This is a genomic window from Thermosipho sp. 1074, assembly GCF_001999655.1.
Taxonomy (GTDB): Bacteria; Thermotogota; Thermotogae; order Thermotogales; family Fervidobacteriaceae; genus Thermosipho; species Thermosipho affectus.
Map to the genome: position 1 here is coordinate 400,914 of NZ_LBEX01000018.1, position 57,671 is coordinate 458,584.

At 29.0% G+C, this 57,671-nt stretch carries 60 protein-coding genes and 1 pseudogene (1 of these 61 only partly in view); 44 read left to right on the forward strand and 17 right to left on the reverse strand.

The window, feature by feature from the left end; all coding sequences use genetic code 11:
* The 26 genes from XO08_RS08855 to XO08_RS08980 all read left to right on the forward strand — a co-directional run.
* A protein-coding gene (locus XO08_RS08855; protein WP_075666587.1) for a polyribonucleotide nucleotidyltransferase crosses the window boundary here: on the forward strand, positions 1-1,128 show its 3' portion. The gene continues 969 nt to the left of window position 1, outside the view; only the last 1,128 of its 2,097 coding nucleotides appear in the window; its start codon lies off the left edge, out of view; it ends in the stop codon at positions 1,126-1,128.
* Between the two features lie 14 nt (positions 1,129-1,142).
* Complete coding sequence (locus XO08_RS08860) at positions 1,143-2,384, forward strand: pitrilysin family protein (RefSeq protein ID WP_075666588.1); 1,242 nt, start codon at positions 1,143-1,145, stop codon at positions 2,382-2,384.
* Positions 2,381-3,373, forward strand: coding sequence for an HD-GYP domain-containing protein (locus XO08_RS08865; protein WP_075666589.1), 993 nt, complete (start codon positions 2,381-2,383; stop codon positions 3,371-3,373). The genes XO08_RS08860 and XO08_RS08865 overlap by 4 nt, the downstream gene beginning before the upstream one ends.
* Positions 3,374-3,383: 10 nt before the next feature.
* On the forward strand, positions 3,384-4,763 hold the full coding sequence (gene hslU / locus XO08_RS08870) for an ATP-dependent protease ATPase subunit HslU (RefSeq protein WP_075666590.1): 1,380 nt from the start codon (positions 3,384-3,386) through the stop codon (positions 4,761-4,763).
* Positions 4,764-4,773: 10 nt separating this feature from the next.
* Positions 4,774-6,060: a carbohydrate ABC transporter permease gene (locus XO08_RS08875; protein WP_077288027.1), complete on the forward strand. Its 1,287-nt coding sequence runs from the start codon at positions 4,774-4,776 to the stop codon at positions 6,058-6,060.
* A 10-nt stretch (positions 6,061-6,070) separates the two neighbouring features.
* Positions 6,071-8,221 (forward strand): carbohydrate ABC transporter permease, encoded by a 2,151-nt coding sequence (locus XO08_RS09365; protein ID WP_077288028.1) that lies wholly within the window; start codon positions 6,071-6,073, stop codon positions 8,219-8,221.
* Between the two features lie 20 nt (positions 8,222-8,241).
* Complete coding sequence (gene fsa, locus XO08_RS08885; RefSeq protein WP_077198764.1) at positions 8,242-8,892, forward strand: fructose-6-phosphate aldolase; 651 nt, start codon at positions 8,242-8,244, stop codon at positions 8,890-8,892.
* Between the two features lie 5 nt (positions 8,893-8,897).
* Positions 8,898-10,643 carry an aspartate--tRNA ligase gene (gene aspS, locus XO08_RS08890; RefSeq protein ID WP_077288029.1) on the forward strand — a complete coding sequence of 582 codons (1,746 nt, stop codon included), beginning with the start codon at positions 8,898-8,900 and terminating at the stop codon, positions 10,641-10,643.
* A complete protein-coding gene (locus tag XO08_RS08895; protein WP_075666595.1) occupies positions 10,624-10,956 on the forward strand; it encodes an STAS domain-containing protein in 333 nt (110 codons plus the stop codon). The genes aspS and XO08_RS08895 overlap by 20 nt, the downstream gene beginning before the upstream one ends.
* Before the next feature lie 8 nt (positions 10,957-10,964).
* Positions 10,965-11,633 carry a (d)CMP kinase gene (gene cmk, locus XO08_RS08900; protein WP_075666596.1) on the forward strand — a complete coding sequence of 223 codons (669 nt, stop codon included), beginning with the start codon at positions 10,965-10,967 and terminating at the stop codon, positions 11,631-11,633.
* The gene (locus tag XO08_RS08905) at positions 11,606-14,038 is read left to right on the forward strand and encodes a bifunctional 4-hydroxy-3-methylbut-2-enyl diphosphate reductase/30S ribosomal protein S1 (RefSeq protein ID WP_075666597.1); all 2,433 of its coding nucleotides are present in this window, start codon (positions 11,606-11,608) and stop codon (positions 14,036-14,038) included. The genes cmk and XO08_RS08905 overlap by 28 nt, the downstream gene beginning before the upstream one ends.
* Positions 14,007-15,323, forward strand: a complete 1,317-nt coding sequence (gene der, locus XO08_RS08910; protein WP_075666598.1) for a ribosome biogenesis GTPase Der — start codon at positions 14,007-14,009, stop codon at positions 15,321-15,323. The genes XO08_RS08905 and der overlap by 32 nt, the downstream gene beginning before the upstream one ends.
* A 10-nt stretch (positions 15,324-15,333) precedes the next feature.
* Positions 15,334-16,392, forward strand: coding sequence for a BMP family protein (locus XO08_RS08915; RefSeq protein ID WP_075666599.1), 1,059 nt, complete (start codon positions 15,334-15,336; stop codon positions 16,390-16,392).
* An 11-nt stretch (positions 16,393-16,403) separates the two neighbouring features.
* Positions 16,404-17,345 (forward strand): ABC transporter substrate-binding protein, encoded by a 942-nt coding sequence (locus tag XO08_RS08920; protein ID WP_075666600.1) that lies wholly within the window; start codon positions 16,404-16,406, stop codon positions 17,343-17,345.
* Positions 17,332-18,744: an HD-GYP domain-containing protein gene (locus XO08_RS08925; protein WP_075666601.1), complete on the forward strand. Its 1,413-nt coding sequence runs from the start codon at positions 17,332-17,334 to the stop codon at positions 18,742-18,744. The genes XO08_RS08920 and XO08_RS08925 overlap by 14 nt, the downstream gene beginning before the upstream one ends.
* 60 nt (positions 18,745-18,804) lie before the next feature.
* Complete coding sequence (gene rpmH / locus XO08_RS08930; RefSeq protein WP_075666602.1) at positions 18,805-18,939, forward strand: 50S ribosomal protein L34; 135 nt, start codon at positions 18,805-18,807, stop codon at positions 18,937-18,939.
* The gene (gene rnpA, locus XO08_RS08935) at positions 18,921-19,316 is read left to right on the forward strand and encodes a ribonuclease P protein component (RefSeq protein ID WP_075666603.1); all 396 of its coding nucleotides are present in this window, start codon (positions 18,921-18,923) and stop codon (positions 19,314-19,316) included. The genes rpmH and rnpA overlap by 19 nt, the downstream gene beginning before the upstream one ends.
* Entirely contained in the window at positions 19,288-19,533 is a 246-nt protein-coding gene (gene yidD, locus XO08_RS08940) for a membrane protein insertion efficiency factor YidD (RefSeq protein ID WP_075666604.1), read from the forward strand. Before rnpA ends, yidD begins: the two co-directional genes overlap by 29 nt.
* 56 nt (positions 19,534-19,589) lie before the next feature.
* Positions 19,590-20,831 (forward strand): membrane protein insertase YidC, encoded by a 1,242-nt coding sequence (gene yidC, locus XO08_RS08945; protein WP_369799928.1) that lies wholly within the window; start codon positions 19,590-19,592, stop codon positions 20,829-20,831.
* Complete coding sequence (gene jag, locus XO08_RS08950; RefSeq protein WP_233120250.1) at positions 20,828-21,508, forward strand: RNA-binding cell elongation regulator Jag/EloR; 681 nt, start codon at positions 20,828-20,830, stop codon at positions 21,506-21,508. Before yidC ends, jag begins: the two co-directional genes overlap by 4 nt.
* Positions 21,462-21,803: a cupin domain-containing protein gene (locus XO08_RS08955; protein ID WP_077288031.1), complete on the forward strand. Its 342-nt coding sequence runs from the start codon at positions 21,462-21,464 to the stop codon at positions 21,801-21,803. The genes jag and XO08_RS08955 overlap by 47 nt, the downstream gene beginning before the upstream one ends.
* Positions 21,796-22,815, forward strand: coding sequence for a TrkA family potassium uptake protein (locus XO08_RS08960; RefSeq protein ID WP_075666608.1), 1,020 nt, complete (start codon positions 21,796-21,798; stop codon positions 22,813-22,815). The genes XO08_RS08955 and XO08_RS08960 overlap by 8 nt, the downstream gene beginning before the upstream one ends.
* 180 nt (positions 22,816-22,995) lie before the next feature.
* Entirely contained in the window at positions 22,996-24,366 is a 1,371-nt protein-coding gene (gene glnA / locus XO08_RS08965) for a type I glutamate--ammonia ligase (protein WP_075666609.1), read from the forward strand.
* Between the two features lie 101 nt (positions 24,367-24,467).
* Positions 24,468-25,853, forward strand: coding sequence for a diguanylate cyclase (locus XO08_RS08970; RefSeq protein WP_075666610.1), 1,386 nt, complete (start codon positions 24,468-24,470; stop codon positions 25,851-25,853).
* On the forward strand, positions 25,850-26,887 hold the full coding sequence (locus tag XO08_RS08975) for an endonuclease/exonuclease/phosphatase family protein (RefSeq protein WP_075666611.1): 1,038 nt from the start codon (positions 25,850-25,852) through the stop codon (positions 26,885-26,887). The genes XO08_RS08970 and XO08_RS08975 overlap by 4 nt, the downstream gene beginning before the upstream one ends.
* 10 nt (positions 26,888-26,897) lie before the next feature.
* Entirely contained in the window at positions 26,898-28,217 is a 1,320-nt protein-coding gene (locus XO08_RS08980) for a GH1 family beta-glucosidase (protein WP_075666612.1), read from the forward strand.
* A gap of 61 nt (positions 28,218-28,278) precedes the next feature.
* Here the strand turns inward: XO08_RS08980 and XO08_RS08985 are convergent, their stop codons facing one another.
* Positions 28,279-28,740 carry a hypothetical protein gene (locus tag XO08_RS08985; protein ID WP_075666613.1) on the reverse strand — a complete coding sequence of 154 codons (462 nt, stop codon included), beginning with the start codon at positions 28,738-28,740 and terminating at the stop codon, positions 28,279-28,281.
* A 67-nt stretch (positions 28,741-28,807) separates the two neighbouring features.
* Between XO08_RS08985 and XO08_RS08990 the strand changes: the two genes are divergently transcribed.
* A complete protein-coding gene (locus XO08_RS08990; protein WP_232218190.1) occupies positions 28,808-29,620 on the forward strand; it encodes a hypothetical protein in 813 nt (270 codons plus the stop codon).
* On the opposite strand, the gene XO08_RS08995 is transcribed toward XO08_RS08990, so the two are convergent.
* Positions 29,593-30,531: a serine aminopeptidase domain-containing protein gene (locus XO08_RS08995; protein ID WP_077288032.1), complete on the reverse strand. Its 939-nt coding sequence runs from the start codon at positions 30,529-30,531 to the stop codon at positions 29,593-29,595. The genes XO08_RS08990 and XO08_RS08995 overlap by 28 nt on opposite strands.
* A gap of 240 nt (positions 30,532-30,771) precedes the next feature.
* Here XO08_RS08995 and pgeF point away from each other — a divergent pair, with 240 nt between their 5' ends.
* The 5 genes from pgeF (at position 30,772) to XO08_RS09015 (ending at position 33,084) form a co-directional block, all read left to right on the forward strand.
* Entirely contained in the window at positions 30,772-31,455 is a 684-nt protein-coding gene (gene pgeF / locus XO08_RS09000; protein WP_233120251.1) for a peptidoglycan editing factor PgeF, read from the forward strand.
* A gap of 92 nt (positions 31,456-31,547) precedes the next feature.
* Entirely contained in the window at positions 31,548-31,937 is a 390-nt protein-coding gene (locus XO08_RS09475; RefSeq protein WP_255362990.1) for an iron-containing alcohol dehydrogenase, read from the forward strand.
* A 47-nt stretch (positions 31,938-31,984) separates the two neighbouring features.
* Positions 31,985-32,143 (forward strand): hypothetical protein, encoded by a 159-nt coding sequence (locus XO08_RS09520; protein WP_369799929.1) that lies wholly within the window; start codon positions 31,985-31,987, stop codon positions 32,141-32,143.
* A gap of 23 nt (positions 32,144-32,166) precedes the next feature.
* Complete coding sequence (locus tag XO08_RS09010; RefSeq protein WP_077288033.1) at positions 32,167-32,412, forward strand: NAD(P)H-dependent oxidoreductase subunit E; 246 nt, start codon at positions 32,167-32,169, stop codon at positions 32,410-32,412.
* 222 nt (positions 32,413-32,634) lie between these two features.
* Complete coding sequence (locus XO08_RS09015) at positions 32,635-33,084, forward strand: RNase H family protein (RefSeq protein ID WP_075666616.1); 450 nt, start codon at positions 32,635-32,637, stop codon at positions 33,082-33,084.
* 226 nt (positions 33,085-33,310) lie between these two features.
* Here XO08_RS09015 and XO08_RS09020 read toward each other — a convergent pair whose 3' ends face one another.
* Positions 33,311-33,682, reverse strand: a complete 372-nt coding sequence (locus XO08_RS09020) for a hypothetical protein (RefSeq protein ID WP_075666617.1) — start codon at positions 33,680-33,682, stop codon at positions 33,311-33,313.
* Between the two features lie 631 nt (positions 33,683-34,313).
* Between XO08_RS09020 and XO08_RS09025 the strand changes: the two genes are divergently transcribed.
* From XO08_RS09025 to XO08_RS09035, 3 genes are read left to right on the forward strand one after another with little or no spacing between them, the layout of a single operon-like run.
* Positions 34,314-35,267 (forward strand): ABC transporter transmembrane domain-containing protein, encoded by a 954-nt coding sequence (locus XO08_RS09025; protein WP_075666618.1) that lies wholly within the window; start codon positions 34,314-34,316, stop codon positions 35,265-35,267.
* Position 35,268: 1 nt separating this feature from the next.
* Positions 35,269-36,012, forward strand: a complete 744-nt coding sequence (locus tag XO08_RS09030; RefSeq protein ID WP_077288034.1) for an ATP-binding cassette domain-containing protein — start codon at positions 35,269-35,271, stop codon at positions 36,010-36,012.
* Positions 36,009-36,941, forward strand: a complete 933-nt coding sequence (locus tag XO08_RS09035) for an ABC transporter ATP-binding protein (protein WP_075666619.1) — start codon at positions 36,009-36,011, stop codon at positions 36,939-36,941. The genes XO08_RS09030 and XO08_RS09035 overlap by 4 nt, the downstream gene beginning before the upstream one ends.
* Positions 36,942-37,339: 398 nt before the next feature.
* On the opposite strand, the gene XO08_RS09040 is transcribed toward XO08_RS09035, so the two are convergent.
* Complete coding sequence (locus XO08_RS09040; protein ID WP_369819319.1) at positions 37,340-37,684, reverse strand: MFS transporter; 345 nt, start codon at positions 37,682-37,684, stop codon at positions 37,340-37,342.
* Here XO08_RS09040 and XO08_RS09525 point away from each other — a divergent pair.
* On the forward strand, positions 37,653-38,150 hold the full coding sequence (locus tag XO08_RS09525) for a hypothetical protein (protein WP_075666621.1): 498 nt from the start codon (positions 37,653-37,655) through the stop codon (positions 38,148-38,150). The genes XO08_RS09040 and XO08_RS09525 overlap by 32 nt on opposite strands.
* A gap of 1,398 nt (positions 38,151-39,548) precedes the next feature.
* Positions 39,549-40,439, forward strand: coding sequence for an endonuclease NucS domain-containing protein (locus XO08_RS09050; protein ID WP_198022710.1), 891 nt, complete (start codon positions 39,549-39,551; stop codon positions 40,437-40,439).
* Positions 40,440-40,809: 370 nt separating this feature from the next.
* Here the strand turns inward: XO08_RS09050 and XO08_RS09055 are convergent, their stop codons facing one another.
* The 13 genes and pseudogenes from XO08_RS09055 to XO08_RS09110 all read right to left on the reverse strand — a co-directional run bounded on the left by XO08_RS09055 (position 40,810) and on the right by XO08_RS09110 (position 50,425).
* Positions 40,810-41,253 (reverse strand): RNase H family protein, encoded by a 444-nt coding sequence (locus XO08_RS09055; protein ID WP_075666623.1) that lies wholly within the window; start codon positions 41,251-41,253, stop codon positions 40,810-40,812.
* Between the two features lie 95 nt (positions 41,254-41,348).
* Positions 41,349-41,696: a hypothetical protein gene (locus XO08_RS09060; protein WP_075666624.1), complete on the reverse strand. Its 348-nt coding sequence runs from the start codon at positions 41,694-41,696 to the stop codon at positions 41,349-41,351.
* A gap of 45 nt (positions 41,697-41,741) precedes the next feature.
* A complete protein-coding gene (locus tag XO08_RS09065) occupies positions 41,742-42,479 on the reverse strand; it encodes a hypothetical protein (RefSeq protein WP_075666625.1) in 738 nt (245 codons plus the stop codon).
* Between the two features lie 236 nt (positions 42,480-42,715).
* Positions 42,716-42,790 (reverse strand): annotated as a pseudogene (locus XO08_RS09530) (DarT ssDNA thymidine ADP-ribosyltransferase family protein); the annotation flags it as partial.
* A 273-nt stretch (positions 42,791-43,063) separates the two neighbouring features.
* Complete coding sequence (cas6, locus tag XO08_RS09070; protein WP_255362991.1) at positions 43,064-43,867, reverse strand: CRISPR-associated endoribonuclease Cas6; 804 nt, start codon at positions 43,865-43,867, stop codon at positions 43,064-43,066.
* Between the two features lie 20 nt (positions 43,868-43,887).
* Entirely contained in the window at positions 43,888-44,547 is a 660-nt protein-coding gene (gene csm5 / locus XO08_RS09480; RefSeq protein ID WP_077288038.1) for a type III-A CRISPR-associated RAMP protein Csm5, read from the reverse strand.
* Positions 44,528-44,983, reverse strand: a complete 456-nt coding sequence (gene csm5 / locus XO08_RS09485) for a type III-A CRISPR-associated RAMP protein Csm5 (protein ID WP_077288039.1) — start codon at positions 44,981-44,983, stop codon at positions 44,528-44,530. Before csm5 (XO08_RS09485) ends, csm5 (XO08_RS09480) begins: the two co-directional genes overlap by 20 nt.
* A complete protein-coding gene (csm4, locus tag XO08_RS09085; protein WP_077288040.1) occupies positions 44,976-45,845 on the reverse strand; it encodes a type III-A CRISPR-associated RAMP protein Csm4 in 870 nt (289 codons plus the stop codon). The genes csm5 (XO08_RS09485) and csm4 overlap by 8 nt, the downstream gene beginning before the upstream one ends.
* 27 nt (positions 45,846-45,872) lie before the next feature.
* Positions 45,873-46,631: a type III-A CRISPR-associated RAMP protein Csm3 gene (csm3, locus tag XO08_RS09090; protein ID WP_075666629.1), complete on the reverse strand. Its 759-nt coding sequence runs from the start codon at positions 46,629-46,631 to the stop codon at positions 45,873-45,875.
* A 17-nt stretch (positions 46,632-46,648) separates the two neighbouring features.
* Positions 46,649-47,101 carry a type III-A CRISPR-associated protein Csm2 gene (gene csm2 / locus XO08_RS09095; protein WP_077288041.1) on the reverse strand — a complete coding sequence of 151 codons (453 nt, stop codon included), beginning with the start codon at positions 47,099-47,101 and terminating at the stop codon, positions 46,649-46,651.
* Complete coding sequence (locus XO08_RS09100; RefSeq protein WP_075666630.1) at positions 47,101-47,736, reverse strand: hypothetical protein; 636 nt, start codon at positions 47,734-47,736, stop codon at positions 47,101-47,103. The genes csm2 and XO08_RS09100 overlap by 1 nt, the downstream gene beginning before the upstream one ends.
* Before the next feature lie 24 nt (positions 47,737-47,760).
* Positions 47,761-49,281, reverse strand: a complete 1,521-nt coding sequence (cas10, locus tag XO08_RS09105) for a type III-A CRISPR-associated protein Cas10/Csm1 (RefSeq protein WP_075666631.1) — start codon at positions 49,279-49,281, stop codon at positions 47,761-47,763.
* Positions 49,282-49,309: 28 nt separating this feature from the next.
* Complete coding sequence (locus XO08_RS09110; RefSeq protein ID WP_075666632.1) at positions 49,310-50,425, reverse strand: putative CRISPR-associated protein; 1,116 nt, start codon at positions 50,423-50,425, stop codon at positions 49,310-49,312.
* A gap of 583 nt (positions 50,426-51,008) precedes the next feature.
* Between XO08_RS09110 and cas6 (XO08_RS09115) the strand changes: the two genes are divergently transcribed.
* The 7 genes from cas6 (XO08_RS09115) (at position 51,009) to XO08_RS09430 (ending at position 57,206) form a co-directional block, all read left to right on the forward strand.
* Complete coding sequence (gene cas6, locus XO08_RS09115; RefSeq protein ID WP_335743682.1) at positions 51,009-51,746, forward strand: CRISPR-associated endoribonuclease Cas6; 738 nt, start codon at positions 51,009-51,011, stop codon at positions 51,744-51,746.
* Between the two features lie 4 nt (positions 51,747-51,750).
* Positions 51,751-53,370: a CRISPR-associated primase-polymerase type A1 gene (locus tag XO08_RS09120; protein WP_075666634.1), complete on the forward strand. Its 1,620-nt coding sequence runs from the start codon at positions 51,751-51,753 to the stop codon at positions 53,368-53,370.
* 18 nt (positions 53,371-53,388) lie between these two features.
* On the forward strand, positions 53,389-54,393 hold the full coding sequence (gene cas1 / locus XO08_RS09125; RefSeq protein WP_075666635.1) for a CRISPR-associated endonuclease Cas1: 1,005 nt from the start codon (positions 53,389-53,391) through the stop codon (positions 54,391-54,393).
* Positions 54,390-54,668 carry a CRISPR-associated endonuclease Cas2 gene (cas2, locus tag XO08_RS09130; protein WP_075666636.1) on the forward strand — a complete coding sequence of 93 codons (279 nt, stop codon included), beginning with the start codon at positions 54,390-54,392 and terminating at the stop codon, positions 54,666-54,668. Before cas1 ends, cas2 begins: the two co-directional genes overlap by 4 nt.
* 20 nt (positions 54,669-54,688) lie before the next feature.
* Entirely contained in the window at positions 54,689-55,618 is a 930-nt protein-coding gene (locus XO08_RS09135; RefSeq protein ID WP_075666637.1) for a hypothetical protein, read from the forward strand.
* Positions 55,612-56,640: a hypothetical protein gene (locus XO08_RS09140; protein ID WP_075666638.1), complete on the forward strand. Its 1,029-nt coding sequence runs from the start codon at positions 55,612-55,614 to the stop codon at positions 56,638-56,640. The genes XO08_RS09135 and XO08_RS09140 overlap by 7 nt, the downstream gene beginning before the upstream one ends.
* Positions 56,641-56,894: 254 nt before the next feature.
* Positions 56,895-57,206: a DNA methyltransferase gene (locus tag XO08_RS09430; protein WP_075666639.1), complete on the forward strand. Its 312-nt coding sequence runs from the start codon at positions 56,895-56,897 to the stop codon at positions 57,204-57,206.
* Positions 57,207-57,671: the final 465 nt, after the last annotated feature.

Sequence of the window (57,671 nt, forward strand, 5' to 3'; positions counted from 1 at the left end):
GATGGAAGAAGCCCAGAAGATATTAGGCCAATTATTTGTGAAGTGGGGATTTTGCCAAGGACTCATGGTTCGGCACTCTTTACAAGGGGAGAAACTCAAAGTTTGGGAATAGTAACACTTGGTGCTCCAATGGAAGAACAAATTGTTGATACTATAATGGAAGAAGGAACAAAACGTTTTATTTTGCATTATAATTTTCCACCATTTTCCGTTGGAGAAGTAAAACCGTTAAGAGGCCCTGGAAGAAGAGAAATAGGTCATGGCCATTTAGCGGAAAGGGCACTAAAAGCTGTGGCACCGGCTGAAGATGATTTTCCATATGTAATACGTGTAGTTTCTGAAATTTTGGAATCAAATGGTTCTTCTTCAATGGCAACTGTATGTTCTGGTTCTTTGGCGCTCATGGATGCTGGAGTTCCGATAAAAACACATGTTGCAGGGGTTGCAATGGGGTTAATCGTAGAGGATGGAGAAGCAGTTGTTTTAACTGATATTCAAGGTTTAGAAGATCATTGGGGAGATATGGATTTTAAAGTTACGGGTACAAAAGATGGTATTACTGCGTTTCAGATGGATTGTAAAATAGCAGGAGTGGGCGAGGAGTTACTTAAAAAAGCTTTAGAACAGGCAAGAATAGCTAGAATGAAGATTTTGGATATAATGTTTAAAACTATTGAAAAACCAAGAGAATCCCTATCACCTTATGCTCCTTTAATTGCTAATATAGAGATAGATCCGATAAAGGTTGGAGAAATAATAGGTCCTGGCGGTAAAGTAATTAAATCTATTGTTAAAGAATTTGGCGTTGAAATATCCATTGATGATACAACTGGAAAAGTTTCAATTTATGGTAAGGATCAAAAGAAAGTTAATGAAGCCATTGAATATATAAAAACATTAACTAGAGAAATAAAAGTGGGTGATATTTTTGAAGGTAAGGTTACTAGAATTGAACCTTATGGTTTGTTTGTTGAGTTAATGCCTGGAAAAATAGGACTTGCACATTCTAGTAAATTAGGAAGTGATTCAAAGGAATTTAGAAAAAAATACAAGATAGGAGATCAAATAAAAGTAGTAGTTGTTAATATAGACAATAGTGGAAGAATTCAATTGGGAAAAGCAGAATAGAGGGATGGAAAATTATGGAAAAAATGATTTTAAGAAATGGAATTGAACTATATTTTTATCCTGTAGAAGGCGTTAGATCTGCTACTATTGCATTTAACGTTGGAGTGGGATCTGTGTACGAGCCAGAGGAACTATCTGGCATTTCCCATTTTATTGAGCATTTGTCCTTTAGGGGGACAAAGAAATATAATATGAAAGAATTAAAATTAATGGTTGAAGAAGTTGGTGGCATGTTAAATGCGTGGACAGATAAAGAAAACACAGTATATTATGCCAAAGTCCCTTCTTCTACTTTATTTGATGCATTTGATGCGCTAAAGGAAATAGTTTTTTATCCAAATTTTAAGGATGAAGATTTAGAGTTAGAGAGAAGCATAATTTATCAAGAGTATCTTTCTCACAAAGAGGATCCCATGAGTAATTTGTTTGATTTGATGTATCAAAGGGGATTAAGAGGACCGCATTCTAAAACGGTAATCGGCACAGAAGAAACTATTAAAAATATATTGTTAGATGATATTAAGAGATTTCATGAAGAATTTTATACACCGTATAATGTTAAAGTAATAATAGTTGGTTATGTAGATAGAAAGGTATTGGATAGAATAGTTAATGAACTTGAAAAAGTGGACGGAAATTTTATTAGAACCGTGAAACACAAAAGTGATATAAATCATGGGATTTTGGAAGGAAAGGTAATGAAAAATGCAAAACAAGTTCACATATTATACGTAACAAAGGGATTTTCACTTGAAGAGCATGAAAGATATCCAATGATAGTTTTGAATACAATATTAAGTAGTGGTATGAGTTCGTATTTTTTTGAGGAAATAAGGGAAAAAGAAGGATTGGTTTATGATATATTTTCTACGAATCTTTCGCAAAAAAATTGGGGAATTTTTAATATTTATGCGGCTGTGTCTCTAGAAAAAGTTGAAAAGTTTGTAAGAAGAATGTTTGAGGTTATAAGGAATTTTAAATTGACTGATGATATGTTCAATTACGGAAAAAAACGGATGATTGGAAAGTTAGAACTTTCAACTGAGAGTACTTCAACTATTACAAATTTGATAATTGAATATTTAGCGAATGATGTTACTCCTGAACTTCCGATAGATATTATTAAAAGAATTAAGACTATACAAAAAAAGGAAATAGAAGATGTTTTTGAAAAACTTTTCACTCAACGGTGGTCGTTATTTTATGTTTCTCCCAAAAAGTTAAATAATCTAAATTTTAGGGGGGAATTCTTTTGATTATATGGAAAAATATTGAATTAGTTGAACCAGGTGAAATTGTTGGTGAGGATGTTTATGATCCTTCGGGGTTTATAATATTGATAAAGGAAGGTTCTGTATTAAAAGAAGGGGATATATATCTTTTAAAAAACCGTGGAGTTAGTATTCTTCCAATTTATGTAGAAGAAGTACTAACCTCTGAGGATATAGAACCAACAATTGATATGGAATTATATGATAACTTATCTAAAGATTTATCCAATACCTTTGAAGAGGTAAAGAATGGAGAATTAAATGTAAAAAAAGTAGTTAAACACTCAGAGGAAATTATGAAAAAAGTTCTTGAAAAATACAACGAAAAGATTCTTAATTTAATTAGGAAAGATCAAAAACCTTTGGCAAGACATGCTATAAATACCGGTGTAATATCTTCCATTATTGGGATTAGTTTGGGGTTTGATGATGAAACATTGAATAAACTTATAATTTCTGCAATTTTACATGATGTTGCACACGAAAAACCCGTTCGTGATATAATAGAATACTATGATACTCATCCAATAAAAGCAACGGGAATGTTGAGAAAACATTTTAATATGAATGATGATGTTTTGCTTTCAATATTGCATCACCATGAAAGATTTGATGGAAAAGGATATCCGCGAAATTTAAAGGGAACATCCATTCCGGTTTTTGCAAGAATACTTTCAATAGCTGATGCGTACGATACGCTTATTAGTAAAGATTTTCCTGGAAAAGCTTTTTCTCCGTATGAGGCAGTAAAATTTATAATTTCAAATTCTGGAAAAATGTTTGATCCAAATATAGTTTCAAAATTTGTACAATATGTTGGTATATATCCTACTGGAACGGTGGTAGAGTTAAGTAACGGAGAAAGAGGTATTGTAGTGAAAGTTTTATCTGGCCTTATTCCTTTGGTAAAAGCCAATGGTAGGTTACTTGATATAGTAAAGGAGAAGATATATATAAAGAAAGTAATTAATTAGGAGGGAAACCATGAAAAATTTTGATAGATTAACTCCAAAACAAATTGTGAATGAACTAGATAAGTTTATTGTGGGACAAAATGAAGCTAAAAAAGCTGTTGCTATTGCTATAAGAAATAGAATTCGTAGACAAAAATTACCAGATGAATGGAAAAAAGAAATAACTCCTAAAAATATTTTAATGATTGGGCCTACTGGCGTTGGTAAAACAGAAATAGCAAGAAGATTGGCTCAACTTTCTGGTTCCCCATTTTTAAAGGTTGAAGCAACAAGATTTACTGAAGTTGGATATGTTGGAAAAAATGTTGATTCAATGATTAGGGAATTAGTCGAAATAGCTGTAAACATGGTAAAACAAAAGAAAATGAAGGAAGTTGAAGAAAAAGCTAAAAGAAATGTCGAGGAAAGGATTTTAGATGCCATTTTACCAAGTGCAAAAAAAACACAAATCCCATTTGCAAATATTTTTGGGATGCAATTGGAAAAAACTCAAACTGTAGAGGAAAATGTAGATTTTAGAGGTAAAAGGGAAGAGTTAAGAAAGAAGTTGAGAAATGGAGAACTTGATAATAATGAGATCGAAATAGAAATTGAAACTGGAAATTCTCCAATAGGTTTTATAGGTCTTCCTGAAATGGAGGATATTGGAATGGATTTATCAAATGTTTTGGGGAATATTTTTCCAAAACAGAAGAAAAGAAGAAAGATGAAAATTTCTGATGCTAAAAAAGTGCTATTACCAATAGAAGAAGAAAAACTTATTGATATGGATGAGACAGTTCAAGAAGCATTAGAACTTGCTCAAAATAGGGGAATTGTATTTATAGATGAAATGGATAAAATTGCGGTAAAAACATCTGGGGGAGGGCAAGATATTTCAAGACAAGGTGTACAAAGAGATCTTTTGCCAATAGTAGAGGGAACGACTATAACTACAAAATATGGACCTGTTAAAACAGACTTTATATTATTTATAGCCGCAGGAGCTTTCCATGTTTCAAAACCTTCGGATCTTATACCAGAATTGCAAGGAAGGTTTCCAATAAGGGTGGAACTTGAACCATTGACTGAAAATGATTTTGTAAGAATTTTAATTGAACCGGAAAACGCCTTAACTAAACAATATCAAGCGTTGCTTTATACTGAAGGAGTACATTTGGAGTTTACTGAAGATGGTGTAAGAGAAATAGCAAAGGTATCGTATAAATTGAACCAAAAATTGGAAAATATTGGTGCAAGGAGATTGTATACAGTACTTGAAAAGATACTTGAAGACGTTTTATTTGAAGCACCAGACATAGAAGAAAGAATTGTCGTAGACAAAGACTTTGTTAATAAAAAATTGAAGGATATAATAGAAGATGAAGATTTAACTTCGTATATACTATAGGAGGGAGAAAGTGAAGGCATCTGCTAAAAAAAGACTAAAAGAGTCAGTTTTGGCATATTTATTTTTGTTGCCATCGTTAATTGTGTTAGGTATATTTGTTTTTTGGCCTGTAGGTTTTTCGTTTGTTTTAAGTTTTTTTAAGTGGGATTTTAGAAACATGAAAACCCCTTATTTTAGTGGTTTTGATAACTATTTAAAAATTTTTGAGTATAACTATCCTCCAAAATTTTCTTTTTTGGAGGGGTTATTTTATTCTATTTCATATATTTTTCTTTCTATAATTTTAGTTTTTACGGTTTATGCTTTTGTGAGAATTTGGAAAGATAAGAAGGTTACTATATTTTTTGTTAATATTTTTGCTATTGTATGGGCATTTTTAATATTTTTTAAATTGAATTCCTTTATTTTGTTTTTAGATATAGTTTTAGCTGTAGTTTTATTTTTGAATTTAAAAAACAAAAGTTTGACGAAATTATTTAAAAAATTTGCTTGGATTAATGTTTCGGCTATAATTGTTGTGTATGTTTTGCTTGAAACAAGTAAATTTAATCAAAATGGATTATTTATGTTTTTTATGGATGCAAAGGATAAGAATTTGTTTATGAAAGCTTTAGTTAATACGTTTTATTACGTTATTTTAACAGTTCCTATAACACTTTTGTTATCGTTGATAGTAGCCGTTTTATTAAATTCAAATGTAAGATTTAGAGTGTTTTTTAGAACGAGTTATTTCATTCCTTTTGTTACATCCGTAGTTGCAGTCTCATTGGTTTGGAAGTGGATTTTTAATGACGAGTTTGGACTTTTGAATTACTTTTTATCTTGGTTTAATATAGAAGGAATAAGGTGGTTAAAAGATGAAAAGTGGACAATTCCAACTATTGCGATTGTATCAATCTGGAAGCAGATAGGTTATGATGCAATTATTTTCTTGGCTGGACTTCAAAATATTGATCAATTTTATTACGAGGCAGCAGAGGTTGATGGTGCAAATTCTTGGCAAAAATTTTCAAAAATTACGTGGCCTTTACTTTCACCGACTACGTTTTTCCTATTAATTGTTTCAATGATTGGTGCTTTTAAGGTTTTTGCACAAGTTTATGTTTTATATGACGGGTTACCTGGTCCGTACAATAATAGTGGTATGACAATGGTGTATTATGTATTTGATTTATTTTATAGGCAACAGAGAATGGGAATTGCCAGTGCAGCTGCATATTTATTATTTGCGGTTATATTGATATTTACTGCAATCCAATATAAAGTTGGGAATAAAGTTGTAGAATACGTATCGTGAGGTGAAAGTGATGAAGAAGTTGATAATATATTTATTACTTTCAATAGGTTTTGTTGTAATGATTATGCCTTTTGCATGGATGATAATAACATCTTTTAAAATGCCTAGTGAAGTTCAACAATGGCCTCCAAAATGGTATACCAAGAACTTTTTCAGCAAAAGAGATGTTAAAGTTGAAACAAAAATAGGTGCAGTAAGGACTTTAAAGGGTATTAGTTTGAGCGAAGCTTTAAGTTTTACCTCTTCAAAAGAAGAGGACAATGTTTTAAACATTTCAGTAGAAGATGATCCATTCTATAGAGGAGTATTAACCATAGATATAAAAGGATTTGATTATATAGAAAGATTATCCAATTCGCAATTTCAAAATTGGTTGAAAAATGTAGATATTCCCATAGAAATACAATATGATACACCTGAAAATTTTTTTGAAGAAGTTTTTTTGTACTTTAATAGTGGTTCAAAACCGTATTTTAATAGATTAGAATATATTTCAAATTTGACTGGAAAATTTGACTCTGCAATTTCTGGAATAAATTTAATTTCCAAGTTTGTTAATAGAAGAATAAAAGATAAAAGTGAACAAGAAAAATTTAAAATATTTTTAAATTCAATGAAGGAACAATTATTTTCAACAAAAGAGATAATAAAAAAATATAAAGCGGGGAAATATTTGGTATTGGAAAATGATGAAATAAAGAATATTTATGATATTTTATCCAGTTTAGATTTAAATTACAATGGAGAGAATGTTTTAAATAAGGTTTATAACAATAAAGTAGTAGATGTTATAAAATCAGAAATAAAAATTTTGGAGTTTTATTTAAAAGTATACGATTATTTTAAGAATATTCAAAGTAAAGTTGTAAACTCTTCAATAGTTGCAAAAGTAATGTCAAAAGACGAGAAATATGAGCTTTTGAAAAATGAGATTTCAAAAATTGACAATCCAATATTAGAGGAGATATTAAGCGAAAAAGATCTAAAGGATCTACCTGAAAAATTTTCCAAAAAAGTTGACAAATATTTTATGAATGAATATGCCATTAGTATTTCACAACTTAATAGTTTAAAAAGTTTAATAGTAAGTTATAAAAATCTTTTGATTGAAAAGAATATAGATTATACATATATTCTTAAAAGCGGTAATTTTAACGATTTAAAATATGTGTCTGATGAAAGATTAAAAGATAGTAATACTTATAAAATATTTATTTCTAAGTTGGAAAACATATCATCTAGGATAAGGAATTTAGATAAATTCTTAAAGGAATTAATGTTGTATACGGATTATGTTGATGAGGTAAGAAGAGTTTACAATAACTCAATGAATGCATGGAAAATAATAAAAGCTCCAGAATTTGTTAAAAACATTAGAGTTAAAAACGGGGAAGTAATAGAAATTGAACTCTCAAATGTTTCACCTATATACCTTAGTGATGATAATTTAAAGATGGTAAGCTTGAAATTTTCTTTTGGAGAGGTTATAAAGAATGTTTTTCAAAATTATGTTGATGCTTGGAATTCAGCTCCATTTGGAAGATATTACTTAAATACGGTTTTTGTGGCAACTGCAACAACAGTGCTTGAAGTAATACTTGCATCAATGGCGGCTTATGCATTTTCTTGGATGAATTTCCCTGGGAAAAATTTAATATTTGGAATCTTTTTAGCTACAATGATGGTTCCGGGTGAGGTATTACTTGTTCCAAACTTTATAACCATTTCTAAGTTTGGGTGGATAGATACGTATTATGCATTAATAATTCCTTGGATTGTAAGTGTATTTGCTATATTCTTAATGAGACAGCATTTTTTAGCAATTCCAAGAGAATTATTTGATGCTTCTAAGATTGATGGTTGTTCTCATTGGAAGTTTTTATGGAAAATTGTGGTACCATTAAGTAAACCTGTAATTATTACCGGTGCTTTGTTGAAATTTGTCGGAAGCTGGAATGGATTTTTATGGGTATTAATAGTTACAAATTCTGATAAGTATAGAACTCTTCCAGTTGGATTGCAAAATTTTAGTTCGGATGTTGGAACACTTTATAATCAATTAATGGCTGCAGCAACATTTTCGATACTACCAGTTATATTGTTATTCTTATTCACACAACAGCACTTTGTTAGAGGAATTGCAAGAACAGGATTAAAATAATTGAAAAAGGAGGGAATGAAATGAAGATTTTTCTCGATACAGCAAAGATTGACGAGATAAAAAAGGGAGTGGAATGGGGATTAGTTGATGGAGTGACAACAAATCCTACATTAATTGCAAAAGCTGGTACTCCTTTTAAGGAAACTATTAAAGAGATATGTCAGATCGTTCGAGGGCCTGTTTCTGCTGAAGTAGTTTCATTGGATTGGCAAGAAATGGTAAAAGAAGCAAGGGAACTTGCAAAAATTGATGATTACGTTGTTGTAAAAATTCCTATGACCCCTGATGGGTTAAAAGCTGTTAAGATTTTATCAGCAGAAGGTATAAAAACTAATGTTACACTAGTTTTTAGTGCAAATCAAGCATTGCTTGCGGCAAAAGCTGGTGCTACTTATGTTAGTCCATTTGTAGGAAGAATGGATGATATAGCTAATGATGGAATGGGAATTGTTGATGAGATTATTACCATATATTCTAATTATGGTTTTGAAACTGAAGTAATTGTTGCAAGTGTAAGACACCCCAAACATGTTTTAGAATCTGCATTAATGGGAGCGGATATTGTTACAATTCCTTTTAATGTTCTTGAAAAGTTGTTTCATCACCCTATGACGGAAATAGGTATTAAGAGATTTTTAGATGATTGGAAAAAATATCAAACAGGAAGGTGAGGATTTTGTATAGGACGCATAATTGTGGAGAATTAACAATTAAAAATAAAGGAGAAAAAGTAGTACTTGCTGGATGGATAGAGCGTATAAGAGATCTTGGAGGAATAAAATTTATAATTTTAAGAGATAGGTATGGGAAAACACAATTGGTGGTAAGTCCCAATTCATCAGCGTATAAAGTTTCTCAAGAGCTAGGTAGGGAATGGGTAATTCAAGTGAAAGGAAAAGTATTGGAAAGGCCAAATGAAACGAAAACAGACACGCCAACTGGTGAAATAGAAATAGATGTTGAAGAAATAAATGTTTTGTCTAAAGCAGAGATACCACCATTTTATCCAGGAGAAAAGGTTTCTGAAGATTTAAGGTTAAAGTATAGATATATAGATTTGAGAAATGGTGAAATGCAAAGTAATTTAATAATTAGACACAAAATGGCGCAAACTGCAAGAAATTTTTTGAATGAACATGGTTTTGTTGAAATTGAAACACCATACTTAACTAAAAGTACTCCCGAAGGAGCTCGGGACTTTCTTGTGCCTTCTAGACTACAAATGGGAAAATTTTATGCTTTGCCTCAATCACCTCAGTTATTTAAACAGCTTTTAATGGTTTCGGGTTTTGATAGGTACTATCAATTTGCAAGGTGTTTTAGAGACGAAGATTTAAGAGCAGATAGACAACCTGAGTTTACTCAAATTGACATTGAAATGTCTTTTATGGAAATGGAAGATATTTTGTGTTTAATGGAAAACTTTGCAAGAGAAGTTTTTAAAAGTGTAGGAATAAGGTTACCGGAAAAGTTTGATAGATTAACATACGATGAAGCAATGGATAAATACGGTAGTGATAAACCAGACAGAAGATATGGAATGGAGCTTGTTGACTTTACAGAATATTTTAAAGAAACAGATTTTAGGGTAATAAAAAATGTAATAGAAAATGGTGGATACGTTAAAGGATTTATTACAAGTATTCCTATTAGTCGAAAGATAGCATCTGAATTTGAAGAATATGTAAAGCAATTAGGCTTAGGTGGATTATTGTGGTTTAAAGTTGAAGATAAAATAGTATCACCGACAGCGAAGTTTTTGTTGAAAAATTACGAAAAAATTGTAGAAAAGTTTAAATTAAAAAAAGAACAAGTGGTATTACTTGCGGCTTATGATGATAAAGAAGTGCTTAATGGTGCACTTGGTTCGTTAAGATTAAAAATTGGAAAAGAATATTTTAAAGAGTTGGAAGAAGGGTATGATGCACTATGGGTAGTTGATTTTCCATTTTTAGAATGGGACGATGAGGAAAATCGTTATGTAGCAAGGCATCATCCATTTACAATGCCTAAAAATTTGGAACAAAAATTAGATGAAATAAAAGCTTATGCATATGATATGATAATTAATGGAACGGAAGTAGGCGGAGGAAGTATAAGGATACATGATAGTGATATTCAGAAAAAAGTTTTTGAAATAATAGGTTTAACTGAAGAAGAGGCCAACGAAAAATTTGGTTTTTTCTTAAACGCATTAAATTTCGGAGTTCCACCGCATGGAGGAATAGCATTTGGTTTTGACAGGATGGTTTCAATTGCTGCTGGTGTTAATTCAATAAGAGATGTTATTGCGTTTCCAAAGACTACAAGTGGGACATGTCAACTTACAGGTGCACCGTCATTTGTTGAAGAAAAACAATTAAAGGAATTGTCAATTGAAATTCATAAAGGAGGTATAGAAAATGAGGAGCACGAAGGTTGAATTTTCAAATGAAGAAAAGGCATTAATTGCTAAAGTATATGGAGATATTGATGCATATCATTCGGCAGATATAAAGAAGGAAATTAGAGAAAAAATGATTTCATCAGATAAAGAAAAGATTATCATTGATCTTTCTGAAGTAAATTACATAGATAGTGCAGGTTTGGGGAGCTTGGTTGCAATTTTAAAAGATGCAAGAATGAATAATAAATTGTTGTATTTAATGTCTCCAAAACAGTCTGTTATGAGAGTTTTTGAAATGACAAGATTAGATAAGGTATTTAATATTATTTCAAGTATTGAAGAAATTTAGGTGATAGAATGCCATGTAGAATAGCAATAGATGGACCAGCTGGTTCTGGAAAGACGACTATTGCAAAATTACTTGCGAAAACTTTAGGTATCTTTTACTTGGATACTGGGGCTATGTATAGAATTGTTGGATTGTATTTGGAGAAAAGTGATGTTAGTAATGATGAAGAAATAGAAAACAAATTAAAAGAATTAAAGTTATCTTTTTCGGATGGAGATTTTTTTCTTAATGGAAAAAAAGTTGGTGATGAAATTAGAACACCTGAGGTTGGAATTTATGCCTCTAAATATGCTAAAAACGAAATTGTAAGAAGATATCTTACAAAGCTTCAAAGAGAGATTGCGGAAAATGAAAATATAGTAGTGGAAGGAAGAGATATTGGAACTGTTGTTTTACCAGATGCAGAAGTAAAGATATTTCTTGTTGCCACACAAGAAGCTAGAGCGAAAAGAAGGTTTAAGGAGTTGACAGAAAAGGGAGTAAAAGTAACATACGAGCAGGTGTTAAATGAAATAAAATTAAGAGATAAACAAGACTCTGAAAGGAATGTCGCACCTTTGAGAAAGGCCAAAGATGCTATATTAATAGATTCAACGAAGTTTTCCATTGAAGAAGTAGTTCAAAAGATATTAGAGGTGGTTAAAGAAAAATGCAAATTATTGTGGCAAAGGGAGTAGGTTTTTGTTTTGGAGTAGAATACGCAGTAAATAGGGCCAAGACTCTTTTAAAGAGTGGCGTAAGTGTCTGGACGGATGATGATATAGTTCACAACAAATTTGTTATGAAAGAATTAAATGATTTGGGTTTGTCAAAAACTTCTGGAGATGTTTTTTTAGTTAGAGCACATGGACTACCCAAATATGAGATTGAAAAATTAAATAAAAAATACAAAATAGAAGATCTTACGTGTAGGATTGTTAAAAATTTATTTAAAACTGTTTCAAAGTTGGAAGAAGAGGGGTATAAAGTGGTTGTTTTTGGAAAAAAAGAACATCCAGAGATGAAGGCGCTAAAGAGTTATTGTACTGATGCTATCATTACAAAGGAGCCTGTAATGGTTGTAGGAAAGAGAATAGCTGTTGCAAGCCAAACTACCATGTCATATTCAGATTTTAATCTTTTTGCGGGAAAAGTAAAAGAAATGTCTAAGTTTGAAGAGTTTAAAGTAATAAATAGTATATGTAATATAACATATGATAGAGAGATTGAAACGCAACAATTATCAAAAATTGTGGATTTGATGGTTATTGTTGGTGGAAAACACAGTTCTAATACAACTAAGCTTTATAAAATTGCTAAAAAATATACCAATGCTATTCATATTGAATTTCCTGAAGAGATAGAATTTATACCCAAGGGGGTTAAAAAAGTTGGAATAATAAGTGGTACATCTACACCAAAAGAGTTAGTTGATAAAGTGGTAGAGAGATTAAAAATATTAGGAGGGATGCTGCAAATGGATGGAAATTTTGAAAAACTTTTAGAAGAGTATTTGTACACAGATGTTAGAAGGGGAGAAGAGGTAGAAGCAACTGTTTTAAGAAAAAGTGATACTGAACTTTTTGTAGATTTTGGTTGGAAAGGTGAAGGGATTGTAAATTCTAATGAACTTGTAAAAGATTTGGAAGAATATAATATTGGTGATAAAATCACATTATTATTGTTAAAAAAAGATGAAGAAAATGGTACAGCATATTTATCAGAGAAGAGAATCTATTTGAAAAAAATTAGAAGAATTTTAAAGGAAAAGTTTGAAAAAGGCGAAAAAGTTACAGGAAAGATTATCTCAAAAGTTAAAGGAGGATATAAGGTATTAATTGATAATGTTTTAGAAGCATTTTTACCAAAGAGTGAATCTATGATATTTGATGATAATATACCTGAATACAAATGTGAGTTTAAGATTATAAAATTTGAAAATAAAAGAAGATTAAATGTTGTACTTTCAAGAAAGGTATTAGTGGAAGAACAAGTGAAAAAATTTTTCAATGAGAGAAAAAATGGAGATATTGTTGAAGGTATAGTGAAAAAAATTGAAAAGTTTGGAGCGTTTATTAGAATTAGCGAAGGTATTGAAGGATTATTGCCAAATTCGGAAATTTCTTATGATAATGAAGTAAATGCTTATGATGTATTAAGTGAAGGGCAAAGTGTTAAATTATATTTAAAAGAAATTGTTCCGGAAAGAAAAAAGATAATCTTGAGTTTAAAGGAATTACTTCCAAATCCGTGGAATAGTGTTGAGAGAAAGTATAAAGTAGGAGAAGTGGTTAGTGGGAAAGTGAAGAAGATAATGCCATATGGGTTTTTTGTAAATCTTGAACCAGGTATTGATGGATTTGTCCATATTGATGATGTATTTTGGGGAAGAAGAGGAAATTTAAAAGAGTTAATTTCTGAAGGAGATTTTGTGAAATTAGTTGTAAAAGAGGTGGATAAAGAAAACAAGAGAATAAAGTTAAGTTATAAAGAAGTAAAGGGAGATCCATGGGAAAGTATTGAGGAAAAATATCCAGTTGGAAATGTTGTGACTGGTGTTGTTAGAGTTATTTTTGAGAAAGGAATAATAATAGATATTGAAGAAGGAGTAAGTGGATATTGTCCTATTTCGGAAATCTCATGGAAATACATAAGAACTCCAAATGAAGTCGTAGCCGAAGGTGAAAAGGTAAAGGCCGTTGTGACAGAACTTGATAAAGAGAATAGAAAAATAAAATTAAGCGTAAAAAGGGTGGAACAAAATCCGTGGAAACTGTTCAAAGAAAACTACAAAGTAGGAGATGTGGTAAAAGTTAAATTAACGAAGGAATTGAAAAAAGGGTATATTGGTGTTATTGAAAATGTTGAAATTTACATTCCAAAGTCGGATGTGGATTCAACTGTCAATATAGGAGATGAATTAGAAGTAAAGATTATTGGTATTAAGGAAGACGTAGAAATTTTAAGGATTATTGCAAGCGAGAAAGAAAAAGTAAGTGAGTCTTTAATAGAAGAAATAAACAATGAAGCTGAGAAGGAAAGATTTAGTTCCATTGAAAGGAAGGTAAAAAATGGCAACAGTTTTGATAGTAGGGAAGAGTAATGTTGGAAAATCAACGCTTTTTAATAAATTAATAGGTAGGAAAAAATCAATTGTAGATAATAAAGAAGGTGTTACAAGAGATGCGGTTAGTGACCGCGTCTCTTATTTTGGAAAATCTTTTAGATTAATAGATACGTGTGGAATTTTCGAGAGACCAGAAGATATCATATCTTCTAAGTTAAAAAATTTAACTTTGGATATGTTGAAAGAAGGAGATCTCGTTTTGTTTGTGCTTGATGGAAAAAATGGATTAACCTCTGAAGACTATCATCTTGCGGATTTTTTGAGAAAATCAAATTCTGATGTATTGTTGGTGGTTAATAAATCTGAAAATGAAAAAAAAGTTTTGGTAAATTTATCGGATTTTTATAGCTTAGGATTTGGTGAACCAATATTTGTTTCAGCAGAACAAGGAAAAAATATCGATAATTTAGTTGAAAAAATCATTGAGAAGTTGGAAGAAAAAGGAAAAAATTTAAGTGAAGAAGATAATAATAATGATTCTATAATTAGGGTAGCGTTAATTGGAAGACCAAATGCGGGAAAATCAACATTATTTAATAGTATATTAAACAAAGAAAGAGTACTTGTTACTCCTATACCTGGTACAACAAGAGATGCAATTGATGAGTTAATAGAATTTAATGGCCAAAAATATCTATTTATTGATACAGCGGGGTTAAGAAGAAAATCTAGAGTTGAATACAAAAGTATTGATATGTACAGTAATGTGCGGGCTATAAGAAGTGTTGAATTAGCCGATGTTGTTGTGTTAGTTATAGATGCCATCGAAGGTATCACACACCAAGATCAAAGAATAGCAGGGATTGCTGAAAATAGAGGAAAGGCAACTGTTGTTGTTTTTAATAAGATAGATCTTGTGAAGAATTTTAATTTTAGAAAAACAGAGTTTATTGAACATTTTAATGAAAAGTTATATTTTATTAATTATAGTCCTGTGGTATTTGTAAGTGCTGCAAAAAACAAAGGAATAAAAAAATTAATAGGCGCAATTAATGAAGCATATACTTCGTTAAATTACAGAGTTAATACAAGTGCGGTAAATGCTGCTATACAGAGAATGGTTATGTTTTCACCACCACCAAGAGGTTTAAAGATATTTTATGGTGTGCAGGTAGACGTAAGACCTCCAACATTCTTATTTTTTACAAATGGGAAAAAAGTTCCAGAATTTTATCAAAATAGTATTAGAAATACTATTCGCGAGAATGTCTATCCTTTCAATGGGGCACCTATATTTTTGAAATTCAAAAATAGGCATTAGGGGGGATATTATGAAGAAGATTATATTACTTGGGATTTTATTATCTATAAGTGTGTTTTCTTTTAAGGTTATAATGGTAACGGATATCGGGGGATTAGGCGATGGATCTTTTATGGATGGAACTTGGTCTGGTATTGTTAAAGCGTGTGAGGAGCTTGGCATTGAGTATGAAGTTATACAGTCAAAGGAACAAGGAGATTACGTAAGTAATTTAAGTAAGGCAGCAGAACAAGCAGATGTAGTTTTCGCTGTAGGTTATTTAATGTCTGATGCGTTTTATAAAGTTGCGCAACAGTATCCTGAAACATATTTTGTTGGAATAGATTTTGATAACGGTACAGAACTTTCAAATGTTATGACATTTACATTTAAAGAACAAGAGGGTAGTTTTTTAACTGGATATCTTGCTGCTGGAATGACAAGAACTGGAAAAGTTGCGATTATTGGTGGAATTCCTATTCCACCTGTGAAGAGATATGAAATTGGATTTAGGGCGGGAGTTAAAGCATTCAATCAAATTCATAACACAAATGTTGAAGTGAAAGTTGTGTATGCAAATTCATTCACAGATCCAAAAAAAGGAAAAGAATTGGCGCAGGCATTAATTAGTGAAAAAGTAGATATTATTCAACAAGCTTGTGGAGGAACCGCATTAGGAATTATTGAAGCAGTCAAAGAAGAGGATCAAAAATTAGTAAAATCGGATAATTTAAAAGACTTGATTGATTATTTCTACGAAAATGGCGGTTATTTTATGTTAGGTGGTGATGTTGAGCAAGGGCCACAAGCACCTGGCTATATTTTAGCAAGTGCTATTAAAAGGGTTGATGTTGCAAGTTATTTAGCTGTTAAAATGGCGTATAATGGAGAATGGGCGCCTGGAAATACGGAATTGGGAATAAAAGAAAATGGTGAAGGAATTAGCAATATGATATTTACCAAAGGGATAGTTCCTGATAGTTTGATTTGTGAGATAGAATATCTAATAAGTTTAATAAAAAAAGAAGAATTTATAATTCCATCATCTGAAGAAGAGCTTAATGGAATGAAAATAAAAATTAAGTTTTAAACGGTGATAAAATGTTAAAAAAAATGAGTTTTTGGTTTTGGTTTATAATTATTGTTGTAATGATAATTTTTCAATTTTTGTATTGGTATTTTTTTAAGGGAAATTCTTATGCATTTCTTTATTCTTTAAAGAATGCATCACACGAGATTATTACACAACAATATAGGCCTTTAAATTTATATCCCTTAAATGAAGATGCACTTTCTAAAAATACTTTAAAGTATGTAAAATCAAAGGGATTGAATATTATAGTTGGACCTAATTTTAGTGCTACTGGATTTAGAATATTCAAATTTTTAGAAGATTACGATCTTGTTGCAATTTCTCCAAGTATAACATCAACTAAATTGTTAATGAGTACTAATAGAATTCTTTCAATAGTTCCCACTAATGAGTTTCAAATAAATGTAATTATAAAATTTTTGAAGAATAATGCATCAAAAAATGTTTTAGTGATATTAGATCCATTTAACAAAGAATACTCAAGAGAATTTTTAAAAATCTTAAAAGAGCTTAATGGAGAATATGCGTATTTTTATTCCGTTGAGACTTTTTCTAAAGATGTGAGTAAATACGATTCAATTGTAATTACGCTTGAACCTAAAGGGACTATCGATTTTCTAAGTTATTTTGCTCCTGATTTTAGAGGAATAATTGTAGCATCTGATGCCGCAATTGATGAGGGATTGGATAGTTTGCCGGATTTAAAAAATTTATACGTTGTAACTTTTGGGTTTAAAAGTTACAATTGGTCAAATGAAGCCATTTATACAATATTTAGAATGCTTTCAAAGCATAAGTTTATTTCTACCAACCAATTTGTTAATTTTTATTTGGGACATGAAATTGGTAGAGGAATGTATTTTAACGATGAAGGATTTATCGAAAAAAATATTAGTATAGTAAATTTTTCAAAGTATAGAAAGGAGAGTTTAATATTTGAAGGTAAATAGGAGATTATTATTTTTATTCTATTTTATATTGTTGATTTTATTGGTTATAACGCTTAATTACTATTTAAAGGTAACTTTAAAAGATTCTAGTAAGGTGTTTACGAAATATTTTGATAATTTATTACTAAACAAACAATTTTTAGTTGCAAAGTTGGATGATAGCTTTTTTGACAAAGAATCAAATAAAAATTTGAAAGGGATATTAACTGAAGGGCCAAATAAATATATCAAAGGAATATATTTTAGAATTGATACGTTAAAATATGTGGAAAAACATGGAAAGCAGTATTTTTTGTATGAAATTCCATTGAACTTGTTTAATTTAAGTGAACTCTCTATTAAATATTATGATATTATTGCTGAGGATAAGGTTGTTTATTCGTCGGAACCTTTAAAAATTGGAAGCAAATATAAAAAATCATTTTTTGAAGAATTTTCAAAATCAAGTTATGGATTTACTTTTGTAGTAGGGTATAAGGCAGCTTTTGTTATAAAGTTGAATTTGTTTGTGACAATGATTTTTACCGTTGGTTTTGTATTCTTTTATTATTTATTTTATATTGAAAAGGGAGAAACTGAGAAAATGGAAAATGTTATAAAGAATTTGAATATGGAATTAGAGAAGATATATGAAAGTTTTAAAAAGCATAAAAGGCTATATGAGTTTGGTAGTTCTCCTACTAATTTAGAAAGTGTTAGTAAATTACAAAAAACTATTAAAAGTATTTTTGAAGAGTTTAGAAAGATATTTAGTGAATATGAAAGAACTGCAGAAATTTTAGAATCCACAATGGCAGAACTTGAGGAAACTAATGCAGAATTGATGGAAAAGAATCTTCAAATTATTTCAGCTCTTGCCGAGGCTGTTGAAATAAAAGATTCAGTTACTGGAAATCATTCAAGAAATGTTATGGATTTTTCCCTACTTTTGGCAGATAAAATGGGAATTAAAGAGCCTGCGGAAATTGAAGCAATAAAATATGGGGCGATTTTACATGATATAGGTAAGATAGGTATCCCCGAGCATATATTAAATAAACCTGGAAAATTGAATGATGAAGAATTTGAAATAATGAAAAAACACACAGTTTATGGTGAAAAAATAATTAAAACTATACCAGGTTGGTCTCTTGTTGGTGATGTAATTAGACATCATCACGAGAATTGGGATGGGAGTGGTTATCCCGACGGATTAAAAGGGCAAGAGATTAGTTTGCGAGCTCAAATAGTATCGATTGTGGATGTTTTTGTTGCTCTTACCGAAGATAGACCATATAGAAAGGGGCTTTCAGTTGAAAAATCTTTGAGTATAATGAAGGATATGGTTGGAGTTAAGTTTTCATCGGAGTTATTTGCACAATTTTTAGAAGTTTTAAAAGAAAGAGGATATATAAGTTGATAAATAATTAAATTTATGATAACATATAAAAGGACAAAATTTAGAAAAGGAGGATAGTATATGAAGAGGACATATCAACCATCGAGGATTAAGAGAAAAAGAACACACGGGTTTTTAGCGAGAAAAAAGACTGCAGGTGGAAGAAGGGTGTTAAAGAACAGAAGAAGAAAAGGAAGATGGAGATTAACAGTATAAGTAAAAACACCTTTAAAAAACATGAACGCTTGAAGCTCAGGAAAGATTTTAAAAATATATTTGAAAATGGCAAAAGCATACAAAACAGTTATCTTGTGATTTTATATGTAAATAATGGTCTAGAGTATAGTAGATATGGTTTTTCAATTAAAAAAAAGTTTGGTAAAGCCGTGAAAAGGAATAGATTGAAAAGATGGTTACGTGAGATTATAAGAAATAATAAAGGGATTATTCCAAAAGGATTCGATTATTTAATAATTGCTAGGAAACATCTTTCGAAAGATTTTGACAAGATATTATTTACAGAATTAAAAGATGAATTGTTAAAATTATTTGTGAGGATTAATGATGAAAAAAATAGTAATGTTAGTGATTAGATTTTATCAAAAATTTATTTCTCCATTAAAACCACCAACTTGTATATATACTCCGACGTGCTCGGAGTATACTTATTGGGCGGTACAAAAATTTGGTGTATTTAAAGGTCTTTTCCTGGGCTTCAAGCGTATTTTAAGGTGTAATCCTCTCCATAAAGGTGGGGAAGATCCAGTACCAGATGAATTTTATATAATTAGAAGGAGGCGGTCTAGTTGAAGAAAGCGATTACCGTCATTTTTTTGTTGTTGGCTTTTTTTGTGTTAGCAGGAACTATGACTCTTGAAGAAAGAACTGATGGTATTTACGTGTTTACTAAACTTGCGGAATATAAATTTGACTATAATGGTAATTTACAAGAAGTGTATAGAGTTACTGAAAGAAGAACAAGATTATTTTTGTATTCTAATGATGGTTTTGATCTGGAAAATGTAAATTCGACTCCTACTTTTAAGTGGCAGGGATTAAAAGATGAAGGAAAATACTCTGAATTAACTTTGGTTTTTAATTATGGGAATATTGAAAAAATATTCAGTTTTAAAGAAGGCCCAAATTATACATTTAATGTTTCAATTGATTCTAATGATGAAATTACTGTATCAATTCCAAGGGTTGGTTACGAGGAAAATGATAGATTGCGCGATAATGTTTTTGTATCGTTTTATAATAAAGGAGATATTCTTTCTATAGTAAAATTTTCTGGGAAAACATTAGGTGGAAATAAGGTGAAAGGTACAAATCTAAGATTTCTAGCCTATATTGGTCCTTATAAAAAAACCCTTATAAAAGATGCATTTGGAGAAGATTATTCCACGATTTCAGAGATGTTAAAAACAATTTCTGGGGTTGGAGGATGGTTTGATGTAATATTATATCCATTAGTTTACTTTTTTGGATGGATAAATAATTTTACTAAGAATTTCGGACTTACAATTATTGTTTTTACGATAATTGTCAGATTTATACTTTATCCACTGTATCATTCACAGACAAAGTCTATGATTAAAATGAGAAAAATGCAACCTATTGTGGAACAAATAAAGAAAAAGTATAAAGATCCTCAAAAACAGCAACAAGAACTTTTAAAGGCGTATAAAGAGAATAATATTAATCCAGCAAGTGGGTGTCTAATGGCGTTTGTGCAGTTGCCAATATTTATAGTTTTGTATCAAGTTATAAGGTATTATCAAGAAGAATTTGCGTTTAATGGACAATTTCTCATATGGAAGGATTTAACAGCTGGAGGATTTTCAGCAAATTGGGTGTTTTTAGTTATACAAATTCTTGCAGGATATTATCTTGCATTGATTACAAGTCAGGATACAAGAACAGCATGGCAGAGTATAATTATGAGTTTTGTGTTTCCATTCCTGTTCATAGGATTGCCAAGTGGAGTGTTTTTATATTACACTGCAAATACGTTAATTCAACTTGGAATAACATATTATATTTATAAAAAATACAAAATTAAAGGGTTAACACAAAGAGAACTCTGGGGCTTACCAAATAAGGGGTGAATAGCTTGAAGAAGTTAACGTTGACTGGAAAGAGTATAGAAGAAATTTTGACAATTTTTGAGGAAAATATGGGTATTAAAAATGGAGAATATGATTATTTGGTTATAGATAAGGGTTCAAGTGGTTTTTTTGGCTTTTTAGCAAGAGATGCGGTTGTAGAAATTACCATAAAGAAAGAGTACTATGAAAGAAGACTACAGGAATTTTTGAAAAATGTGATAAAATACTTTGATGATAGAATAGAAATAAGTGTGTTTTCAAAAAATAACAGAGTGTTTATTGCGAAAATTCAAGGAGAAGGTATTGGAAAGATAATAGGAAAACATGGTAAAGGATTAGGTGCTTTACAGCATATTGCAACAATATTTTTAAACAGACTTTCTGATATAAAAATCACGGTAATTATAGATGCAGGAGATTATAGAGAAAAGAGAAAAGAACTTATTAGAAAAATTGTAGGAAGTGCCGTAGAAAAGATTAGAAATGGTGCAAGAAGGATAGAACTTGATCCAATGTTTTCATTTGAAAGAAGATTAGTACACGAATTTTTGAAGAAATATCCAGATGTTGTATCTCATTCTGAAGGTGTTGAACCTTATAGATATGTGGTAATTGAAAGGAGGCATCTAAATGATAATATCAAAACCAGAAAAAGTAGAGCCTATAATAATAGATGATGGGAAAATTGAGAAAAGAATATTGATTGGTTCAAAGGATGGGGCTAAGAATTTTGTTATGAGACTTTTTAGATTACAGCCGGGTGCAAATACGCTATATCATTCGCATGATTGGGAACATGAAATTTTTGTGGTAAAAGGAAAGATCCAAGCAGTTACAAAAAATGGGAAATTTGAAGCTGAGCAAGGAAGTTTTATTTTTGTTAAACCCAATGAAGAACATCAATTTGTTAACGTTGGGGATGAATATGCTGAATTTATATGTATAATCCCTTATATGCCGAACAATGAATGAGAACGTAGGAAAATTACTCATAAAACAAATTTTTCTTTTTACTGTATTAATATTAATAGTATTAATAACGGGAGTCTTGTATTATCATCTTTTTGAAGGACTCCCGCTTGTTGATGCGTTCTTTTTTACGGCAATAACCATTTCAACGGTTGGCTATGAAATGCCAGAAACACTTTCTACCACTGGAAGAATCTTTACTTCTATTCTAATCTTTATGGGGATTAGTGTTGTTTTATATGGAATATCAAGTGTTACGGCAATTATCGTTGAAGGAAAACTTAGCGATTACATGAAAGAGAGGCGAAACAGAAAAATGATTGAAAAGATGCAAAATCATATTATTGTTGTTGGTGCAGGAAAAACTGGACAATATGTAATTGCAGAATTGATCAGAGAAAAGGAGAGTTTTTTAATAATAGATAAAAGCGAAGAAAATGTAAAGCGTTTATTGGAAATGTATAGTATAGAAGTTCCATATATAGTTGGAGATGCAGCGGAAGAAGATATATTGTTAAATGCTGGGATTTCAAAAGCAAAAGCATTAATAACAACACTTCCAGAAGATTCAGTAAATGTTTTTGTTGTATTAAGTGCAAGAACATTAAACCCAAGTTTGACGATAATTTCCAAAGTTACTGATGTATCGTCAATTAGGAAACTAATATATGCTGGTGCAACTACAGTTGTAGCAGCTGCGGAAATTGCTGGTACTAGAATGGCAAGATTAACTACAAGACCAGAAAGTGTTAACTTTGTTGATTTGTTTGCATTTGGCAATGAACAATATAGAATCGAGGAAATTAAAATAGTGAAAAACAGTGTGTTGGTAAATAAAAAGATATCTGATTTGGATATAGGAAAAAAATTTAAAGTTATGGTATTGGCTGTTAATAGAGAAGGCGATACAATTTTTGGCCCAAGCGGTGATTTGGAGTTACGTGAGAACGACGCTTTGATGATAATGGGAAGAAAAGAAAATATTGACGAATTTAAAAAAATTTCAGACATTTAATCCCACCCTTAGTTGTATTTATCCCAGATAAAATTTGAATAAAATAGTTAATGGGAGTATAAGCAATGTTTTTGGGTTATCTTTGAAAATATTGCTTATAATTATTTTATTCTATCCTTGTTAGTATAATTTTTGCGTGTTACACTATTAATGCAAAATATAATTTTTTGGAGGTGTGTTATGGAAATAAAAGAATTACTAAGTATTGTAGAACGTGAAAAAATTAATTTTATAGATTTGAAAGTAGTGGATATTTGGGGAAAGTGGAGACATGTAACACTTGCAAGAACGAATTTTTCCGAAAAGACATTTTATGATGGTGTGGGTTTTGATGCGTCAAATTTGGGATATGCATCTGTGGAAAATAGCGATATGATTTTAATTCCAGATCCAGAAACAGCTTTTATTGAAAATGTTGGGGAAGAAAAAGTTTTAAGTTTAATTTGCGATGTTTATGATGCAAATACTGGGAAACCTTCTTATCATGATCCTAGAACGATTTTAAAATCTACACTTAATAGTATAAAAGATATAGCTGATGAGGTTCATTTTGGTCCAGAATATGAATTTCATATTTTTGAAGATGTTAGATATAAAATTTCAAATAATGAAGTAACAGTACAAATTGATAGTAAAGAGGGATTTTGGAATTCTGAAGAAACAGGTGAGTATTTTATTGGAAAGAAAAAGGGTTATCATAGAATACCTCCGTTTGATACGTTGATGGAGGTAAGAAATAAGATAGTATCAAAGTTATTAGAGTATGGTATTCCGGTAAAATATCACCATCATGAAGTAGGAACTTGTCAAGTTGAAATTGAATTGAATTTTGTAAGCGCATTAAAAGCGGCAGATTATACATTGTTAGTAAAATACATTGCAAGACAAGTTGCAAAAGAGTATGGATTAATAGTAACATTTATGCCAAAGCCATTGTATGATGAAGCGGGAAATGGAATGCACGTGCATCAATATTTGGTTAAAGATGGGGAAAACATATTTGCTGGTGATAAATTGTACGGTTTATCGGAAACAGCTTTATCGTACATCGCAGGATTATTGAAGCATGCACCATCTGTTATGGCATTTACCAATCCAACCACGAATTCGTATAGAAGATTAGTGCCTGGTTATGAAGCACCTACCAATGCGGTTTTTGCCCTTGCAAATAGAACAGCAGCGATAAGAATACCCGCATATGTGAAAGATGCTAAAAAGAAAAGAATAGAATTTAGAACTATTGACGCGTCATGTAATCCATATTTAGCGTTTTCTGCCATGATTTTAGCAGGAATAGATGGTATAAAAAATAAGATGGATCCAACAAAAGAAGGATTTGGACCTTTTGAGAAAGATCTATATGTGGAAAATATTAAACCACTTCCATATTCATTGACTCAAGCATGTCAGGCTTTGAAAAATGATAATGATTATCTAAAACTATTTCCAAGGGAACTAATAGAACATTGGATTAAATTAAAAATTTCTGAGGATAGGGAAATAATGTCAATTCCACATCCAAAAGAATTTGAAAATTATTTTGATATATGAAAATTGATTTTTTTGATATCCTCCGTTATGTAACGGAGGATTTTTTTTTATATTTGCAATTTGGTATAATATCAAGTAAGTAAGTTAATGGGGGGAGAATTGTGGAGAAATTATTGATTATTGACGATAGTAAATTTTGGCGGTCTGTAAGTTCAGATTTTTTTAAGGATTATTTTGATGTGTTTACAGCAGATTCTGGACTTGATGGTATAAAAAAGGCGTTTGAAATTTTGCCGGATATTATCATTACAGATTACAACATGCCAGATATTAATGGTATATTTTTATCGTTGGTATTGAGAAAATATGAATCTTTTGAAAACTCTGGTATTTTTATTTTAACAAGTTCGGATGATAAAATTAATAATTTTTGGGCCCAAAAAAGTGGTGCAAATGGTTTTTATTCCAAAGCTATATTTAACAACAAAGAACAATTATCTTTTTTTGTTAATACTTTGAAAAATGGAGAGTTTTATACAAAAAAGATGCAAAATTATCAAACGATTACCCGTGATAAAATTTTTGAAATAGTAGAGGAAAGGTTAAAAGAAGAGATATATGAAAAAGAAATTCTAAATCTTTTAAAATACATTAGAGATGAAGAATACCTAATTCTAAGACTTAAAGATCTCTTTAGCGAATTATTTTCATTTAACTCATTTCTGACACTTATCCTATCAGAAAGTGAAGCAAGACTTTATAGCTTTAATACAAATATCTCGAAAAGTCATGCAAAAGTGCTGATGTTATCGTATTTTGAACGACCTACTATTCCAAATTCATGGAGTTTTTACGGTGATTTTAATGATAATAGTTTAAAGAAATTAAAGAATTTTGAAAAATATTTGGTTAGGTATGATAATAAAGAACATGCTTTATTGTTGTTTGAAAATGCAAGTTATGAATTAAAAAATGTTCTGGAATTAATTGGTGAAAGCTTGGGGATTGTTTTTTCTACCATTAATAATTTTAAAGAATACCTTTTTGCTTCTCAATTTGATTCTCTTACAGGATTGTACAACAAAAAGGTTTTAATGCATAAAATTGAGGAATATATTGAAAAATATGGAGAAAATACTGTTTTGGCTATTTTTGATATTGATAACTTTAAATCGATAAATGATACATATGGACACATTGTTGGAGACAAAGTTTTAAAAAAGTTATCTGAGATATTTTTGAAAAATACTTCTGAAGAAGAAATATGTGCAAGATATGGAGGAGAAGAATTTGTTATTTTATTCAATGATTTTGATAAAGCGTTAAATAACATAGAAAGTATATATGATGAAATTAACGAATATAATTGGAGTGAAGTGTTAAATGACAATAGAAAGGTTACTATTAGTGGTGGAGTTGCAGTTTATCAATCTGGTTTTAAAATTACTGAATTTATTAATACTGCAGATGAGCTGCTTTATAAAGCCAAAAGAAATGGAAAAAACAATTATTATGTTTTTGATAAATACGGGGAGGGAGTAGTATGAAAAAGCTGCTTTTTTTTCTTTTGATTATATTTTTTGTTATAGTTACATATTTAGGGGGAGTAATATTGTTTGCGACTTTGTTTGATTATAGACCAGATAAGATTGAGGAGGTTAGAGTGGAGAAAAATGTAAATAACTATTTAGATAAAGATGTTATAACCATTTTCGATTGGAATATTGGATATGCAGGTTTAGGGAAAGAGATGGATTTTTTTCTTGATGGAGGAAAAAACGCAGTTGTTCCAAAGAATTTAGTAAAAAGATACATTAATGGTGTTGTAAACGTATTAAAGAAATACAATTCTGATATATATTTGTTGCAAGAAATAGATGTAAATAGTAGAAGAACTAATTATATAAATGAACTAAGTTATTTAAAATCTATTGGAAAGTATGACATAGCGTTTGCATATAATTACAAGGTTTTATATGTTCCAGTACCATTTTTAAATCCTATGGGAAAGGTTTCAGCTGGACTTGCTACATTTTCAAAGTATGAAATTGGTGAAGCATTAAGGATATCATTGCCTGGAGAATATAGCTGGCCAACAAAGATTTTTCAATTAGACAGATGTGTATTGCTAACTAGGTTGAATAGAGGTAAAAAGGATTTGGTAATTTTAAATATTCATCCAAGCGCGTATGATACAGGTGTACTCAGAGAAAAACAACTTAGATTTATCATGAAACTTGCTAGTGACGAGTACAAAAAGGGGAATTATGTCATTATTGGTGGAGACTGGAACAGTGAGTTTTTTGAAGATAACAAATTTACTTTTACAGAGAAAAAACCTTCTTCATATATAAAGTTACCAGATTTCTTTAATCTAGATGGATGGAGTTGGGGAGTGGCCAGGAATGCACCGACGAATAGATCTGTGAGTTTTCCATATAAGAAAGGCGAAAACTTTGTGACGGTAATTGATGGATTTTACGTGTCGCCTAATGTGGAAATTTTAGAAGTAAAGAACTTGGATTTAAATTTTGAATATTCCGATCACAATCCAGTGATTTTAAAAGTGAGATTAAAGTAGGAGGTAAATTATGAGATTAAAAAGAAGTGATTTTCCAAGATGGTTTGTTTTTGGAGTTGCTACTTCAGCATATCAAATTGAAGGAGCTGTAAATGAGGATGGAAGGGAACATTCGATTTGGGATGTTTTTTCTCATACTAATGGAAATATAAAAAACAACGAAAATGGTGATATAGCCTGTGATCATTACCATAGATTTGAAGAAGATATAAGTATTATATCTGAACTTGGGCTTGATTCATATAGATTTTCCATTGCTTGGCCAAGGGTGGTAAAAAAAGATGGAAAAAAGAATGAAAAAGGCTTAGATTTTTACAATAGGTTAGTTGATAGATTATTAGAAAAAGATATAATTCCATTCGTGACTTTATATCATTGGGATTTACCTTACTATCTATATGAAAAAGGTGGGTGGCTTAGTGATGATATAGCGTATTATTTTAGAGATTATGCGGCGTTAATATTTGAAGAATTAGGAGATAGGGTAAAATATTGGATTACATTAAACGAACCTTGGTGTTCATCACATCTTGGTTATTTTATGGGAATACATGCACCAGGTCATAAAAATTTAAATGAAGCTATTAAAGTTGCACATAATCTTTTGCGTTCGCATGGTTATGCTGTTGAAGCATTTAGAGAAATTGTCAAAGATGGTAAGATAGGTATTACAAACGTTGTAACAAAGGTAGAACCGGCAAATGAGAGAGAGGAAGATTATCAATTTGCACTTTTAGTTGATGAGTTAATAAATGGATGGTTTCATGATCCTATTGTATTTGGAAGATATCCAGAAAATGCAAAGGGATTTTTGAAAAGGTTTGGAATAAAAATATATGAAAATGATATGGAAATAATTTCAAAGGATATAGACTTCTTTGGAGTAAATTACTATACGCGTCAATTGATTGAGTATTCACCGGAAAGTCCTTTTATGTACAAACAAATAATTGGTAAACTTCCAAAAACGGAAATGAACTGGGAAATTTATCCACAAGGTTTATATGATATGTTGAAGAAACTGTATTTTAGGTATAAATTACCTCTTTATATAACGGAAAATGGAATGGCAGGACCGGACAAATTGGAAAATGAAATTGTAAACGATGACTATAGAATAGATTACTTGGAACAACATTTTAAAATGGCTTTAAAGGCAGTTAATGATGGAGTAGATTTAAGGGGATATTTTATATGGACTTTAATGGATAATTTTGAGTGGATTGAAGGTTATTCAAAAAGGTTTGGAATTATTTATACGGATTATAAAACTCAAAAGAGATATTTAAAAGAGAGTGCATTGTGGTTAAAAGAGTTTTTAAGTAATTAAAAAGATTAAGGAACATAAATATACTTCATGTTATCTTGGAGTCGAAATCTATTATATAAGTTTATTTATCCAGATTAAATAGTTTTAATTGATCTTTTTTGGCTTTTTCTTTTCTTGATTTAAACCTTTTTATTACGGAGACAAACGTTTTGTTTTCTTTGTCGAGGATTAAATCGTCAAAAATTTTGGAATCTTCAACATCTATAAATATAAATTTATCATCAACATATTTGGGTACATTAACAATATATTTTTGACCATATCCTTTCTTATTTTTTCGTGCCACGGGGATTATTGCATTTAAGTTTAATAGTGCTTTGAATGAAAGTTCTATTGTTCCATATTTTACTTGAAAATATTCTGCAAGTTCTCTATAGGAAATCCATGGGGTTATTTTTCTACCTGCCGCTATTGAAATGGAATACAAATATAAATATACTCTACCAGCATTTGCTGGCCTTACTTTCATGGAAAATTGCATTACAGGCATTGGTATGATTACGAATCGAGATTTTACTACCACAAAATCCCTCCTTTGTATCTATTATATCATATATTTATATGATATAATAAAATCAGGGGGTGGTTTTGTGAGAAAAATGATAATAATTTTTACTTTTATATTTTTTGTTGTTGCATTTGGAGAAGTTTCTGCGATTAGAAATAAACATGAAAAAGGTTTTTTTGTGGAATTCTCCTCTGTTGGATACGCACTAGATGATAGTGAATTATCATCACAACCACTTTTGGATATATTAGGAGCCTTTAATTTTAATTACAGACATTATTTGGGAGAGAATACTGTTTTGAGTTTCACAACGTACTTTATTGATCCACTGTTTATAGGAAAAGTATATATGCAAGAAGAAGTGAATTCGAATGAACAAGTGTATTTTTCATATTCTGAGAATTATATTTTTTCAAATTTCTTTTTTAAAGATTTTTCTTTTAAAACTTATTTTAATATCGTTTTACCTGGATTGATTACCAATCAAGGTTATGTTTTTGCATTGGTTCCAAAAGGGTTTATTGGTATTGGAAGATATATCATGGATAACACGGAGATATTTGGAACTATTGAATGTGGAACAATTTTTAATATATTTACTTCTAATCCGGATGAAGAAATGGATGAGTATGTTAGAAGATTGAGAGATGATTCGTTTTACTCGACATTAAAGTTGGGTTTGAATTGGTATTATGATAACTATTCAGGTATAGAGATTGGTTATAGATTTTTGTTATATGGGAAATCTAGTTATTTAAGTTTTATACAAGGTGTTTCTTTTACTGATTGGGTATATAATATTGTAAGTTTGTATTATCAGAGCAATAATCAAGAAACAATAATGATTCCATTTATTACCACGGATTACTATCTAACTTTTTCGACAAAATTTTGAGCTTTTAAAAAATCTATTCCTTTTTTAGTGATTATTCTTCTAAAAAGATACGAGGATTTATGACCAGATGGTATCAGTATTTTTTTTGCATTTGGAAAGAGATTGTATAAATCTTCAGATGCTTTTGATGGAATAATTTTGTCAAATAATCCTTTAAATACCAAAATTGGTTGTTCGATAAATTTAGCGTAAGAAATAGGATCATAATGGAAACACGTAGGTTTTAATTTGAAAATTTCATTGATAGTTTTTATTTTTTTGAGTTTATTAAAAGAATCCTTTCTAAGATTAACACACTTTACTTCATCAAAGCATCCCCATTCGTTGCTATACATTTTATAACCTGTTCTTACTTTTTCAAGGTATGGTGAATACCAATTTATCCAACGCCAATTTCCACCAGAAAAAGCAATTATTCCCGCTTTTATCCTTTTATCTAATGCCATGCTTAGGGTAGCAATCATTCCTCCAAAACTAAATCCCATAATGAAAAGGTTATCCGTATTGTCATTCTTTTCAATTACATCAATTGTTCTTCTTACATCTTTTACTGCTTGATGAAATCTTACAACACAGTGTGCAGGAGAGTGATGATAAAATGGTTCTCCACCTTCCCACTCTTTTTTTCCTCTGTTAAGGTGATATGGGAAAATCAAAAAGTATGATTCAAGTCCAAATTTTGAAAATTGTTTTGCATACCACATTAAGTATGGAATGTGGTTATTTCCGATTCCATGTAATATGATTATTTTCCCCCATGGATTTTTTGAATGATATTGATAAACAAAAATCCTTTTTGATTCTGGAATATCAGGTTCATATGTTGTATCAAATGAAATGAGAGTATAATCTGAAAATTTTGCTTTTTTTAAATTCAAAGGAATATTTGGATCATATTCATATATGGTCATGTTGATCCTCCTTTTGCTGTTTCACTTAAATTATACAAAAAATATTTCATGTGTGTGTTAAAATTGAATGAAAGAAAAGCATTTACTTTAATATTTGTCGGTGGTTGTTTTTTTGGATTATTACTTTTTAAATGATGAGAAAATAAAAAAGTAATATTATTAATTATGGGGTGGTAATGTATGCAACTTGGAAATTATGTTTGCAAAGAGATAGAAAATCTTGTTCTTTGTAGGTCTTGTATGTTGCATCAGTTTAAAAAATTATTTCATGTGGTTACAACTAGACAAAATATGGAATTGGATTTTTCCTTGGGAAGCGATTCTTTTAGGATATTATCAAATATTTTGGGTATAGAACTAGATAGAATGTTTTTTGCAAAACAAGTCCATGGAAATGTTATAAAGTGTGTTGGAGAAAGAGATATAAAAAGAGGAGTAATTTACACTGCAGATGGACTTATAACTGATGAAAAGAGGATTTTTTTGGTTATGCGTTTTGCAGATTGTGTGCCAATTATTGCATATGATTCAGTAAAAAATGTTGTTGGAATTGCACATTCTGGATGGAAAGGCACACTAAAGAATATCCCCAAAAAGTTAATTTTAAGTATGGTTAAGAAATACAATAGTAATCCTAAAAATATATTTGTAAGTTTAGGCCCATCAATAGGTCCAAAAAGTTTCGAAGTTGGAATTGAAGTGAAAAATATGTTTAGCAATAAATTTGGTGAAAAATATATAGATGTTAAAAATGGAAAGTTTTTTATAGATCTATGGGGCATAATCGAGGATGAATTGTTTAATATTGGCGTAAGAAATATTGAAATTTCAATGGTAGATACAATAAAATTTAATAAATATTTTTATTCATATAGAAAAGAAAAAACAAAAAAAAGATTTGCAGTAATTGTTGGATTGATTTGAAATATTTTTATTTGTAACTAATAGTCCTGATAATTTATCAAAATAACAAATATTAATATTGTTGATAATATTAGAAATATAATAGTATTTGTATTAATAAAGCTTTTGATGGATTGGCACTTGAAGCAATAAGATTGATATTTAAATACTTACCTGAATCCTATGAATTTGGAGAAAAAGCAGTAAAAGCCCGTGAAAAAATGGCATATGCATCTTGTATAGCTGGTATGGCATTTGCAAATGCATTCCTTGGATTATGTCACTCAATGGCGCATAAATTAGGCTCGGCTTTCCATATTCCTCATGGGCTTTCCAATGCATTACTTATATCTCATGTTATTAAGTATAACGCAACAGATAAACCTCTAAAACAGACAGCGTTCCCACAATATAAGTATCCTATTGCAAAAGAAAGGTATGCTAGAATTGCAGATTATCTAAACTTAAAAGGAAAAACTCAAGATGAAAAGGTAAAAAATTAATAGATGCTATTGAGGAATTAAAAGAAAAATTAAATATTCCAAAAGCCATAAAAGATCTTGGTATTTCTGAAGAAGAATTTTATGCAAGATTAGACCAGATAGCAGAATACGCATTTGACGATCAATGTACACCGGCTAATCCAAGATATCCATTAATTTCTGAGATTAAACAATTATACATTAACGCATACCATGGTAAGTTATAAATATATGAAAGGGAGGAATTTTTATGAAAATAGAAGTCTGTGTTGGAACAGCCTGTCATCTTATGGGTTTATCAACATTAATAGAAGCTTTAAATGATCTTTCAAAAGATATTAAAGAATCTTTGGAACTTAAATATAGCCTTTGTTTTAATACTTGTTATGGGAAAATGAAACCACCAATAGTTAAAATAGACAATGAATTTTACCAAGATATGACTCCTGAAAAACTGAAGGATATAATATTAAATTTGGTAAAAAATGAAAAATAATACTCATAAAAATGTTTATAAAAGAAGGGACTTTTTAAAGCCCCTTCTTTTTTTCTAATGTCAAGTAAAGTTGATGCTGTTAATCTTAAAAGTACTCCTTTATTTGGAAGATCTCCTATGTCTTAAGGATAACCATAATTTTAAATTTTCTTTTACCAACTGTATAATTTATGTGGTATTGCGTTTATACGGTGTGTTAATATATTTTAATTAATAGGGGGAATGACCATATATGTAGATGGTTCTTATTCAGATACGTATAAAGTAGCAAGTTATGCTTTTTGTGTTGTTGAGAACGGGGAAATTATAGATGTTAGAAAAGGAGCCAAGATGATAAAAGGAGGGAATTCAGTAGCGGCTGAACTGCTGGGCGTAGTAAGAGCTTTGAAATATTGTAAAACAAAAGGTATAACGAGTGTAACAATTGTTCATGATTATAATAAAATACCAATATTTGCGTCTTCTTGTATAAGAACAAGAAATGGAATAATTAATGATTATATAAGGAACTTGGTAACGTTGAAAAGACAATTGAATGTTTCTTTCAAAAAGGTTAAAGCACATTTAAATGATGAGTTTAACAATATGGTTGATAAGTTATCACGAGGAAAATTGAATGATTACATAAAAAATGTATTTCCAAATATTCTAAAAAATAAATTAAAAAGATGAAAACCAAAAGGCAATGTATAATTACATGCTTTAAGACCATATTTTGTTAATTGACAACATACTTATATAATTTTTTTATGTCTCAATATTTTTCTTTAAAGTTATAGAAAGTGTTCGAAAAGCAATGTTTATGGTTAAAAAGGAAGAAAAGAATACATTAAATAATAAAAATTTCCTTCAGCAATATTGCTGAAGGAGATAAATATAGAAAAAATCAATTAATCAACTAAGCGTTAGAAATTGCAAGGACTGTTACGATCCATATTGCCCATCCTAACCAACTTGAATTTGCTTTTAACATTTTCACTTCGTTTCTATATGTTTGTACATAAACGTCAAACAAATAGCTTTGATCTTTTGGAATCATTTCTTTTATTTGAATGAGTCTATTAGCTGGAACTTCTGGAGTGGCTATATAGTGATATAAAGATGCCAATGGTCCAAAAAGTACTCCTCCAAAAAATGGCATGATTCTGTTAACATCTTCATTTACGTGTTTTTTAGCTAAACTTTGAGCTTCAACAGCTGAAGTTATAGTATAAGCTTGAAGAACACCTACAATTAGAACTATAATCATCAAAATCCAGAGTTTTTTCATATCTTTAACCCATTTCTAAGTTGTTTTAAACTTTCTGATAAATGTTTAAAAGGCTGCATTAGAATAAAATTAATCGTACCTTTCTCACCTCCCTGTAAAAATGTATCAATTGCTTTTCCATTTATATATAACGAAAAAACTTTTTCATTTCTGACAATTAATTTTCATGATTTCCTACATAAAAAAAGGCTCTTTTGCAGTTGTTCATGATGATGAGTGAATAAATGTCATTTCTGACATTTGTTATTTAAGATCCTTCACCCGCTTCGTTCCTCAGAATGACAAAAAGTGAGAAAAGTTTATATTTTTAAAACAGCTCCATAGTAGCTTGACGATGTTTAGTTTATGTGTTATGATTTCACGTAGTTGTTATATTTCTTCATAGTCAAGGGGGAAAGAGTATGAGAAAGAGTAAGTTTGTTTTCGGGACAATTTAATACAAAATAATGCGGCAACCAAAGTTGGGACAAAGATACTTGCACTTTTATTCGGATAAAGGTGTAAAGGTTGTGTATATAGGATTTTTGCACTTGATTTAGTGCAAATGTTGTATTAATAAATAGTCAATTTTAAAAAGCTCCGGGTTGCCGGAGCTTTTTTGTTGCAAATTTTAAAAAATGGAGGGATTTATGTGAAGGAATTTTACAAATACTTTTTCCTATTTCATAAAGTTCTTTCAAAGAAGCTTTTTTTGAAAAAATTTTTTATTGATGTTATTTATGTTTTGACAATGCTTCTATCATTTGTGCTCCCGATCTTTCTTGGAAGAATAGTGGATAACTTTAGAAATAAAAAAGCATTAGATGCGTTTTATGTATATGCGTTAATTTATATTGTAGTTTTCACATTGCAGCAGATAACTCAAGTTATGCGAAGAGCCTTTTCTCTGGTAGAGGGGCCCCGATTTTTGTTTGAAAGATCAATATCAAGTGTAATAAAAAGAAAAAACGAAAATTTTGTTCCTGAAAAAGAAATGGATAAAATTTTTAGTTTTGAACATATTTTCGAATTCTTTTATGGTACGTTTTCAATGTATGTTTTTATCCTGCCAGTTATGATGATACTTACTGTTGGAGTGATAATTTTTAATAGTTGGAAAGTTGGGGTTATAGCTTTAGTAGGTTTTTTTTTGACAGGTATATCGAGTAATAAAAAAATGCACAAAGAAGAAAAAATTGCTGATCAAATGAGTAAAGCAGAATATAAGGTCTCAGAAGTATTTTCAGATCTATATTCCGGGTATGAGGATATCAAGGCATATGAAACTTTTCCTTTAACCTTTAAATGGCTTTCAACTGCGTTGGAGCGTTTAAAGAAGGCGTACGACTTATTTGGAAAAACTGAAATACTATTTGGTTTATCATACGAACTTGGAGTAATCTTAATAATGCCTCTTGTTATATTTTTATTGGGTTTTCAAGTTTTTTCTGGAAACCTTTCTGTAGGGAGAGCTATTATGCTTGTTATTTACATTGAAAGATTACAAAGTTATTCTAAAGTGTACATAGAAGATACAGATTATATTTCTTGGGTTATTGCAAGAGCAAAAATAGCCTACGAACAATATTTGAAGGAGGATGCATAATATGTTCGAAAAATTAGAATTTATAAATGTTTCTTTTGAATATGAGGGCAGAAAAATATTAGGCAACTTTAATTTAGAAATAACTCGTGGTGAAAAAGTGGCTATTGTAGGTTCAAGTGGAGAAGGGAAAACAACTTTTATAAGGCTCGTTTTAAAGTATATATCACCACATAAGGGAAAGATTTTAGTTAATGGAAAACCTTTATCCGAGTTTGAGGAATGGTATAAAATCCTTGGAGTTTTGAGTCAAAGAGCGCATATTTTTAATAGAACACTCAGAGACAATCTTCTTATTGCAAATCCAAATGTGACAGACAAAGAAATGTATAGAGCTCTTGAATTAGCCGGCTTGAAAAAGTTTATGCAAAATAGAGATCTTGACACAGTTCTTGGGAGTGATGGAAGTTATATTTCTGGCGGTGAGAGAACAAGAATAGCGCTTGCAAGATTATTACTCAGAGAACCAGAAATTGTTATTCTTGATGAGCCACTTGAGGGTGTTGATAAACTTGTTGAAAAAGAAGTTATAAATAATATCAGAGATTTTGTAAAGGACAAAACTTTGATTTTGATTTCACACAGGTTTAGTATTCTTTCATTGACAGATGAATTTGCTGTACTTGAAAATGGGAAAATTGTTGAAAGAGGAAAATATCATGAACATTCACAAGATAGTCTTTTAAAACGATTTTTTAAAGCTGAGCAAGAGTTGACTGAGAAATTTAGAAAGGGTGATAGTATATGAGAGAATTAATAAGATGGTTCTTTAAAATCCCCAAAAAATTAATGTTTATGATAATTTTAATGAATTTATTTGGGATTATATCGGGACTTATAGTCTCATATACTACTATTTTAAGCAAAGACATCATAAATTATGCTGTTTCCCAAAGTAATAACTTTTTTTTAAAAGGTTTGTTGTTAATAATAGCGGTTTTGATAAGTCATATATTAATTACGTTTGGAAAGGCTCTCGTTTCTTTCAACAAGGGAAGAAGTTTTAAATACTTCGGTGAGTATTGTTATAAAAGAATAATGAACAAAGATTTTACGGAGTTTTCTAAGAAAACACCTGCGTTTTACTCAGAAATTTCGTTGAGAACTATTGAAAATTTGTTGGAACCTTTTTCTAATTATGCTGATTTAGGTGGAATTGTTTTTATATTTAAAGTAATCTTTTATATGGTAACAATTTATACTTTAGATCGTATTTCAGGTTTGTTTATGATATTTTTTGGTATTTTAATTCTACTTTCTTTATGGGGGGCAAATGTTTATTATTACAAACATTCTAAAATCATCGAGGACAATTTTTTAGAAATCAAATCATATGTAGCAGATATGTTCAAGGGTATAGAGGAAATACAATTGTTTGAAGCATATAACTTTGAAATGGATCTTTATAAAAAGACAACCGATCCATTTTGGAAATATAAAAAGAGATTGTATTTTAACGATTTTATTCTTAGTTTTATGATTCGTGATTTGATCTCAATGGTATTTTATCTTTTTATTATATATCGCGGGGTAGTATTAAGTGATCCAGGAACATTTTATGCTCTTTTTAATTTATTTACATTAATAAGATATCAATTATTTACACTAATGGGTGTATGGGATATTGTTCGTACAGGAATTACTGCTGCAAGACAGCTTGAAGAAGTTGTTGGTTAATTGAATTGAAAAATAGCTAAAAAACGAAATTCAAGAAACCAAGGAAAGAGTAAGCTCTTTTGACTATGCTCAGGATGATAATACTGGTGAGTTAGAAGTTTTGCGAGTGTTGGAAGATTGGATAGATTAGATAGGTTAGTAAAAAGAAAAGATTCTTCGGTACTTTGCACCTAAGAATGACAAGAAAGAAGGAATATCATCCAAGATTCTTCGCGCATACGCGCTCAGAATGACAAAAGACACTAACTTTTCCAACACTCTCTTTTTAAAATCCTTATATTTTAAACAATGCAAAATGCAGAAAATATAAATATATAGCTTGAAAATTATTCACCAGTGTGATTTTCCAACAGTTTATAAGAACTCAATTTTTTCAAAAGAAGTATACATAGAAATGTTTAAATGTCAAAAAGAAAACCAGCGGATATGAAGACATAAGAATAATTGCCAGTTGAATCATATATCCAAGAACCTATTGTCGGTGATATTGCTCCTACACCAAAGGCTGTAAATATTAAGCCGTAATTAACCCCTAAATTTTTTGTTCCAAAATATTCTGCCGTTAAAACGGGGAAAAGTGCCAGGTTCACAGCAAATCTCCATCCTGTTATTGCGACCGCAATACATAAAGTGATAAAGTTTACAACGAAAATGGGAAATAAGAGTAGTATTATTACTCGGATTATATAAGTTACTATCATTACTTTTAAAATGCCAAACTTATCACTTAATAATACCGTCAATGGCCGGCCAAGACCATTAAAATCTGCTGTAATAACTAAGGTATTAATTGCAGAAGTTGGAAAGATAGGTTCTGAAGAGCCTTTTTCATATGAAAAGTTGTCACCTACACTTGCGATGTATAGAGCAAGAAATTTTGAAGAAGCAGTAGATAAAGCTGTTAAATTAGTGGAGTTTGGTGGAATGGGACATACATCTGTTTTGTATACAGATCAAATTAACAAGGATAGAATAGATTATTTTGGAAGTAAATTAAAAACAGGAAGGGTATTAATAAATATGCCATCTTCTCAAGGAGCCATAGGAGATGTGTATAACTTTAAATTAGAACCTTCTTTAACTCTAGGATGTGGTTCATGGGGTGGCAATTCCGTAAGTGAAAATGTTGGAGTTAAACATTTGTTGAACATTAAAACAATTGCAGAAAGGCGTGAAAACATGTTGTGGTTTAAAGTGCCTCCTAATTAATAGAAGCTTTAAATGATCTTCCAAAAGATATTAAAGAATCTTTGGAACTTAAATATAGCCTTTGTTTTAATAGTTGTTATGAGAAAATGGAACCACCAATAGTTAAAATAGACAATGAATTTTACCAAGATATGACTCCTGAAAAACTGAAAGATATAATATTAAATTTGGTAAAAAATAAAAAGTAATACTCATAAAAATGTTTATAAAAGAAGGGGCTTTTTAAAGCCCCTTCTTTTATTTCTGACGTTACGTTAAGGATGATGTTCTTTGGATATATTTAGGATAACAATAGAATATGATTCTTAATTTAACATATGCCTTTTTGCCAAAAACTTACAAAAAAATTGTATCGAAAAAGTAATAAAAAGTAGTATAATAATGTTAGAAAGTGGAAAAAGAATGCAGTGTAAAGTAAATGTTGTAAAAATAAAAAACTGTATCTTAGTCTGTTTCAAAAATAGAAAGAAGATGGCATAATCTTTTCTGTCATTCTGAGAGGCTCCTTCCTTTTTGTCATTCTGAGGAGCGTTATCGACAAAGAATCTTATTTTTTTCACTAACCTTCTGTAAATGGTAAAATAAAAATGGCCAAGAAGAGGAAAATAAAAATGCACAAAAATGTACATAAATGGTATCCTTCCAAAGGAAGGGGGAATACCAAAAATGGAAAAAGTCAAACAACATTTGGAAATGTTAAGGGGGATGGATTTGAGATCGAACTTTTCTGAATTAGCCAGGATATACAGGATAGACAGAAGGACAGTAAAGAAATATTAGGAAGGATATCAAGGTAAGCTTAAAAAAGAAATAGTTTCCATAAGACTTTTGAAGAGGATTTTTAATCAAATTTTTTGATATATTTTAAACAATAAATTAACATAACTATTTTGTTGATATTATGTAAATATATGTCTGATATTGTCATTTTACCATTTAGAAATTGGATATGAAGGCGAGAAAAATATGTTACAAGCAAAAGATGAACTTTTACAAAAACGACGTGAGGTATTACAACTGAACTTTGTGGACATTTCTAATAAAGAATGGCTTTATATGATTAGAAAGAATATTTAGTTATGCTTATAGAGAAGTATCGTGAAATACTTTTAAGCATAAAATTTTATTGACAAAATGATATAAACTAATCGATTTGGATCGATCTGGTATGATTTGTTCAAGAAAATTGCTAAAAAGAATTAAAACTTTATTTTAAATAATCTATCAGATAATTTTTTCTATACTATAATTATGATATAATTCTAATTGTGGTATCATTCTAAACTTGTAAAATAAATTTTCAAAAGAGGAGGTTGTAAAATAACAAACTCAGAAATTAATTATTTTTTAGTTTCTATTTCAAATAGGGAAAATCTTGAATTATGTAAGAAATATACTTTGGCGGGGTTTACAAATAGTATTAACGGATTTTGGACATATTCTGATATAAGCATAGGAGACTATATCTCTTTTCTTTATGGTGCTAGAATAAAAGATTTGTATCGTGTTACTAAAAAAGTAGCTTATAAAAACGCAGAAAACTTGCCTCCTTGGCCTTCAATAAAATTTAGAAATTCAGGTAATACGTATTATTTTCCTTTCAGATTGCATTTAGAAAAAGTAAGAGATTTGGATGAACCGTTAGTAAAAGCCGAATTTGCATATGTGGCTGAAAATCTGTTACTAAGAGGTGGATATAAAAAAACTCACTTTCAAGCAGATTTAACGACACTTCATAATGTTTCTACTATGGGAAGAATGAATAAAATAGTTCCAGAGCCATTAGAAATACTTTCTGAAACATTTACACCAAAAATAGTTTTTAATAAAAAAACTAAGAAAATTCCTTTTGAATTTCCTTTCCATGAATTTATTCTTCAATCATTAGTGCGTAAAAAAATAAAAGATTTCTTGTTAAAAGAAGTATTAGAAAATTTTAGTGAGAATCTCTCAGTAGATGATTTTGAAGTTCTTGGGGAAAAGGCTCTACCTGAAGGATTTGTTGACATTTTTATAAAATTGAAATACCCAATAGCAACGAATAGATATGTGTTAGTAGAAATTAAGACAAAAAGAGCAAATACAAATGACATAGAACAGTTGCATAATTACTTAAAACAAATTGGAAAAGAAGTAATTGGAGGTGTTTTAATTGCTAAAGATTTTCCAAAAGCAAAGATTCTTAAAAGTGATATTATGTATGTAAAATATTGTTTTAAAAATCTAGATGTTAATAATGCATATTCGTTCGAGGAACTCTTGAAAATGTTGAGCTTTACGATCATTTAAAGTTAGTTAACTTAAAATGTTAAGATTTAATGGTCTTAAATTAAAATATAATAGTTAAAAATATAAGTTTTAAAAGATTTTTCGAGATGTTCGATAAAATTTATTTTAAGTTTGAAAAGTTATGATGATATAAAAAATAGAAATGTTGGTTGCTTAGTCTTTTTTAGCACATCTCCTCATTGTAAAATCTTAAAACTGAACAATATATGTTGTATCATAGTAGCTAGTGTAATATATAGAGAAATAATTTGAGTAAAGTAGGGTTAACGATATAAATCTTGTTGGGTATTAGAAAATATTTGGAAAGAGATATTTCTTGTTACTCTGTTTTGGGATTCATGTTTTTTTTACGGTATTGACAGAATATACTTTAACATTGATATAATCTATATCCAAAAACAATTTTTTTCGAAATAGCTCTTTTGGCAAGAGAATCAGCCCATTCATTGTATTCAACTCTTGAGTGAGCTTTAACCTTTTTAAAATAAATATTCATATATTGCTTGAAATAATTAATACTTTTAAGATAATACAATGAAATCTCAGAATATGGTTTCATTTTGCCTATAGCTAGTTTTTCTATAGGTAGAAAATCATAAGCTATTGTAACTTCAGTTATATTTCGTGACAAAGCCCATTCAAGTGCTTTTATAACCGATGTAAATTCTCCATATGTTGAATTTAGAGATGTATTTCCTCGAACTATCCCTTTTTTTACTTTTAAAATAGTTTTTCCTCTTAATGCTACAAATCCCCATCCAGCTATATCAGGTATTTCACAATTCCATGAACCATCTACATAAATTGTTACCAAAGTATCTCCCCTCTTCAAATTGTTTTTTTACACCTAAAATGGTTCATTGTATAAGGTATTTCTTCTGCCAATTTTTGAGCCCACTTTATCCATGGTTAATAAATATTCAATATAATTTTTTCCGGTAAAATTAAGTAATAACCATTGTTTGAACTTAATCTATACCCAGGTTTTGGGGCAAAAAATGCTTGACACTTTCCACAAGTAAAAATTCTTGGAATTAATATTTTTCCATCTTCTGTTTCAATTTCAAAGTCGTTATGAAAAACTGTTTTGAATAATTGATTGCCACATATTGGACATACATATGAAGAAATATAAAAATTTTTAGTTGGATACGTAAAATAATATTTTTGTCTCAATTCAGTTTCTGTCATAAAAGCTGCGAATGCGGGATAATCATGAGTAAATTTATAGATATTTCTATTGAAAACTACTTTCATTTTTTCCCTCCTTAACAAATATTATTTTTTAAATGATATTTTTACTTATATTTTTTCATTTTTTCTTGAAAAAATAGCAGCTAGAATTGAATTTCCTAAAAACAAACTTTTATGAAATCCCATGGTGTGTCCTCTAATACCAGAATACGGTTTTATTGTTTTTTGAAATAAACCTGCATCTTTCAATAAATGAAAGGATAATCCTAGCCATGCACCATTTATAAACTCTTCTTCTTTTAAGGAAATTTCGTAAATTGTCCTTAAAACCATATTTTCTTTATTCCATGTAGTTTTTTGAACTAATTTGAACAAAAATCTTGCCATAAATTCCAAAAGAAATAATCCAATAATGGTATGTGTTATTATGTTTCTGTGGTTTTTTATTCCAGTCTTTAAATCTAAATCAGGAATTCCTCCTTCAAAATCTATTCCACCACCTACTAACAATGCAGTGATAAAATAAATTGTTAAATTTGCTATTTTTTCTTTCTTTTTTTTCAAACTCAATTTTTTAAAATTATTGTACTTTTTATACACAAATTTTTTAGAATTTAAAATCACATCACTAAATGAAATTTTTCCAGTTAGTAGCCTAAACACAAATTTTGTGGTTAGAAAGCTTACTTTTGTTATATCTTTTAAGAAGTATTTAAATGAAACTATCTTATGATTAATTGTTGATTTCAATGCCTGTTTGAATGATTCTTCAACTATTTCCATAAAATCCTTTTTTGGTAATGATTTTATTAAAACATTGATTTCCATAATATCGCTATTTGTCATATATCATTCCTCCTTTCTATCCGTATTAATATACGTTTTGTGTTGATAAAATCTGACAAATAGTATAAAATGAATCATGTCTAATACTAAAAATTCAATTAACATGTTTTCTAAAAAATAAATCTTTAATACAATCAACTTCTTGTGGAATTTGTATATTTTTTTCATAATTTTTTACAATATTTTTGATTGTTGCCAAACTTACATATTCAGGAGCAATTACTTTAATTAAACGTTTAAGTTTCACAAACAAAATATTCATAAAGCATAGCATTTCTTGGATTTAAATAAAAATGAACATAATCATGTAATACTTTTTACTTCCTTGCTTTTGAACTTTTTCATCTGCGTAATCGTTTTTAATAATCCATTTTTTATTGCTAAATTTCTAGAAAATATCTTATTTAAAAAAGGCGAAATCGCTGGATATTTAGAGTGATCAAAATGGAATTAAAGTAGATGAAAGATTTAAAAACAAAGGAGGGACAAATTTAGAATCGCATTGCAAAGTCTTTCTTATGTTAATATACGTTTTATATCAGTAAAATTTGCCAAAATAAAAATCAATTAAAGAACTAATTTTTTTATGTATCCTCCTTAAGATCTTTAACTTGCCCTAAACCCATAGCTGTCTTATATCCCACGCCTGAAAAAAATGCAAACTTAGAAAGCAAATTCACAATCTTTGCCAATGTGTTGTTATTTCTATCAACGGAAAATACCACATCACCCACAAAACCTTTTAAGTAATAATTAGACATATATACCTTCTTTTTGTAAATTTTCATATTTGAGATCTTTATTTCATTAAAATCCTTTATGATTTCTTCCTTGATTTTCTTTGAACTGACTCTATTAAATTTTTTCAACAAATCCCCGAAGACCTTTTCAGGTTTTGGATAATACAAACAATCATTTTCTACTTTAAGTAAAGTCGGGGTATAAAATCTCAGTTTTATTTCATTTTTAACATTATCAATTTTGAATAATTCTTCTTCTGTAGTAATACCCGTCCATTTACTTTGTTTTTCGTGAAAATAAAGTTTTGTAACTAAAAACTTTATATTATCAATATCTAACTTCTTTTTATCAAACTTATTTTTGAACATATTTATTGCTATTGAGTTAAAAACGTTGTCTTCAAGAAAAGTCATCCTTATATAATATGATTTTTCTTTTTCAATGACCAATGGTTTATCAACTTTCTTTCCCAAAAAAGAAGAAACAGTAAAAGGTTTATGTCCAATATTATCATGTAGTTTCTTAGCAAGTTCACTATTATTCATCTTTAAAATACTAAAAAACATTCCGTGAATTTTTTCGCCGGGATAAGTATGAATAATCCCTGAGTTTAAAGCCTTTAATTTAAAAACTAAACTGTAGAATATACTTTCACCTCATTTAAATATTATCTCAACTCAACCTTTATCCAGCCTATGGGCGAAATAGGTTTTTCTTCTTCATCAATTAAGTAACGTCGAGAAATTGGGGGGATAGTTCCAGGATGTTTTGTAATAACCTTTGCAAATTCGCGTTTTACATTGTCACTAAGTACCGAAAAGACACTCATTGCATTTAATCCCCCACCATATCCAATATGCATTATATAGCCTTTTTCAGCTTTTATTTTTTCTATTTTATTTGTTAATTTTTGAAAAAATTCTTTTTTTTCTTTGATATTTTTAATATATTCAAGTTCTTTGCTTATTACAAATCTATAAAATTCATCAACCATTTTGAAAATATCTTCCAAACTTCTTGGAAGATTATTGTCAAATCTTCCTTGTTTAGATTCAAATAATTTTAAACCTTCTTCATCAAATTTTACTTCTGATTCAAATTCGGCATTTTTAAGGATTGCTTCAAAAAAGATGTTAAAGTTCTTTTGATAAAAAGAATCCTTATTACTAACAAAAACACTTAGAGCTAAAATAGCAACCTTATCTGTAAAATTTGTATCTGAGATTTTTAAGAACTTAAGAAAATCATTTTTTGCATCTTTAAAATTTCCTACTCTAAATGAACTTTCAAGAATTTTTGTGGCATCGTTAAGATTTTTTTTTATGATTTTTTAACAAATTAAGTATTTTTTCTTCAACTTTATTTCTTAAATTTTTATTATTCATTAATATATATCCCATAATTCCATTTCTTATACTTCCCTTAATACTACTTCCGGGAATATAAAACCTACCATCTGGATGTTTGATATTTTCTAACACTTCACCTCTAATTTTGTAATTAAATTTTCTTTTGCAGATATACCAAATATCATCGTCATTTAATACATTTTTATAATCTTCCCATTTTAGTACAGTTAATCTTCTACTATCAACATAAAACGAACTTTTTATTTCAGGATGCCTTTTTAAAAGTTTTTTCAAAGACCTTTCCTTTAGTCTTATATATGAATTATTTCTTAAAACATAAAATATAGGCAATAACTTTTCACCACTTCCAATGTGTAAAATAGTTAAAGGTTTTAATGAAATTTTTTTATTCAACTAAATCACCACCTAAATCAAACTTGAACACTACTGTTGAACCAATTATATAGTAGTCATTTTGCAATTTGTTTGGTTCTCCAACGAAATTAAAATCAAATGTTGAACCTTCACTTAAATAGTAAAGTTCATCCTTTAATTTTGGAACTATGTGTCTATGACCACGCAATTTTACTAATTTATAATATCCATTGTTTAGTTTTCTTATTTCGTCTTCATTAGGTCTTGCAAGACCAAGTAAAAGTGTTGATTTTCCGTTTTTATAAAAAATATCAGGTGGTACTTTAAATTTAGGCTCAAAAAGCCCAAACCCCCTTGTAGCATCAGCACCGAGTCCACTATCTCCTAATAATCTAACGCTAGCTTTTAGATGGTTTTCAAGATCATCTGGAAATTCTGCAATAAAATATGGGGTAAATTTATCTTTAAAATAAATTAGCTCGATATTATACAAAGATGATGTATTTCTTACTCTATCCAAACTTACGACTAATCTATTATCTATTTTTACAGGAGAATCTTCGAAAAAAATAGACTCTTTGAAATTATTGGATAACTTTGAAGCAAATACATATTGAGCTTTTTTTAATTTTTTTGGTTCCAGTTCAAGCTTCTCAGGTGGATATGTGTTAAAAAGAAAAGGTTTAGGTATCAAATATTCTTCACCAAACTTAAATAATAGAGAAGAAACCTTTAAACTCTTTGCTAGCTTATGCGCATCATCACCAAATAATCTAAATGCATTATATATAATTGCCGAATATATTGTAGTAGATCTTACGGTATTTAATGTATCATCAGTTTCATTGCCCACTCCAACTCTTAATGGAGTTTTTATAATAAGCTCTACTATTAATTTCATTAATATCACCTTCTTTTAAAAGAAAAATCATTTTCCATTTAGCATTTCCTTAATTATCTCATCAAATTTTTCATCTTTTTTCAATTCTTTTCTCACGATTTTTGAAGGATCACCAGAAATATAGTACTCTACAGGTTTATAAATTATTTCCTTTATTTCAAACTTAACTTTTCCATTGCCTCTACTTCCACCGCCACCAAGGTAATCATCTTCTACAAGTTCAAGTGCTTGTTTTATCAAATTCAAATCTTCAATGCAATGTTTTTCATTTTCATTAGTGTAAATTAACTCAAAACCAAATTCTGCTCCAGCTGGGACACGCTCTATTGGCCTTGGAACAGCGGCACATGTTATTCTATCAAGGGAATTTTCTGTTTTCCATTCAGCATATCGTGTGTCGGTCTCCATGTTTTCTAATTTTTTAATTGATTCTTCCGTCAAAAATGCATCTCTTACAATCAATCTAGAAGGAATATTTTCCTCTTTGCTTGCACCATAAACTCTACAAATTTTACAATCTGGATCCTTGCATTCATGTCTTCTAATTTTATTCTTACGTTCAACTAATTCTAATTTTTTGTTTAACGCTCTTTCCATTAATGCTCTCATTTTTCCCTTTAAAGAGCTACCAGGAACGTAGGGTTCACCGTTTATTGGATTTCTCACAATTGGATTATCCATACCACCAATGGAAATTCCTAAATCTTTTCCTCCAATATGAAGACCCGTTAAAACCTTTATAGTACCTTTTATTATAAACTTTCCTAATAATTTTCTTTCGTCCATCTCACAACACCTCCTAATTAATCTTTTCCACCATAGTATTTGTGATATGCCAAAATTGCATCGTAAAATTTTTTAAAGGTTTCAAAGTCTTTTGAAGTTTTAACTTTATCAATTGCTTTTCCTATTATTTTTTCAAAGTCTTTATAAACATCGCTTTTCGTTCTACTTGCTTGATATGCAAGATAAACTTTTACAAAACTTAATTCGTCAAGAATATCTTCTTTGAATTTTTCTTGATCATTTTCATACTTCATTTTATTTGAAATAAATTTTTGCCAAAATTTTGAAATATAGGAATGAAACTTTCTTATTTGATTAGCTTTAAAATTTTTACTCAAGTGCTCTCCAAACTTTTCAGCATCACTTATTAAGTCTTCCATTTTATAATATGCTAAAGAATCAAGCGAAGAAATCCTCTCTAAAATACCTTTTACAAGACTTGAAGTATCTTTGGTTTTTTTATCATGCATCACTTTCTACCTCCTCTATTTAATAAATCATAAAATTGGAGTACAACGTTCAAACCTGGAAATTCTACTTTTTTATTTTTGATAAGCTCCTCTAAAATGTTCTTTTCTTTTTCATTATTGCTTCTGCTCATCAAATAAGCTAAAAAAACTTTGTCATATTTACTAGGACTAACTGACATATTTAAAAGTTTTCTAACGAGAGATCTACTTAATTCGTCCTTTGAATTACACAATTTTTTATATAATTCATATGTTTTATTGATGAATTCGTTAAATTTTACTACTGAAACATTTTCTAAATAAAATTTTCCATCTTTAAAGACTCTCTTAATTCCGTTAGAAAAAGCTATTGAGTCTTTTAACATTAACTCTTGCTGTGAATTTATACTTACAACCTCTACATTTTCCTTGGCTTTTGATTCAGAAATATCAGATAATTCCATAATAAACTTCATACTATCTTTTTCATCTACAAGTGCATATCCTGCAGAAATGGTTATAAATTTGTTACTTATAAATTTAGAAAATTCTTTTCTCAAAACAACTGCAAAATTAAGAATTTCATCCCAACCTCCAAGAACAAATAAATCATCTCCTCCAGAATAAATCACAGCTAAATTTCTATTTTCAACCAATTTATACAAATACAGTTTAAAAAATTATGAAAGTAGTCTAGAAAGAGCGCTAATTCTAATTAAAGTTTTAAGTGCTAAACCTTCTCTAAAGATTTTTCCAAGATTATCCACATCAACTTTTAAAGCAGCTAACTTTTTTCCTGGTACATTTTTCGCCATTTCTGTCAAACTTTGCGTACTGGAATAGGCAAGAACTTCAAGTCTAATTAAGTTTTTGTCGTTATTATCAAATTTATAACTTTCTTTTATCTTAAATCCAACTTTTTCGGGAATTGAAGAGAATTTATATTTTTTTCCAAAAATTTCAAATACATCTTCTTCATTTTTATTTGTTAAAACAATGTATTTCTTTTTATTATCCATAAGTTCTTTACCAATGTTGTAAAGTGTTCTACAAAAATTACATGCAATTTCTTCTTCGTCTGCTCGCAAGGAAAACAATTGAGTGGTAAGTGCTCCACATACCTTACAAGTTTTCATATTATTTCCATTTCTTCTTATCTTAAATAATTTCTCAAGTTCAAAGTCACTAAAAAGTCTATTTTTCTTCTCGTTGATCTTATGCGCTAACTTAGAAAAAACAACGTTCATATTTTTTACATCGGAAGGTTTAAATGAAACGTATTCCATAACTATACTTAAATCTAAATTGTTTTCAATGAACCAATTATTCACTTTTTGTTGGATTTTTTTCAATATATTCTTATTTTTTTCTGTGTTAGAAAGTACTAAATAAAAGTGTCCTCCACCAATAAAGTGTATATTTACTCTGTAAAATTCCGTTTGCTCTAAAAGTTCATTGACAATTATTTCTTGTAACAATTCAATGAAAAAACTTCTTCCTCTATAAGATCTCAAAGCACCTTTTGAAGAGACTTTGGAGATAAATTTTTGAATTCCAGAAACATCTCCACCAATAAGCAAAAATGTTTCCTTTTCATCTAAATTTTGCAAATCTCCAAAAGATGTTATTTTACCATCTGTATAATCATATAAACAAAGTGACAACATTGCTGAAACTTTTCTATAATCATAGTAAGAAACATCAACTACCTTTTTTGAAAAAATAAGATATGGAACAAAACTAAAATGTTTCTTTATCATTGTTTCCAATGAATTTGGATTCAACGAATCTGATAATATTTTGAGATCTTTTTCAAAAGAATAGAAAACTTTTTTTATTTTTTCTTGTGAGAGTTCTCTATCGGAGGTGGACGATAACAAATCACTTATTACAAAAGGTTCAAAAAACGAATTTTTGCCTGTATTAAATACTAATTCATTATTTACTATATTTTCATTGAAAACCTTTGAAAAAATATTTTCTAAATTACTAAATTTTGAGGTTTCAAATTTATATGGTGTATTGTCAGATTTCAATAAACTATCCACGTATGATATATACCAATCTATTTTTTCATTAAAAGTTTTACTGTCAAAATATGTTAATTTATCTTTTTTGTCTAAAAAATCAAGGTTATTATTTATAATGTCATTTAATCCATACGTCAAAGCTCTAACAACAATCTGTTCACGTTCTTTCAAGCAATTCACCTCCAATTTGACCAACATTTTAAAAAATGTCTTTTAAAAACTCTTCAAACTTAATTTTTATTAATTCTAACTCTCTTGAATCTCTTTTGGTGGTGTATGCCCTAAAATGCAATATGCCCAATTTTGTTGGTAAATTTACCACTAATTTATCTCCATTTGTCTTTACTCTTGGGGACCCGGATTTTTCTCTTTGTGAATATTTAAATACTTCAACTTTTGTTATATATTTAAATTTTTCAAATCTTTCCTTTAATTTAAATTTTTCAATTAATTCTTTAGAATGATGTTCTTTTGAACTTGATTGGAATATTAAATTTCCTTTTCTTTCAACTAATTCAACATTTTTTGATAAATGGTAAAATTTATTTTTTATTATTTCCAAATAAATCTGTCCCATTGGACTTATTGCTAGATATTTTTTTCCATCTATCATTGCTTCATCAAAGAATACCTTTGATTTTAAAGATAATGATTTATACAAATTTTCAATTTCCTTAAGTGGTTTTATATCATTTTCCAACTCTTCAAACAATGTTTTTGCTTCAAAATATATACTATCGTCTAAATCTATAGGTAATGGAATTAACTCTATTACTTCTGGAAATCTTTCGAATCTATAATATACGGGAACACTTAACCCTTGTCCCAAAGCAAGTGCAAAAGCTATTTGGGCTTTGTATCCACCTGTTGCATTTATTATTACTTCACCAGAATGCCTTGCTATAATACCAGCTATTTCTTTTATTAAATTTCTAAGTCCATGTATTTTAAAATCATTAGGTTTATCATCTCTCAACTTTGAAATAACTTTAACTTCAACATTTTCAAAATTATATCCTTTTTTTACTTTAAAGAAATTTTTCAATATAGTTCCGATTTTTCTTCCATCGTCTGTATCTGATAACAAAAAATAAAGATTTTTTCTTTCTGTTAAATATCCTTTCTTTACGATACTTGCAATCGAATTAATCTCTGCTCCAAACCCCCTAAATTCTTCTGGATCTTCATTACTTTCCGAAAAATAATTTACTATAGCCTCTAATTGTGAGTTCTTGTAATACTCATTTAGTTTTTCATCCCTACTCAAATTACTAATCATACTTGCCCCTACTGTACATATTAACGTATTAGCCATCCTATCCCTCCTAAAATGAGCAATATTTAAAAATTTTTAGTCTCATAATATATAACGAATAACATAGCAATTTTCTGACAAAAATTGAATATTCTCTTTTGGTGTTTAAATGTTGATATATTGTTGGTATGTTAAAAATATACACATAAATACTTAACTATAACGAAATGATTATGACACAAATATTTGGGATAAGAAACACTTAAATAAGCAAGAATATTTGTGAAAATATTTGAAAAAATATAAAAATTAAGATTTTGCAAAGTTGTACTTTCCAATAAAAAATACTTAATACATTTAATCAAAATATAGGTATGAGAAAGAATAATATTATAAAAAAGGAAAATATGTTCTGTATTTGTGTTGTAATTGTTTCGTTATAGTTAAGTGTTTGTGTGTATGTTTTTATTTTTACTATGTTGATATATTTAAAATTTTGTACAAAGTTTAGGGGTTCCTAATAAAATCATAATGTTTGATGTATTTGAATAGTATAAATATTGAGACTAAAGGAGGGATAATATTTTCTTTAGTTTGGTATTAGGACTTAAGGCAATAAATTCTGGAGTTATTTCAACATATCCTGGGGAAAAGTTACATGGATTGTTTTTTTGATATATTAAAGAATGCAAATGAAAGGTTAGCTGAACAGGTTCACGAAGAGGATAACTACAAGCCGTTTACTGTTTCATCAATTTTAGGAAAGAGAACGGATAGATTGATTATTATAGAAAAAGGAAGAAAATATTATATAAGAATAACTTTTTTAAACGAGGAAGCTTTTAATTTTTTTACCATAAAAATATTTAAAAGTAAATATTCAAAAGAGAAATTAAAAATCAATGATATTGAGTTTTATATTTCAAATGTGATATTTCATGAAAAACAAAGTAAATGGGCGGGGATTTTAACGGAAAATGAATTATTGTCAACAAATTATAATAATAACGTTATAAAACTGCGATTTTATACTCCTACATTATTTAGGATAGGTGATAAACATTTAGGTTATCCTTTCCCCGACAAAGTTTTTAAAAGTCTTTTAAAAAAATTCAATAAATATGCAGAGTTTAAAATAAATGAAGACTATGCTAATATGTTCTCAGATATAGAAATATTAAATAAAAGAACTTACAAAAAGCGGGTATATATGAGAAATTATTATTTGGATGGATTTATAGGAACTGTTGAATATAAGATACCAACAGACGATAGGAATTTTTTCAAAGTAATACATATGTTGGCTGATTTTGCTTTTTTTTCTGGGGTTGGATATAAGACAACTATGGGATTTGGGCAAGTAAAAAAGTTGGGGGAATAACTTTATGAATTTTAAAGAATTAGCATTAAGGGCCGAGGAAAATCTTGAATTTGAAAAAGCTCTTGAATATTTTGAAAAAGCCGAAGAAGAATTATCTGTCGAAGATGGAACACTAATAAGATATGGTGAATTACTATTTGACTTTCAAAAATACGAAATGGCAAGGAAAGTATTCGAAAAGATTGTTTCTAAACAACCTAAAAAGGAATATCTTTTAAGGCTAGCAGAAATATACGAAGAAATTAGTATGTTGGACAAAGCACTAGAGATATATGAAAAATTAAACATAACAGATAGAGTAAAGAATATAAAAGAACAATATGAAACAACTAATCCTAGAAGAACAATTTTAAGAAAGTTTTTAGAGTTATTTTCTGGAAGAGAAGATGTATTTGCAGTTCAGCTAAACGACGGGACATATAGACCTATTAGGCGTTCAATAAATTTTAATGACGTAAAAAAACATATTTCTGGGAAAACAACTATTGGAATATATCAACTGAAAAAGAATGATGAAATAAAATTTGCTGTTTTTGATGTGGATATAAAGAAGAGTTTTTTGGAAAATAACAAAAATACGTATTTTGAAGAAGCTAAAACTGTTACTTTAAAAATTTCATCGATTTTGTCTCAGTATAATATAAAAAATTATATAGAATTTACAGGAAACCGTGGATATCATGTTTGGTTCTTTTTTGATGAGGCATTATCAAGTTACAAGGTTAAAGTCTTTATGGAGTCAATATTGAAAAATATACATTTAGAAGAATCGATAGGTATTGAGGTTTTTCCAAAACAACCAACTTTAAACGGCGGGTTGGGGAATCTAATAAAAGTCCCCTTAGGATTACATAAAAAGACATATAAAAAAGCAGTTTTTGTGGATCAAAATTTTGAAGTTATAAAAAATCAATTAGATTTTCTTTTAAAAATAGAATATAACAGCAAAGAACATATAGAATCTTTATTTGACGAAATAATAACGGATTCCGTGCAAAGTTATAATTTCCAAAAAACCACATACAAAAAAAGAAAAAACACTTCTATAAAGAAAGAGTTAGTAAAATCATTAGAGAAAGATAATTTAAGTGAATTTCATAAAGTAATTAGTAATTGCCATGTTTTATACCAAATAATACAAAAAATAAAGAGGGATGCATATGTTTCAGAAATAGAAGAAGAAATTCTCATAAAATCTTCAATTAAAGCTATAAATGGAAGGGAGCAATTAATTGAAATTTTAAAGAATACAATAAACTTTGATTATGATAGATTCAAAAAAATAGAACATCAAGTTGGTGAAATTCCTATATCTTGTAATAATATTAGAAATATTATTATTAAATATAATTTATCTCTAAGTTTAGATAAATGTTTGTGCAAGTTTCCTGGTTATAATACACCGTATTCCTTTGTGAAAGATTTTGACGAAATTATCGAAGAATTTTCCGTGGAAGAAATAGTTAAAAAAATTATAGAAAAAACTTCTGAAAAGTTTGAATTAGAACGGGAAATAAAAAGCTTAAAAAAGATACTTTTGGAAAGAATGGGTGAAAATACAAAAATGACAGTGGGAATATGGACTATAAGAAAAAATGGAAATGATATTGAAATAATTATATAAATAAAATTAGGTGAAATAATGGTAATTTACATTACTCAACAGGGTACGGTACTTTCAAAAAAACAAGGAAAATTAATCGTGAGCAAAGAAGGAAATATCATTTCTGAAATTCCATTGAATAAGATAGATAAAGTTAACTTAATGGGAAATATATCTTTAACTACACCAATAATCAACTATTTTTTGAACAAAAAAATAGAAGTAATTTTTATGACTCAAAATGGAAAATATCGTGGAAAGTTATATACTGACGATTATAAAAATGTATTACTGAGATTGAAACAGTATGAGCGGTCTAGCGATAAACAATTTAAACTAAAAATGGCAAAAGCCATAGTAAAAGGAAAACTAAAAAATTACTATGATTTTTTGATAAACAAAAGCAAACATCTTCCAAAGGGGCAATTAGGTAAAGAGATAGCGACTATAAGGGTCATGACATCAAAGATAGAGCAAGCTAAAGATATAGACGTAGTGAGAGGCCTTGAAGGTGTTGATACAAAAAGTTATTTTAAAGCTTTTTCAAGGTTAATAAAAAATCAAAATTTTAAATTTGAAAAAAGGACGATGAATCCACCAAAGGATCCAATAAATGCAATGTTATCATTTGGATATTACTTATTATACAATGAGATTATGGCTGCTATAAATATAGTAGGACTGGATCCTTATTTTGGAAATCTTCATACAGTTGAAGTTTCTAAAAAATCTCTTTTATTTGATTTGGTTGAAGAATTTCGAAATATATTAATTGACAGTCTTGTCATAAATATGATTAATAGAAATGAATTTAATCAGTCTGATTTTATAAAAAAAGAAAAAAATATAGTTCATTTCACAGAAGATGGTATGAAAAAATTTATATCAAAATATGAAAAATGGTTAGGACGAAAAATGAGATATCATTTGGATGGGGAAACAAATTATATACGAACAATATTTCAAAAGCAAGTACGACATTATGCACGAGTTGTACTTGGTGATGAAGATAAATATATTCCTTTCTACAGGGTGATAAAATGATGTATGTTATAAGTTATGATATTACTAACGATAAAAGAAGAAGAAAATTAACTAAATACTTAGAAAGTTATGGAGTAAGGGTTCAATATAGTGTTTTTGAAACGGAGCTTAGTAGGGAACAATTAAGTATATTAATAAGAGAGCTTAAAAAAAGGATAGATGAAAAGGAAGATACTATAAGAATATATCCAATTTCAAAAGATGCGAGAAAATCTATTACTACGTTGGGAAAGGATAAAGGAAGTTATTATAAAGATGATTTTCTTATAATATAAAACTTATGAGGAGAGGAAAAATGTTCCTAAATCTTTATAGGCTTAAAATACCTTATAAAGTGAAAAGATTATATTTTTCAAATTCATCTACTCCAGCGGAGATATTATCAAAAAACTTAACACGTGTAAATAACATAAGGTTCTACAATTCTTCAAAATTGGTATGGGTTGAAATACCAGATGTTGATTTTTCTATAAAGCCTTATCAAGCTAAAAATTATTTATTAGACAAATTTGAAGTAATAGATGAATCTCAGGATCCTATACTTTTTGTAAAAACTTTATATAACTATGTAAAAAAACAATTTATAGATGAAGGTTATTATTTTAAAAGAAGAAGCATCTTTATTTCCAATGAAGATAAATTTTGCTTGAATACTAACAAAGATATAAATGCACATGTTAGCTATAAGATAAAGTTGTATAAATTAAATGGCAAATATTATTTTTCTATATTGCCAAGATTTACCTTCCTTTCTAAAGATCCAGCATTATATTCAAGAATAAAAAGCGCATACCTACTTAATATTAAAACAGGTAAGACCTTTTTGTATGTTTCAGGAGAAGACGAAAAAATAAAAATAAAAGTTGATGATGAAATAGTTACAGTAAAAAATAACGACATTTATTATTTTAATTTTAGTTCGACTGAAGCAAAAGAATTAGGATTTTCGAAGGAATTACCACAAATTTATAAAAATCTAAATATGATTTATTCTAATATGGAGAAGAAACTTAGTTTCTTAAACAATGTAATGGAAGTTGATATTCCATATAAAATTTTACAAAAGGATATTAAGAAACCAAAGATAACCTATATATTCAAAAATGGCATTTCTGAAAACAAAAAGGATATTTTCAAGTTTTCATTTTATAAACCACCTAAAAAATTAAATATCGCATTTTTATTTTCTTCGAAAAAACAAGTGAAAAGTTGTATCCTGTGTTAAAAAGTACATTTAATTCAAAAAATTCTTTGTTTTATATTGCGCTTAATCAATTAGGTATCAAAAATATAATAAATGTCAGATTTGAAAAAAATCCAATTAATAAAAAAGCTATTTTTTTCTATGACCCTGATACTCTTACTATAAAAGATAGAGAATTTTTATCGAATAAAAGTTACAAAATAATAACTATTGTTGTATTGGATGAGCACGTGGGAAACATAGATAATTTACTTAAAAATGTACCAGATAATCTAATAATTGTTCCAATATTAAAAAATAATTTGTTAAAAATAAAACCATACATTTTTAAAAGTTATATATACAAATTGCTTCTCTTTTGTACTGATTCGATGCCTTTTTTGTTAAAAAATCTTGATTTAAAAAGAAAAATACTGTATGTAGGAATTGATTTAAGTCATGATACATACAATAGAAAGACACATTTAGCTATTAGTGCTGTAACAAATTTTGGGAATATCATATATTTAAGTAGATACAGAAATCTTATGCTTAACGAAAAATTAGAATTAGAAATTTTGGAAAAAGAATATGTAAGATTAATGGATAAATATAAAGAAAAAACAAATAGTTATCCGGAAATTGTGTTTATTATAAGAGATGGTGTTTTCTTGGAAGATATTAAAGTAGTTGAAAACATATTAAATATGATCGAAGTTAAATATGTTCTTGCTGAAGTTAATAAAAATTCTAATATAAATTCATGTTTAAATCTAAAGGAGAATATAATAAGGCTTGAGAAAAATTCGTTTGTATATTTTCCAAGTTCCTATAATCACCAAAAAGGTGTAGAAATAAATATAATAAGGAATTGTACAGATTATTCATTTGAAAAAATAGCAGAGCATATATATGGTTTAACAAAAATCACCCCCCCTTCTCCTTTTTCAGAACGTAGGTTGCCATATCCATTGTATATTGTTAACAAAGTAGCTTTAAGTGATTACGAATGGAAAATTTATGTGCCAATTGGAAAGGATAAAATTTATAATTTTATTAGGTAATATGTGTATTTTTTTGTTGTCTAAAAATAAATAATTTTATGGTAAAATAAAGGTGATAACATGTTAAATTTATACCTATCAAGTCTGAAATAAAAATGTTGAAAATTCGCATAAATAAATGTTTTATCAAAAATAGGTTTGGAACCTAGTATTTAAGAGGGTTTGTAGCAATTTGTTTTAAACAAAAATAAAGAAATGTTCTTTAAAAAGTTGGGTTCGGAAAAAAGCATTTACAAAGTATCATAAATAAACGCTTGAAATTCTTTAGAGTCCGAATAGTACTTCTCTCTGAAAGAGATGGAAACCGTTTAGGACTGCCTTGCCATCCGCACTCGAATTACGGAGGAAATTATGCACCGCAAATTCCGAGGAATGTTATTTTAAGATATTTTAAAGAGGGGGATTTTATCATCGATTTCATGATGGGAAGTGGTACGACTTTAATTGATGCGAAGTTGTTAAATAGAAGAGCAATTGAATATGATATAAATCCCGAAGCACTTAAAATCACAAAAGAAAATTTAAATTTTGATGGAATTTTTTGTATAAACCTATTGTTGAGATAGTGGATGTAAAATTGAGAGTATAGATTTAATTATTACTCATCCACCGTGTTTAAATATAACCAAATATTCAGATAGAAAAATAAAAGAAGATCATTTCAATATTTCAAATGTAAAAAAGTTCTGCGAGGGATTTGAGAAAGAGATTAAAGAAATTTATAGAGTACTTAAACCTAATAAATACTGTGCAATATTAATTGGCGATACAAGAAAAAAGTGCATTATATTCCTTTGTCGTATTATATAATGAAACTTTTTAAAAAAATGGTTTTGTATTGAAATAAGATATTATAAAAGCTCAACACAATTGCAAATCTACACCTTATTGGCAAAAACAAACTAAAAATATAATTTTTACCTGATTATGCACAAGCATTTATTTATTTTTAATTTCAATTTTAAACTCTTTAGCAAAATTCTAAAGAAATGAAAGAATTAAGCAATTGTCTAAAATATTATTAAAATATC

Excerpts from the sequence above, each read along its gene's own strand:
- XO08_RS08860 (WP_075666588.1), top strand. The coding sequence starts at position 1,143 with ATGGAAAAAATGATTTTAAGAAATGGAATTGAACTATATTTTTATCCT.
- hslU (WP_075666590.1), top strand. The coding sequence starts at position 3,384 with ATGAAAAATTTTGATAGATTAACTCCAAAACAAATTGTGAATGAACTA.
- XO08_RS09365 (WP_077288028.1), top strand. The coding sequence starts at position 6,071 with ATGAAGAAGTTGATAATATATTTATTACTTTCAATAGGTTTTGTTGTA.
- fsa (WP_077198764.1), top strand. The coding sequence starts at position 8,242 with ATGAAGATTTTTCTCGATACAGCAAAGATTGACGAGATAAAAAAGGGA.
- XO08_RS08895 (WP_075666595.1), top strand. The coding sequence starts at position 10,624 with ATGAGGAGCACGAAGGTTGAATTTTCAAATGAAGAAAAGGCATTAATT.
- cmk (WP_075666596.1), top strand. The coding sequence starts at position 10,965 with ATGCCATGTAGAATAGCAATAGATGGACCAGCTGGTTCTGGAAAGACG.
- XO08_RS08905 (WP_075666597.1), top strand. The coding sequence starts at position 11,606 with ATGCAAATTATTGTGGCAAAGGGAGTAGGTTTTTGTTTTGGAGTAGAA.
- der (WP_075666598.1), top strand. The coding sequence starts at position 14,007 with ATGGCAACAGTTTTGATAGTAGGGAAGAGTAATGTTGGAAAATCAACG.
- XO08_RS08915 (WP_075666599.1), top strand. The coding sequence starts at position 15,334 with ATGAAGAAGATTATATTACTTGGGATTTTATTATCTATAAGTGTGTTT.
- XO08_RS08920 (WP_075666600.1), top strand. The coding sequence starts at position 16,404 with ATGTTAAAAAAAATGAGTTTTTGGTTTTGGTTTATAATTATTGTTGTA.
- rpmH (WP_075666602.1), top strand. The coding sequence starts at position 18,805 with ATGAAGAGGACATATCAACCATCGAGGATTAAGAGAAAAAGAACACAC.
- rnpA (WP_075666603.1), top strand. The coding sequence starts at position 18,921 with ATGGAGATTAACAGTATAAGTAAAAACACCTTTAAAAAACATGAACGC.
- yidD (WP_075666604.1), top strand. The coding sequence starts at position 19,288 with ATGAAAAAAATAGTAATGTTAGTGATTAGATTTTATCAAAAATTTATT.
- yidC (WP_369799928.1), top strand. The coding sequence starts at position 19,590 with ATGACTCTTGAAGAAAGAACTGATGGTATTTACGTGTTTACTAAACTT.
- XO08_RS08955 (WP_077288031.1), top strand. The coding sequence starts at position 21,462 with ATGATAATATCAAAACCAGAAAAAGTAGAGCCTATAATAATAGATGAT.
- XO08_RS08960 (WP_075666608.1), top strand. The coding sequence starts at position 21,796 with ATGAATGAGAACGTAGGAAAATTACTCATAAAACAAATTTTTCTTTTT.
- glnA (WP_075666609.1), top strand. The coding sequence starts at position 22,996 with ATGGAAATAAAAGAATTACTAAGTATTGTAGAACGTGAAAAAATTAAT.
- XO08_RS08975 (WP_075666611.1), top strand. The coding sequence starts at position 25,850 with ATGAAAAAGCTGCTTTTTTTTCTTTTGATTATATTTTTTGTTATAGTT.
- XO08_RS08980 (WP_075666612.1), top strand. The coding sequence starts at position 26,898 with ATGAGATTAAAAAGAAGTGATTTTCCAAGATGGTTTGTTTTTGGAGTT.
- XO08_RS08995 (WP_077288032.1), bottom strand. The coding sequence starts at position 30,531 with ATGACCATATATGAATATGATCCAAATATTCCTTTGAATTTAAAAAAA.
- pgeF (WP_233120251.1), top strand. The coding sequence starts at position 30,772 with ATGTTGCATCAGTTTAAAAAATTATTTCATGTGGTTACAACTAGACAA.
- XO08_RS09010 (WP_077288033.1), top strand. The coding sequence starts at position 32,167 with ATGAAAATAGAAGTCTGTGTTGGAACAGCCTGTCATCTTATGGGTTTA.
- XO08_RS09015 (WP_075666616.1), top strand. The coding sequence starts at position 32,635 with ATGACCATATATGTAGATGGTTCTTATTCAGATACGTATAAAGTAGCA.
- XO08_RS09020 (WP_075666617.1), bottom strand. The coding sequence starts at position 33,682 with ATGAAAAAACTCTGGATTTTGATGATTATAGTTCTAATTGTAGGTGTT.
- XO08_RS09030 (WP_077288034.1), top strand. The coding sequence starts at position 35,269 with ATGTTCGAAAAATTAGAATTTATAAATGTTTCTTTTGAATATGAGGGC.
- XO08_RS09035 (WP_075666619.1), top strand. The coding sequence starts at position 36,009 with ATGAGAGAATTAATAAGATGGTTCTTTAAAATCCCCAAAAAATTAATG.
- XO08_RS09525 (WP_075666621.1), top strand. The coding sequence starts at position 37,653 with ATGCCAAACTTATCACTTAATAATACCGTCAATGGCCGGCCAAGACCA.
- XO08_RS09060 (WP_075666624.1), bottom strand. The coding sequence starts at position 41,696 with ATGAAAGTAGTTTTCAATAGAAATATCTATAAATTTACTCATGATTAT.
- XO08_RS09065 (WP_075666625.1), bottom strand. The coding sequence starts at position 42,479 with ATGACAAATAGCGATATTATGGAAATCAATGTTTTAATAAAATCATTA.
- csm4 (WP_077288040.1), bottom strand. The coding sequence starts at position 45,845 with ATGAAATTAATAGTAGAGCTTATTATAAAAACTCCATTAAGAGTTGGA.
- csm3 (WP_075666629.1), bottom strand. The coding sequence starts at position 46,631 with ATGGACGAAAGAAAATTATTAGGAAAGTTTATAATAAAAGGTACTATA.
- csm2 (WP_077288041.1), bottom strand. The coding sequence starts at position 47,101 with ATGCATGATAAAAAAACCAAAGATACTTCAAGTCTTGTAAAAGGTATT.
- XO08_RS09110 (WP_075666632.1), bottom strand. The coding sequence starts at position 50,425 with ATGGCTAATACGTTAATATGTACAGTAGGGGCAAGTATGATTAGTAAT.
- XO08_RS09120 (WP_075666634.1), top strand. The coding sequence starts at position 51,751 with ATGAATTTTAAAGAATTAGCATTAAGGGCCGAGGAAAATCTTGAATTT.
- cas1 (WP_075666635.1), top strand. The coding sequence starts at position 53,389 with ATGGTAATTTACATTACTCAACAGGGTACGGTACTTTCAAAAAAACAA.
- cas2 (WP_075666636.1), top strand. The coding sequence starts at position 54,390 with ATGATGTATGTTATAAGTTATGATATTACTAACGATAAAAGAAGAAGA.
- XO08_RS09135 (WP_075666637.1), top strand. The coding sequence starts at position 54,689 with ATGTTCCTAAATCTTTATAGGCTTAAAATACCTTATAAAGTGAAAAGA.